The sequence below is a fragment of the Paenibacillus sp. LC231 genome (genome assembly GCF_001860525.1).
Lineage (GTDB): Bacteria > Bacillota > Bacilli > Paenibacillales > Paenibacillaceae > Paenibacillus_AQ.
This window is the reverse complement of record NZ_JFOM01000049.1, coordinates 173,015-230,685: the sequence shown is the minus strand read 5'-3', so window position 1 is coordinate 230,685 and position 57,671 is coordinate 173,015. Positions and strand designations below refer to the sequence as shown.

Annotated in this window: 55 protein-coding genes and 1 other annotated feature (1 of these 56 cut by a window edge); of the genes, 4 read left to right on the top strand and 51 right to left on the bottom strand. The window is 51.5% G+C overall.

What is annotated here, in order from left to right:
* Window positions 1–615, top strand: partial view of a Na/Pi cotransporter family protein gene (locus AK95_RS26575; RefSeq protein WP_071222927.1) — the 3' portion only. 357 nt of this gene lie to the left of the window's left edge; 615 of the gene's 972 nt are visible here — the last part of the coding sequence; the start codon falls outside the window, past its left edge; its stop codon occupies window positions 613–615.
* On the opposite strand, the gene AK95_RS26570 is transcribed toward AK95_RS26575, so the two are convergent.
* The 18 genes from AK95_RS26570 to gpr all read right to left on the bottom strand — a co-directional run bounded on the left by AK95_RS26570 (window position 612) and on the right by gpr (window position 19,490).
* Window positions 612–1,067: an NUDIX hydrolase gene (locus AK95_RS26570; RefSeq protein WP_071222926.1), complete on the bottom strand. Its 456-nt coding sequence runs from the start codon at window positions 1,065–1,067 to the stop codon at window positions 612–614. The genes AK95_RS26575 and AK95_RS26570 overlap by 4 nt on opposite strands.
* An 86-nt stretch (window positions 1,068–1,153) precedes the next feature.
* Window positions 1,154–2,497, bottom strand: a complete 1,344-nt coding sequence (mtaB, locus tag AK95_RS26565; RefSeq protein WP_071222925.1) for a tRNA (N(6)-L-threonylcarbamoyladenosine(37)-C(2))-methylthiotransferase MtaB — start codon at window positions 2,495–2,497, stop codon at window positions 1,154–1,156.
* Window positions 2,498–2,499: 2 nt separating this feature from the next.
* Window positions 2,500–3,270 carry a 16S rRNA (uracil(1498)-N(3))-methyltransferase gene (locus AK95_RS26560; protein ID WP_071222924.1) on the bottom strand — a complete coding sequence of 257 codons (771 nt, stop codon included), beginning with the start codon at window positions 3,268–3,270 and terminating at the stop codon, window positions 2,500–2,502.
* 72 nt (window positions 3,271–3,342) lie between these two features.
* Window positions 3,343–4,035: a site-2 protease family protein gene (locus tag AK95_RS26555; RefSeq protein WP_071222923.1), complete on the bottom strand. Its 693-nt coding sequence runs from the start codon at window positions 4,033–4,035 to the stop codon at window positions 3,343–3,345.
* 2 nt (window positions 4,036–4,037) lie between these two features.
* Window positions 4,038–5,015 carry a 50S ribosomal protein L11 methyltransferase gene (gene prmA / locus AK95_RS26550; protein WP_071222922.1) on the bottom strand — a complete coding sequence of 326 codons (978 nt, stop codon included), beginning with the start codon at window positions 5,013–5,015 and terminating at the stop codon, window positions 4,038–4,040.
* Between the two features lie 298 nt (window positions 5,016–5,313).
* Window positions 5,314–5,514: a YfhD family protein gene (locus tag AK95_RS26545; RefSeq protein ID WP_009590798.1), complete on the bottom strand. Its 201-nt coding sequence runs from the start codon at window positions 5,512–5,514 to the stop codon at window positions 5,314–5,316.
* A gap of 47 nt (window positions 5,515–5,561) precedes the next feature.
* Window positions 5,562–5,933 (bottom strand): hypothetical protein, encoded by a 372-nt coding sequence (locus tag AK95_RS26540; protein ID WP_071222921.1) that lies wholly within the window; start codon window positions 5,931–5,933, stop codon window positions 5,562–5,564.
* A gap of 230 nt (window positions 5,934–6,163) precedes the next feature.
* Complete coding sequence (gene dnaJ, locus AK95_RS26535; protein ID WP_071222920.1) at window positions 6,164–7,282, bottom strand: molecular chaperone DnaJ; 1,119 nt, start codon at window positions 7,280–7,282, stop codon at window positions 6,164–6,166.
* Window positions 7,283–7,375: 93 nt separating this feature from the next.
* Window positions 7,376–9,217: a molecular chaperone DnaK gene (gene dnaK, locus AK95_RS26530; RefSeq protein WP_071222919.1), complete on the bottom strand. Its 1,842-nt coding sequence runs from the start codon at window positions 9,215–9,217 to the stop codon at window positions 7,376–7,378.
* A gap of 86 nt (window positions 9,218–9,303) precedes the next feature.
* Entirely contained in the window at window positions 9,304–9,909 is a 606-nt protein-coding gene (grpE, locus tag AK95_RS26525) for a nucleotide exchange factor GrpE (protein ID WP_071222918.1), read from the bottom strand.
* A 63-nt stretch (window positions 9,910–9,972) separates the two neighbouring features.
* The gene (locus tag AK95_RS26520; protein ID WP_071222917.1) at window positions 9,973–11,514 is read right to left on the bottom strand and encodes a TCP-1/cpn60 chaperonin family protein; all 1,542 of its coding nucleotides are present in this window, start codon (window positions 11,512–11,514) and stop codon (window positions 9,973–9,975) included.
* Between the two features lie 13 nt (window positions 11,515–11,527).
* Window positions 11,528–12,562, bottom strand: a complete 1,035-nt coding sequence (hrcA, locus tag AK95_RS26515) for a heat-inducible transcriptional repressor HrcA (protein WP_071222916.1) — start codon at window positions 12,560–12,562, stop codon at window positions 11,528–11,530.
* A gap of 108 nt (window positions 12,563–12,670) precedes the next feature.
* A complete protein-coding gene (locus AK95_RS26510) occupies window positions 12,671–13,132 on the bottom strand; it encodes an N-acetyltransferase (RefSeq protein WP_071222914.1) in 462 nt (153 codons plus the stop codon).
* A 76-nt stretch (window positions 13,133–13,208) separates the two neighbouring features.
* A complete protein-coding gene (gene hemW, locus AK95_RS26505; RefSeq protein ID WP_071222912.1) occupies window positions 13,209–14,375 on the bottom strand; it encodes a radical SAM family heme chaperone HemW in 1,167 nt (388 codons plus the stop codon).
* A 205-nt stretch (window positions 14,376–14,580) separates the two neighbouring features.
* The gene (lepA, locus tag AK95_RS26500; protein WP_071222909.1) at window positions 14,581–16,398 is read right to left on the bottom strand and encodes a translation elongation factor 4; all 1,818 of its coding nucleotides are present in this window, start codon (window positions 16,396–16,398) and stop codon (window positions 14,581–14,583) included.
* An 88-nt stretch (window positions 16,399–16,486) separates the two neighbouring features.
* A complete protein-coding gene (locus AK95_RS26495; protein ID WP_481855866.1) occupies window positions 16,487–16,894 on the bottom strand; it encodes a hypothetical protein in 408 nt (135 codons plus the stop codon).
* 55 nt (window positions 16,895–16,949) lie between these two features.
* Window positions 16,950–18,323 (bottom strand): stage II sporulation protein P, encoded by a 1,374-nt coding sequence (locus tag AK95_RS26490; protein ID WP_071222905.1) that lies wholly within the window; start codon window positions 18,321–18,323, stop codon window positions 16,950–16,952.
* A 165-nt stretch (window positions 18,324–18,488) separates the two neighbouring features.
* Complete coding sequence (gene gpr, locus AK95_RS26485) at window positions 18,489–19,490, bottom strand: GPR endopeptidase (protein WP_071222903.1); 1,002 nt, start codon at window positions 19,488–19,490, stop codon at window positions 18,489–18,491.
* A gap of 162 nt (window positions 19,491–19,652) precedes the next feature.
* Between gpr and rpsT the strand changes: the two genes are divergently transcribed.
* Entirely contained in the window at window positions 19,653–19,925 is a 273-nt protein-coding gene (rpsT, locus tag AK95_RS26480) for a 30S ribosomal protein S20 (protein WP_053489175.1), read from the top strand.
* A gap of 234 nt (window positions 19,926–20,159) precedes the next feature.
* Here rpsT and holA read toward each other — a convergent pair whose 3' ends face one another.
* The 6 genes from holA to AK95_RS26450 all read right to left on the bottom strand — a co-directional run bounded on the left by holA (window position 20,160) and on the right by AK95_RS26450 (window position 27,528).
* The gene (gene holA / locus AK95_RS26475) at window positions 20,160–21,179 is read right to left on the bottom strand and encodes a DNA polymerase III subunit delta (RefSeq protein ID WP_071222901.1); all 1,020 of its coding nucleotides are present in this window, start codon (window positions 21,177–21,179) and stop codon (window positions 20,160–20,162) included.
* Between the two features lie 286 nt (window positions 21,180–21,465).
* A complete protein-coding gene (locus tag AK95_RS26470) occupies window positions 21,466–22,731 on the bottom strand; it encodes an anti-sigma factor family protein (RefSeq protein ID WP_071222900.1) in 1,266 nt (421 codons plus the stop codon).
* Window positions 22,728–23,276: an RNA polymerase sigma factor gene (locus tag AK95_RS26465; RefSeq protein WP_036644490.1), complete on the bottom strand. Its 549-nt coding sequence runs from the start codon at window positions 23,274–23,276 to the stop codon at window positions 22,728–22,730. The genes AK95_RS26470 and AK95_RS26465 overlap by 4 nt, the downstream gene beginning before the upstream one ends.
* 188 nt (window positions 23,277–23,464) lie before the next feature.
* The gene (locus AK95_RS26460) at window positions 23,465–26,188 is read right to left on the bottom strand and encodes a ComEC/Rec2 family competence protein (RefSeq protein ID WP_071223065.1); all 2,724 of its coding nucleotides are present in this window, start codon (window positions 26,186–26,188) and stop codon (window positions 23,465–23,467) included.
* Window positions 26,189–26,304: 116 nt separating this feature from the next.
* Window positions 26,305–26,823: a deoxycytidylate deaminase gene (locus AK95_RS26455; protein ID WP_071222899.1), complete on the bottom strand. Its 519-nt coding sequence runs from the start codon at window positions 26,821–26,823 to the stop codon at window positions 26,305–26,307.
* Between the two features lie 48 nt (window positions 26,824–26,871).
* Window positions 26,872–27,528 carry a helix-hairpin-helix domain-containing protein gene (locus tag AK95_RS26450; RefSeq protein ID WP_071222897.1) on the bottom strand — a complete coding sequence of 219 codons (657 nt, stop codon included), beginning with the start codon at window positions 27,526–27,528 and terminating at the stop codon, window positions 26,872–26,874.
* 172 nt (window positions 27,529–27,700) lie between these two features.
* Between AK95_RS26450 and comER the strand changes: the two genes are divergently transcribed.
* A complete protein-coding gene (gene comER, locus AK95_RS26445) occupies window positions 27,701–28,543 on the top strand; it encodes a late competence protein ComER (protein ID WP_071222895.1) in 843 nt (280 codons plus the stop codon).
* Here comER and leuS read toward each other — a convergent pair.
* The 20 genes from leuS to spoVAC form a co-directional block, all read right to left on the bottom strand.
* A complete protein-coding gene (leuS, locus tag AK95_RS26440; RefSeq protein WP_071222893.1) occupies window positions 28,524–30,965 on the bottom strand; it encodes a leucine--tRNA ligase in 2,442 nt (813 codons plus the stop codon). The two genes, comER and leuS, sit on opposite strands and share 20 nt — an antisense overlap.
* Window positions 30,966–31,054: 89 nt before the next feature.
* Window positions 31,055–31,307 (bottom strand) — a binding site (T-box leader).
* A gap of 40 nt (window positions 31,308–31,347) precedes the next feature.
* Window positions 31,348–32,229 carry an AraC family transcriptional regulator gene (locus AK95_RS26435; RefSeq protein ID WP_071222892.1) on the bottom strand — a complete coding sequence of 294 codons (882 nt, stop codon included), beginning with the start codon at window positions 32,227–32,229 and terminating at the stop codon, window positions 31,348–31,350.
* Between the two features lie 77 nt (window positions 32,230–32,306).
* A complete protein-coding gene (locus AK95_RS26430) occupies window positions 32,307–33,380 on the bottom strand; it encodes a Gfo/Idh/MocA family protein (RefSeq protein WP_071222890.1) in 1,074 nt (357 codons plus the stop codon).
* A 23-nt stretch (window positions 33,381–33,403) separates the two neighbouring features.
* Complete coding sequence (locus AK95_RS26425) at window positions 33,404–34,573, bottom strand: Gfo/Idh/MocA family protein (protein ID WP_071222888.1); 1,170 nt, start codon at window positions 34,571–34,573, stop codon at window positions 33,404–33,406.
* A gap of 25 nt (window positions 34,574–34,598) precedes the next feature.
* Window positions 34,599–35,465 carry a sugar phosphate isomerase/epimerase family protein gene (locus tag AK95_RS26420; RefSeq protein WP_071222887.1) on the bottom strand — a complete coding sequence of 289 codons (867 nt, stop codon included), beginning with the start codon at window positions 35,463–35,465 and terminating at the stop codon, window positions 34,599–34,601.
* Between the two features lie 323 nt (window positions 35,466–35,788).
* Window positions 35,789–36,559, bottom strand: coding sequence for a class I SAM-dependent DNA methyltransferase (locus AK95_RS26415; protein WP_071222886.1), 771 nt, complete (start codon window positions 36,557–36,559; stop codon window positions 35,789–35,791).
* A gap of 42 nt (window positions 36,560–36,601) precedes the next feature.
* Window positions 36,602–37,504 (bottom strand): CvfB family protein, encoded by a 903-nt coding sequence (locus AK95_RS26410; RefSeq protein ID WP_071222885.1) that lies wholly within the window; start codon window positions 37,502–37,504, stop codon window positions 36,602–36,604.
* Window positions 37,501–37,848: a ribosome silencing factor gene (gene rsfS, locus AK95_RS26405; RefSeq protein ID WP_071222884.1), complete on the bottom strand. Its 348-nt coding sequence runs from the start codon at window positions 37,846–37,848 to the stop codon at window positions 37,501–37,503. Before rsfS ends, AK95_RS26410 begins: the two co-directional genes overlap by 4 nt.
* Complete coding sequence (yqeK, locus tag AK95_RS26400) at window positions 37,845–38,423, bottom strand: bis(5'-nucleosyl)-tetraphosphatase (symmetrical) YqeK (RefSeq protein ID WP_071222883.1); 579 nt, start codon at window positions 38,421–38,423, stop codon at window positions 37,845–37,847. Before yqeK ends, rsfS begins: the two co-directional genes overlap by 4 nt.
* The gene (locus AK95_RS26395) at window positions 38,407–38,997 is read right to left on the bottom strand and encodes a nicotinate-nucleotide adenylyltransferase (protein ID WP_071222882.1); all 591 of its coding nucleotides are present in this window, start codon (window positions 38,995–38,997) and stop codon (window positions 38,407–38,409) included. The genes yqeK and AK95_RS26395 overlap by 17 nt, the downstream gene beginning before the upstream one ends.
* Window positions 38,998–39,063: 66 nt before the next feature.
* Window positions 39,064–39,354 carry a ribosome assembly RNA-binding protein YhbY gene (yhbY, locus tag AK95_RS26390; protein WP_071222881.1) on the bottom strand — a complete coding sequence of 97 codons (291 nt, stop codon included), beginning with the start codon at window positions 39,352–39,354 and terminating at the stop codon, window positions 39,064–39,066.
* A gap of 283 nt (window positions 39,355–39,637) precedes the next feature.
* Window positions 39,638–40,504 carry a shikimate dehydrogenase gene (locus tag AK95_RS26385; protein ID WP_071222880.1) on the bottom strand — a complete coding sequence of 289 codons (867 nt, stop codon included), beginning with the start codon at window positions 40,502–40,504 and terminating at the stop codon, window positions 39,638–39,640.
* Between the two features lie 54 nt (window positions 40,505–40,558).
* On the bottom strand, window positions 40,559–41,686 hold the full coding sequence (gene yqeH / locus AK95_RS26380; protein WP_071222879.1) for a ribosome biogenesis GTPase YqeH: 1,128 nt from the start codon (window positions 41,684–41,686) through the stop codon (window positions 40,559–40,561).
* Window positions 41,683–42,213, bottom strand: coding sequence for a YqeG family HAD IIIA-type phosphatase (locus AK95_RS26375; protein WP_009592142.1), 531 nt, complete (start codon window positions 42,211–42,213; stop codon window positions 41,683–41,685). Before AK95_RS26375 ends, yqeH begins: the two co-directional genes overlap by 4 nt.
* Window positions 42,214–42,450: 237 nt before the next feature.
* Window positions 42,451–44,691 carry a DUF4129 domain-containing transglutaminase family protein gene (locus AK95_RS26370; RefSeq protein ID WP_071222878.1) on the bottom strand — a complete coding sequence of 747 codons (2,241 nt, stop codon included), beginning with the start codon at window positions 44,689–44,691 and terminating at the stop codon, window positions 42,451–42,453.
* Complete coding sequence (locus AK95_RS26365; protein ID WP_071222877.1) at window positions 44,688–45,935, bottom strand: DUF58 domain-containing protein; 1,248 nt, start codon at window positions 45,933–45,935, stop codon at window positions 44,688–44,690. Before AK95_RS26365 ends, AK95_RS26370 begins: the two co-directional genes overlap by 4 nt.
* 2 nt (window positions 45,936–45,937) lie before the next feature.
* Entirely contained in the window at window positions 45,938–46,894 is a 957-nt protein-coding gene (locus AK95_RS26360) for an AAA family ATPase (RefSeq protein ID WP_071222876.1), read from the bottom strand.
* A gap of 174 nt (window positions 46,895–47,068) precedes the next feature.
* Entirely contained in the window at window positions 47,069–47,419 is a 351-nt protein-coding gene (spoVAE, locus tag AK95_RS26355) for a stage V sporulation protein AE (protein WP_015734153.1), read from the bottom strand.
* A gap of 4 nt (window positions 47,420–47,423) precedes the next feature.
* Window positions 47,424–48,437 (bottom strand): stage V sporulation protein AD, encoded by a 1,014-nt coding sequence (gene spoVAD / locus AK95_RS26350; RefSeq protein ID WP_071222875.1) that lies wholly within the window; start codon window positions 48,435–48,437, stop codon window positions 47,424–47,426.
* Between the two features lie 6 nt (window positions 48,438–48,443).
* Window positions 48,444–48,932: a stage V sporulation protein AC gene (gene spoVAC, locus AK95_RS26345; protein ID WP_071222874.1), complete on the bottom strand. Its 489-nt coding sequence runs from the start codon at window positions 48,930–48,932 to the stop codon at window positions 48,444–48,446.
* 557 nt (window positions 48,933–49,489) lie between these two features.
* On the opposite strand from spoVAC, the gene AK95_RS26340 reads away from it, so the two are divergent.
* Complete coding sequence (locus AK95_RS26340) at window positions 49,490–50,563, top strand: M42 family metallopeptidase (RefSeq protein WP_071222873.1); 1,074 nt, start codon at window positions 49,490–49,492, stop codon at window positions 50,561–50,563.
* Window positions 50,564–50,635: 72 nt separating this feature from the next.
* Here the strand turns inward: AK95_RS26340 and AK95_RS26335 are convergent, their stop codons facing one another.
* The 7 genes from AK95_RS26335 to AK95_RS26305 form a co-directional block, all read right to left on the bottom strand.
* Window positions 50,636–52,039, bottom strand: a complete 1,404-nt coding sequence (locus AK95_RS26335) for an MFS transporter (protein ID WP_071222872.1) — start codon at window positions 52,037–52,039, stop codon at window positions 50,636–50,638.
* Between the two features lie 100 nt (window positions 52,040–52,139).
* The gene (locus tag AK95_RS26330; protein ID WP_071222871.1) at window positions 52,140–52,802 is read right to left on the bottom strand and encodes a cysteine hydrolase family protein; all 663 of its coding nucleotides are present in this window, start codon (window positions 52,800–52,802) and stop codon (window positions 52,140–52,142) included.
* A gap of 52 nt (window positions 52,803–52,854) precedes the next feature.
* Window positions 52,855–53,898, bottom strand: coding sequence for an ABC transporter substrate-binding protein (locus tag AK95_RS26325; RefSeq protein WP_071222870.1), 1,044 nt, complete (start codon window positions 53,896–53,898; stop codon window positions 52,855–52,857).
* 44 nt (window positions 53,899–53,942) lie between these two features.
* Window positions 53,943–54,824 carry an ABC transporter permease gene (locus tag AK95_RS26320; RefSeq protein WP_071222869.1) on the bottom strand — a complete coding sequence of 294 codons (882 nt, stop codon included), beginning with the start codon at window positions 54,822–54,824 and terminating at the stop codon, window positions 53,943–53,945.
* Between the two features lie 31 nt (window positions 54,825–54,855).
* Window positions 54,856–55,635 carry an ABC transporter ATP-binding protein gene (locus tag AK95_RS26315; protein ID WP_071222868.1) on the bottom strand — a complete coding sequence of 260 codons (780 nt, stop codon included), beginning with the start codon at window positions 55,633–55,635 and terminating at the stop codon, window positions 54,856–54,858.
* Window positions 55,636–55,785: 150 nt separating this feature from the next.
* Window positions 55,786–56,160, bottom strand: a complete 375-nt coding sequence (locus AK95_RS26310) for a Na-translocating system protein MpsC family protein (RefSeq protein WP_071222867.1) — start codon at window positions 56,158–56,160, stop codon at window positions 55,786–55,788.
* A 277-nt stretch (window positions 56,161–56,437) separates the two neighbouring features.
* Window positions 56,438–57,403, bottom strand: coding sequence for an acetylxylan esterase (locus tag AK95_RS26305; RefSeq protein WP_071222866.1), 966 nt, complete (start codon window positions 57,401–57,403; stop codon window positions 56,438–56,440).
* Window positions 57,404–57,671 lie beyond the last annotated feature (268 nt).

The following is a 57,671-nucleotide window of genomic DNA, read 5'->3' as shown; positions in this document are numbered from 1 at the left end:
CTATGGGTCGGGGCCGTACTCGTCAGCGAACGCGTGCCTCCGAGCTACGACAAGTTAAAAAACAATTTGATCCGCAGCCAGTTTTTATGCCTTGCCGTCGCCGGATTCTCGCTGGTGCTGCTTGCTATACAATTCATGCAATCCATCGGCCCGACCCTTCAAAGCTTCGGTGTGTTCCAATGGTTCCTGGACCACGCTTCGCGGAGCGTCCTCTGGGGCATTGCAGCCGGAACGATATTGACTGCTATGATGCACAGCAGCGCCGCTGTCATCGCTATGGCTATGGGGCTTGCAGCCAGTGGCGCCCTGCCTCCGGAGATCGGCGTTGCCATCGTTCTGGGCTCGAATGTCGGCACCTGCGCCACAGCGCTTATAGCAGCCATCGGCAGTACCCGAGCAGGGCGATTCGTGGCATGGTCCCATATGGGGCTGAATATCGGCGGTGTCCTGCTCTTTACTCCGTTCATATCGGGCTTAACTACCGTATCCGGATGGTTAGCGGCGGATCCGGCCGGGCAAATCGCCCATGCGCAAACCTTGTTTAATATCATATGCTCACTTATCGCGCTCCCGCTATGCTATCTGCCCTTCTGGAACAAGCGGGCACAGACCTAAGATTTCATATCTTCATCCGCAGGAATGCTAACCTCAAGCAGCGTTAGCGCTTTACGCAGGATGATATCATTGTTATTATATCCGTTGCTGCGCTGCTTCCTCCATGCGGCCAAAGGCTCGAACCAGTCCACCCCGTTGATTTCCTCGACTTGGGGTTTTAAGCTGCCTTTTTCTGCCTTAACCAGATAGTAATGAACTTCCTTGTCCACCTGGCCGAACTCGGGATGATGGTATTTATATGCAATAATGTCCACTGGAGAGGTGATGGATCCGACTATACCTGTCTCCTCGCAAATCTCTCGAAGTGCCGTTTGCTCGACGGTTTCACCGGCTTCCATCTTGCCTTTGGGAAGCGAGGTTTTTCCATAACGGTCCAAAATAAGCTGGATCTGAAGCGCCCCTTCATGATGACGGTATACCACGCCGCCTGCGGAAATCTGTGTATATGTCATGTCCTATTCCTCCTTCATGTACAACAAGGATTCCACTTCCGGTAGCCAGGAAATGAAATCCTTGTCTGGTATGGCCGCTATTGGAATTACTGGGCAGCTGCCTTTAGTCCATGATCCATGACGCTGAGGAGTTCACCCTCGCATTCATTCACACCGGCTTTGGTTACTTTTACGCGGCACAGTTTGCCTTCGAGATCAGGCGATCCGTTGAATACAAGCTGCAGGTAATTATCGCTGTACCCCTGCATCTTTCCGCCGTTAGGAGCTCCCTTGTATTCACGCTCCGGTATCACTTCCAGAATCTGACCCACAAAACGTTCAGCATATGCAAGCTGCAGCTGCTCTGACAAGTCAATCAAATCATGCACACGTGCATTCTTCACTTCCTCGTCCACCTGATCCTCCATCCGTGCCGCCGGCGTGCCGGTACGCTTCGAATACGGGAATACATGCATCTCGGAGAACTGAATTGACTTCATCAGATCATAACCGTTACGGAACATCTCGTCGGTTTCGCCAGGGAAGCCAACGATAACGTCCGTCGTAATGCCCACATCGGGCATCGCTTGACGAATCAAGCCCATCTTGTTATAGAACTTTTCGGTTGTATATTTACGGCGCATCCGTTTCAGTACCGTATCATCCCCCGCTTGCAGCGGAATATGAAGGTGGCGGCACATTTTACTGGAGCGGTTCAGCACATCCAGCATCTTCTCATCGATCTGGCTTGCTTCGATGGAGCTGATGCGGATCCGTTCCAAACCGTCTACCCGGTCAAGATCCCACAGCAAATCGGACAATCTGTAATCTTCAAGATCATCTCCGTATCCGCCTGTGTGAATACCGGTCAGCACGATTTCCTTATAACCCGCTCCAACCAGCTGATGCGCCTGTTTAATGATGCTCTTCGGATCACGGCTGCGTGACAAACCGCGGGACCAAGGGATAATGCAGAACGTACAGAAGTTGTTGCAGCCGTCCTGGATTTTCAGAAATGCACGAGTGCGTTCCGCGAAATCCGGAACGTCCATTTCCTCAAATACCCGGGTCTTCATAATATTGCGGACAGCATTAATCGGCTGACGCGTCTTTTCAATATCATGGATGAAATCCATGATTTTATCGCGATCCTGGTTCCCGATCACAAGATCCACACCCGGTATATCCAGAATTTCTGCAGGCGAGGTCTGGGCGTAGCAGCCCGTTACAGCCACGATGGCCTCGGGATTGCGGCGAACCGCGCGTCTGATCATCTGACGGCTCTTCTTATCCCCTGTATTGGTAACGTGGCAGGTGTTAATCAAATAAACATCTGCGGTTTGTTCGAAGTCCACCTGGTCGTAGCCTTCATTTTTGAAGTATTGCCAGATGGCCTCGGTATCGTAAAAATTGACTTTGCAACCCAACGTATAAAACGCTACGGATGGCATGTTCAAACGCCCCCCATTTCTCCAGATTCATATAGTGCGCAGGCAAGCGCCGTCATGCCGGCAGTCTCGCAGCGAAGGATCCGTCTTCCAAGTCCAACGGATACGGCTCCTGCATCTTCGGCGGCTCGGCATTCCTCTTCCGTAAAGCCGCCCTCGGGTCCAACGACCAGCAGCAGGCTGGCCTCCTCGGCCGAATTCGACAGCGCCTGCTCTACAAAAGGCTTCAGCACGTCCCTCAGCTGGGAGCCATGCTCTTTTTCATAACAAAAATATACGGCATCATAGCCGGAAAACGCTGCAAGCAGATTTTTCCACGACAAAGGCTGTTCAACAGACGGTATCCGGTTACGATGCGCCTGTTCAGCCGCCTCTTTCGCAATCTTGCGCCAGCGCTCCAGCCGCTTCCCTTCCTTCTTGGCATCGTACTGAACAATCGTTCTGTCCGATAGAAAGGGCACAAAGGACACCGCGCCGATCTCGGTGCACTTTTGGATGACGGTCTCCATCTTATCGCCTTTCGGCAAGCTTTGAGCGATGCTCACTTGCAGACGCGGTTCCTGGGTCATCTCCATGGGTTCAATTACAACGGCAAAGACGCTGGCCGCTTCGATGCTTTCAATCTCCACCATGGCTTCGCGTGATGCCCCATCGCTTACAATCAATTTATCACCAAGTCTGCCTCGCATGACCTTGGTAATATGACGGGCGTCATCGCCCGTAATCTCAACACGGTCTCCCTCGAATTGTTCGGGAGTCACAAAATATCGCTGCATCTTTAACCTCACCTAACTCCAAAATCGCCAAACCCCATCATACAACTTTTCGTGCTAACTGACCAGAGTAAATCAGAGCCGGTAACCGCCGGTCATCATAATGAACATGTCCAAAAATTTGGATGACAGCGCATGTGCCGCATCATACAGGGGCTTGATCGTATAATCCTGGAACACGGGCAACAATATGATCAACAGGAAGAACAGGATCGACCATTGCTCAAACTTCTGAATTCTCGCACTGAGACGCGGAGGCAGCGCATTCTCAAGAACCCTGTAGCCGTCCAGCGGAGGCAATGGAACAAGATTGAACAGGCATAGAAAGAAGTTGAGCAATATAAATATATTAAAGAACAAATGCACCGCTTGATCCGACTTGGTTAATCCGACTGGAGGAATCATTCCTGTTTGATACAGAACAGCATAAATGAGCGCCCCCAGTATTCCCAGCAGAAGGTTGCTCAGTGGACCCACAGCCGCCACAATGATGCTCATTCGGCGCGGGTTGCTGAAGTTCCCACGATTGATCGGTACCGGCCGCGCCCAGCCGAAACCTGCAATCAGCAAGAGAATAATCCCCAGAAAATCAAAATGCACCGCCGGATTCAGCGTGACCCTTCCCAGCAGCTTGGCCGTCGGGTCTCCGAATTTATTCGCAAAATAGGCATGCGAGAATTCATGCACGGTAAAGGCAATAATCAAAGCAATCAGATAAAAAGGAAGTTGCTCCAGCGGATAAAATAACAGTTGGTCCAAAAACTCCATAATCAGTTTTTCCTCGCCACGAACGCAACCCAATCATCCTCGCGGCAGATGTCGGCAATTTCGAAACCGGAGGCAATCAGCGCCTTCTCTACGATCTCTTCTTTGTTCTTGTAAATGCCCGAGGCGATATAAGCGCCTCCCGGCTGAAGAGCCTGGTATACATCGTCGACAAACAACAGGATGACCTCAGCCAAAATGTTAGCCACTACAACTTGCACCGGCAGCGTCACGCCCAGATCCGATGGACCGGATTGATTGGTGATTACAGAGAGCAGATCGCTTTCCTTGACCGTAATCCGATCTTCCAAGCCGTTAAGGCGGGTATTCTCCATTGCGCTGGATACAGCAACCGGGTCCAGATCGAGAGCCAGTATCCGTGAAGCTCCCAAATGCGCGGCGCCGATGGAGAGAATGCCAGAGCCTGTCCCAACATCTATGACTTCCTCTCCGCCCTTGATCACCATCTCGAGTGTGCGCAAGCATAACGAAGTGGTCGGATGCGTTCCCGTGCCGAATGCCATGCCCGGGTCCAGCTCAATAATCGATTCTTGATCGGATTCCGGCGTGTACTCTTCCCATGTCGGTTTGATTGTCAATCGCTCGGATACGCGGATCGGTTTGAAATACTGCTTCCAGGCCGTTGCCCATTCATTCTCATCGACGGTCTTCATCTCATATCTGACTTCACCTGTATCAATCCCGAATTCCTTCAGTTCATTCACGCGCGGCGTTATCTCATCACGGATCGCTTCCAGGGTCACCGTCTCATCAAAGTACCCTTTGATAACGGCTTGCCCCTCAGGAATATCGTTAAACGGAACGATCTCATCAAACCACTGTCCAAGGGATGTGTCCCGCTTCTTGTTTGTCGTACCGGATTCTTCGATCGAAACGCCTCCGGCTCCCGCCTCATGCAGGAAATTCGTAATCATCTCCACGGCTTCCTCCGTGGTATGTATCGTTAATTCATGCCATAACATGTGCTACTGTTCCTCCTCATTCATACATAGATATTATTGTACTATATTGAGGACCCCGGATACAAAGTTTGTACTAAAATACCATGAGGACTTTACCTACAAATCGGTCAAATGCGGTATAAGTCTATCAGCGTACTTTCTCAGAAGACAGACCTTATATGGCGGAAGTTTTACTTGCTGCATAAGGATGGATATCCTCCGAAGTTTATACTTTCTTATCTCTTCAACAAAAAAGCCCTGCTTACCACCTCCGTAACAAGAAAGGTAAGAGGGCTCTTCCAAACGCTGCAGCCAACAATTAATCTACATTTTTACTGGTTTCATCGAGAATTTTCTTCAATTGGCGTTCATCCGCCGCCTCGCTTCTGCGCAGAGCTTCCACATCATCGTGATCGGCTTCCATGGCCGAAAATTCAACATCCTCCGCCTTAGCGGATTGAAGCGCAATCATTTTCTCGGTTTTGCTTGATATCTTCCCTTTTTTTACGCGTCTCATCATGAATGCCGTTCTCCTTTCCAAAATAAAAGATCAGAGCCGTGCTTACCTTAAATCATGCCGCCGGATTCTTCGATTAACCGCATGGCTTGCGGGAATACGCCTTCGTCCAACACAACCGTCAGCAAAATATCCCGGCCTTCGGTTCCGTCCTCCCCGCCGCTGCTCATCCCGCTGGCGGACGGATCCGCCGCCCCGAGAATTCCGGCTCTCGGCCCCGAAATATCCGCATTTAAGGTCAGCGTCGTTAAGCTTGCAATGTTGCCTGTCAACGGATTCATCGGATCGTTGAGCTCTCCGCCGGGATCGGCGCTAAACCGGTCGATGGACATATCGGCAACGCGCAGCGACTGCAATTTGCGGGCTGCATGCTGGGCTTCTTCCGGGCTTTTAAAATACGCCAAAATATTTTTCTCTGCCACTTCATTTCACCTGCATTTCCTATTCAAGATTGCAACTTCCTAGCTGGAACTTCCCTAGGTTGCTTCATCGTCAAGTGTTTTATTCTTGAGGAATCGGCTGTTTAAGCTGGCAGACCACCTAAAGCTCCCTTCCGTCCCCAGAAAGAAAAAACAGCAGGCCGAAGGTTGATCACCTTAAGCCTGCTGCTGTTCTTCTAAGTTATGAGGGGGGTTAACCCCATCAGTTTGTATTAGTCACCGCGGAATGCTTTTTTTACACGGTCAAAGAAAGACTGTTCCTGCTCATGGGTCTGTTCGCCATCAAGGGAAGCAAACTGACGAAGCAGCTCTTTCTGATCATCACTCAGCTTGCTTGGCGTAACGACCACAACCTTGACGTGCTGGTCACCCTGTCCCATGCCGCGAAGCCGAGGCACCCCTTTGCCTTTCAAGCGGAAGAAGGTTCCCGTCTGCGTACCGGCCGGGATCTTCAGCTTCACTCTCTCCGTCAGCGTCGGGATCTCAATCTCGTCGCCAAGCGCAGCCTGAGCGAAGGTAAGCGGCACTTCGCAATAAATGTCGTCCCCTTCGCGTTCGAAGAAGTCATGCGGCTTCACGCGGATGACAATATACAAGTCACCGGCCGGGCCGCCGCGGAAACCGCCTTCGCCTTCACCTGTCATGCGAAGCTGAGCTCCGTCGTCCACACCGGCAGGCACGCGAACATGAATCTTGCGCTGCTTCTTCACTTTGCCGTTGCCGTTACAAGTCGAGCAGCGGTCTTTGATGATTTTCCCTGTTCCGTTACAGTTCGAGCAAGCGCGACGGTTTACCATACGTCCAAACGGCGTATTTTGCACGACTTCTTGCTGCCCGCTGCCGTTACACACCGAACATGTATGCGGCTGCGTGCCCGGCTTCGCACCGGAGCCGTGACATGTATCGCATGTCTCTGTTCTCGGAATGGTAATATCCGTTTCCTTACCGAATACCGCTTCCTTGAATTCAACCGTCATCGTATATTGCAGATCGTTCCCCCGCTGAGGCGCATTCGGATCACGGCGACCATTACCGCCAAAGAACATATCGAATATATCTCCAAAACCGCCGAAATCACCGGAGAAACCGCCTCCGCCCATACCTTGGTTCGGATCGATATGACCATACTGGTCATATTGCGCACGCTTCTGACCATCGCTCAATACATCGTAAGCCTCTTTCACTTCCTTAAATTTGGCTTCCGCGTCAGCCGCTTTGTTCACGTCCGGATGATATTGGCGAGCCATTTTGCGGTACGCCTTCTTGATTTCATCGTCCGATGCATCCTTGCCGACACCGAGCACCTCATAATAATCACGCTTATCAGCCACGGTTTCACCCCAATCTCTTTATTACTCTTTTACATAAGGAAAGCCAAAGTGCGAAGATGCGCAGCTTTGACCTTCCCATACAATCTATTCAGATTAACCTTTGTTTTTATCTTCGTCAACAACCTCGTAATCTGCATCTACGACATTGTCTTTCTTAGGAGCGCCGGCGTCAGCACCTTCAGCACCTTGCTGTTCCTGTTGTGCTGCTTGCTCATACAGCTTTACGGACAGCTGCTGAACGATTTGAGTCAACTCCTCTACCGAAGCGTTAATTTCTTCGAGGTTATCGGATTCAAGGGCCTTCTTCACTTTGTCTTTCGCTTCGTTCGCTTTTTCCACTTCGGAAGCATCGACTTTGTCGCCCAGATCCTTGAGTGTTTTCTCGGTCGTGTATACGAGTTGGTCCGCATTGTTGCGAGCTTCTACCAACTCTTTGCGTTTACGGTCTTCTTCGGCATGAAGCTCAGCGTCCTTCATCATTTGCTCAACTTCAGCATCGCTCAAGCCGCTGGAGGACGTGATCGTGATCTTCTGGCTCTTGCCAGTACCTTTATCCGTCGCCGATACGTTTACGATACCGTTCGCATCGATGTCAAAGGTAACTTCGATTTGCGGCACGCCGCGCGGTGCTGGAGGAATGTCTCCAAGCATGAAGCGTCCCAGCGTTTTGTTGCCGGCAGCCATTTCGCGTTCACCTTGCAGCACGTGAATTTCAACGCTCGGCTGATTATCGGCATACGTGGAGAATACTTGGGATTTGCTTGTTGGAATCGTTGTGTTGCGGTCGATCATTTTGGTGAATACGCCGCCTGCGGTTTCGATACCGAGGGACAACGGAGTTACGTCGAGCAACACGACGTCTTTAACGTCACCTGTCAATACGCCGGCTTGAACGGCTGCTCCAAGCGCAACCACTTCGTCAGGGTTTACGCCTTTGTGAGGCTCTTTGCCTGTCAATTTCTTAATCGCTTCCTGTACGGCAGGAATACGAGTGGAACCGCCGACAAGGACGATTTTGTGAATATCGTTAGCGGTCAAACCTGCGTCGCTAAGCGCTTGACGAGTCGGGCCAAGCGTACGCTCTACCAGGGTAGCCGACAATTCTTCGAATTTAGCACGAGTCAGGTTGATCTCTAGATGCTGAGGCACGCCGTCAGCAACGGTGATGAACGGCAGCGAAATCGTGGTTGTCAGTACGCCGGACAATTCTTTTTTCGCTTTTTCCGCAGCGTCTTTCAGACGTTGAACAGCAGCTTTGTCTTTGCTGAGATCGATGCCTTGCTCTTTCTTGAATTCGGCTACCAGGTAGTCAATGATCACTTGGTCAAAGTCGTCGCCGCCAAGCTGGTTGTCCCCGCTGGTTGCTTTTACTTCGAAGAAGCCATCGCCCAGTTCAAGAATGGAAACGTCGAATGTACCGCCGCCAAGGTCATATACCAGGATGGTTTGATCTTCGGATTTCTCCATGCCGTAAGCCAATGCAGCAGCTGTCGGCTCGTTGACGATACGCAGCACTTCAAGACCCGCGATTTTACCGGCATCCTTGGTCGCTTGACGCTGGCTGTCATTAAAGTATGCAGGAACCGTAATAACCGCCTGGGTTACTGGTTGGCCCAGATAGGCTTCCGCATCGGATTTCAGCTTCTGCAGAATGATAGCAGAGATTTCTTGCGGCGTGTAGTCTTTGCCGTCGATGGATTCTTTGTGATTTGTACCCATATGACGCTTAATAGAGATAATGGTGCGATCCGGGTTGGTGATCGCTTGACGTTTCGCTGTATCCCCAACGATACGCTCGCCGTCTTTCTTAAATCCGACAACGGATGGAGTCGTACGAGCACCCTCCGGATTCGGAATAACTACTGCTTCTCCACCCTCCATTACGGCTACGCAGGAGTTGGTTGTTCCTAAGTCGATACCAATAACTTTGCTCATGTAAAAATTTCCTCCTTATTCATTCACACGAATCCTCGCATGATCTTCATCAATTTTTTATATGATAAACGACTATCGAAAGTCGCTTACATGCTCACTTTAACCATTGCAGGTCTTAACACTTTATCTTTAAGCATATATCCTTTCTGCACTTCCTCAACCACGATGCCTTCCTCGTATTCCTCGCTATCCACCTGCATGATCGCTTGGTGATACTCCGGATTGAACGGCTCGCCTACACTCTTCATCGCGGTCAAGCCTTCGGTGGCAAGGACCGATTCCAACTGGCGGAAGATCATGCTGACTCCCTTAGAGAAGGATTCAAACTCCGGGTTCTCCTCGGATGCCTGAAGGGCACGCTCAAAATTGTCGATGACGGGCAGAAGCTCCGTAATCAGTTTGGAAGATGCATATTTGCCCAGATCCTCTTTCTCCTTCTGGGTGCGACGACGGAAGTTGTCAAAATCCGCTTGAACTCGCAGGGTACGCTGCTGGTGCTCCAGCACCTCAGCCTGAAGCTTCTCAATCTCTGCTGAACCTGCTTCATCCGCCGATTCCGTTACAGGAATCTCGGGATTAACGGCTTCCTCTGCAGACCCGCTCTCACCCGTGTTTGGCGTGTTCTCCAAAGTTTCTTCCATCATTTCTTCTGTAACTGTATCTTGAACGGCATCCTTATGCTCTTTATTCAAGACGCCTTCACCTCCTTCATAGTCTAAAACAGTCTATCCGTGATTTGTTCTATACCTTAAGCGTTATTCGCCTATTTCTTTCATCTTGATGACGTGATGAATCCGCAGCACGGCTGCTGCCACTTCACCGGCTGCCCGCAGGCCGTGAATTTTAACCGGTGCCGGATCCAGCACGCCAAGCTCCTCATAATCAACAACCCGACCGCTGTCGCAATCAATACCCATGCAATCAGAGTCTGCACGAATTTGCGCAGCGCGCACTTCTTCCATCTTCTCGAGCGGGTTGTAACCGGCATTGAGAAGTATCTGCGACATCGGCTTGCGCAGAGCCGCCGAGACGGCTTCCATGCCGAAGGCTTCCATACCTTTCTGAGCCTCCCGGATCCGTTCCAACTCGTAGGACACCGCGAGTTCGCTTGTCCCGCCGCCCGGAAGCACCCCTCCGGAAACCGCAGCCTGAAGTGCCGAGGCCGCATCTCCCGCGATTCTGGCCGCCTCGCCTACGACCTCGGAAGTGCTTGCCCCAACAATGACCGTCACGATACGGTCCTTGTCTTGGCTGCCGCAGGACAGCCGGATTTTCTCGATGCCTTCATCATAAGCGACACGCGGGGTATCACCCAGAAGGACCGCAAGCTCCTTCGAGTCTTTATGTAACGCCTTGCGGCGTATGGGAGTAGCTCCCGTCATATCGCTTACCCGGCGAAGATCCGCACGGGACACGCGCGGCACAACCATCATGCCGTGATCCAGGCAAAACTGCTCCGCATCCGGGTGGATGCCTTTTTCAAGCAGGATGAGTTTTACGGACAGCTCGGACAATCTCTCCAAATCTGAAGCGAACACTTTTCGGAGATCCATATATTGCGCAAATCCGGCTTCGGTTGTGAGCGCCTCTTCATCGATCTCATCCGGCTCCAGAGAATCAAACAGCACCAACACCTTTGCATCGTCATAAGACCTGGACTCGCGGGCGAAGATCGGTCGCTGTCGGAGCAGGACCCCCTCAAACACTTCATTCTCGGCATTCTCCAGGGCAATTATACTGTCTGCGAGCGAGTAGGAAGGATCCTGAAGACGGGTGATTCCGGCTTTCCGTGCAGCTTGCATAATCAGCTCCACGATGTCCTTCCGTTCACGCCCCGCAACGTACACCGTCCGTTCCAGCAGCGGATCATCCAATCCGTCGATCAGCCGAACCCGCTTGGTTAAGAGCTCCATCGACTTCTCGATTCCTTGACGCAGCCCCTCCACCACCTTGGATGCAGGCACCCCGCGGGTGATGCGGGAAACCCCTTCCTGCACAAGTGCGCCTGCAAGCACGGTAGCCGTTGTGGTTCCGTCGCCGATTTTCTCCTGCTGCGCTCTTGCCACCTGAATGAGAAGGCGGGCAGCCGGGTGGGTGACATCCATTTTATCCAGAATCGTTACCCCGTCATTGGTAATGACCACTTCGCCGCGGGGACCTACCAGCATCACGTCGAGCCCCTTCGGACCAAGCGTGCCTTCTACAGCGGACGTGACGGCCCGGACGGCATTACTGTTGTTTAATAGCGTAGAATAACGTTCATCTCCGTCCACTTGGCTATGTTGTCCTTGGCTCATCTGTCTCACTCCTTTATTTGTACCAGTGTGACAGCAGCTTCGTCAGATCATGGGATAACACATTCAAGATGCCGATCACCCGTGCATATTCCATTCTAGTAGGACCGAGAATACCAATCGAACCGAGCGCTTTTCCATCTATTGAATAAGTCGCAGTAATCAAACTGCAATTGGAAATCGCTTCATGCGTATTTTCCGTACCGATCTTCACTTGGACACCATGCTCACCGGGAGCAGGAGCCATGAGTTTCAACAGTGCGGGTGTCTGTTCCAGAAGCTCGAAAATCTCCCTTACCTTATCCACATCCTTGAACTCCGGCTGATTCAGCATGTGGGTCGTTCCGCTGAGATATACGCCGCGATGGTCCGGTTCATTGTTAAGGGCGATATCCAGCATACTCATGAGGTCTTCATAATGTGAAATATGCCGCTGCATTTCCTCGCCAATCTCCGTATACAAACGGGTCTTGAGTTTATATAGAGGCACGTTGACCAGCTTCTTGTTCAGAAGATTGACCACTTGCTCCAGATCGGAAACGGACACACCCTGCGGAATCGAAACAATCTTGTTCTCGACTTGCCCTGTGCTGGTTACGATGATGGCTACCGCTTGATCCTCATGGAGAGGAAGAAGCTGGAAATGACGCAAAGACGTATGAAAAACTTCCGGTCCAAGCAGGATGGAAGTGTAATTAGTCATCTGAGACAGAATGCCAGCTGTATGCTGTATCATCTGCTCCATCACGTTCAGCTTTTCTGCAAAAAAGGATTTCATCATATGCAGTTCCGCAGGGTTCAAGGAAAACGACGACGTGAGATGATCAACATAATAACGATATCCTTTATGTGACGGAATTCGTCCAGCTGATGTATGAGGCTGCTCCAGAAAACCGAGTTCCTCCAGATCAGCCATCTCGTTACGAATGGTTGCCGGACTGTATCCGACATCCCCACGTTTGGAAATGCTTCTTGAACCAACCGGCTCGGCAGAACGGATATAGTCATCCACAATGGCATTCAAAATCATGCGTTGACGATCTGTTAACATGTCGCTCCCCTCCTTGCTGACTGCTTAATTTCACTTTCGTTAGCACTCATCGCCATCGAGTGCTAACCGATATAACAAAAATACCAAACCGACCTGAGGATTGTCAAGTCAGTTCAGTACTTTAAGAACAGCTATTTCGTCACAAGCGTGCTGCTTCTTGCAGTGAATGCAGTCGGTCCACACTTTCTCCGGGAAAATCTCCTTCTCCACGACGGCAAAGCCGTTTTTGATGAAAAAGGATACCTCGTACGTCAAGGCCATCACTTTCGGAAGCTCGCGCCGTTTCGCTTCTTCCAGAAGGGAATCCACCAGCATGGAGCCGATTCCTTGCCCTTTATAACCATCGGAGATGCCGAGTGAACGAATCTCTACAAGGTCATTTCCCAGCTGGCATAAGGAACCGCAGCCGATCACGTTTCCTTCGGATTCGGCCACCACGAATTCCTCGATTTGTTTCTCCAACACTTTTTTGGACCGGGGCAGCATAATGCCCTTTTCCGCATAACCCTGAATCATCTGATAAAGCGGCTCAACATCTTCTAACTTCGCCTTTCTGCATACCGCCGACATTGTTGTCCGTCTCCCCTTTACACGCTCCGTCATGTTATGAATAAATATACAACAGAGCGCATATAAGTTCAATAGATTAATTTGCTGACAAGCTGCCTATAAATTCGGCAAACACATCGTTGCCGAACAGAATGCCTTTACTGCTCAGTTTATATCCGTCATCCGTGGAATCTAGAAGTCCCGCACCTATCATTTTATTCAGCGGGCCGGCGAATACCTCTTCCATAGAAATCCCGAATTGCTGCCGGAACCGGCTGCGCGAAACGCCATCCAGGACTCGGAGCCCGACCATGAGGAAATCCTCCATCGCTTCTTCTCTTGATACCTCAAAGCTCTCCAATCGGGGAAGTCCTTGATTCGCTGCTTCATTATATGGGTTGACGCCTTTAATGTTCACATGGCGCTGACGACCGATGTATCCGTGCGCTCCCGCGCCCAAGCCATAATAATCCTCGTTGCGCCAATACGTCATATTATGCCGGCTCTCAAAGCCGGGTTTGGCAAAATTACTGATCTCATACTGTTTATATCCGGCAGCCTGCATCCGCTCCATTAATAGAAGATACATATTCAGCTCGTCCTCCTCATCCGGAAGCGGCAGCTGGTTTCGCTGGTACATCGTATGGAACAGCGTGTTTTCTTCAACCTTCAGGCTGTAGATTGAATAATGCGGGAGTCCAAGCTCCAGCGCCTTATCCACGCTTTCCGCAAGCATGTCCAAGGTTTGGTTCGGGAGCCCGAACATCAAATCGATGGACATATTATCAAAGCCTGCTCTTCTGGCATTCTCGAGACTGCGATACACATCATCCGTATCATGTATCCGGCCGATGCCGGTCAGCAAGCTGTTCTGGAAGGCCTGCACCCCGAAGCTGATGCGGTTCACGCCGCCTTCGCGCATGACGGACAGCTTCTCCAAATCCGTGGTGCCGGGATTGGCTTCCATCGAAAATTCAATGTCATCGGACCATTCCGGAAAATGGCGCTTCACGCTCTGCAAGAAGTATTCCATTTCATCCGGCTTCAGCACCGTTGGAGTCCCGCCGCCTACAAATATGCTTTTGATTCGTCCAGGCGGGTTGGCCTGAACAGTCAGCTCCATTTCCTTATCCAGCGCGCGCAGATAATCCATTACCGGCTGGTCCTTCAACACGTAGGAATTGAAGTCGCAGTAAAAACATTTATTGGTACAAAACGGAATGTGGATGTACACCGCTTCCGTCCGTTGATCGTTTGCCGTCATTCTTTTCTTGCCCCCTCATGTACACCTCTGTCAAGACTTACTTTAAGTAACTTCTCGAAAGTTCCTTCTCTACTATAACGCTATGCCTCTTGGAATGAAAGAAAGGAAAGCCGAGAATCGGCTTTCCCATCATTTACTTCATAAAAGACTATATACGTAGGACAGCCTAGTCCGTTAACGCTTGGGCTCGACTTCCTATGCAACATTACTTGTCGTCGATTTTCAGTACCGCCATGAAGGCTTCCTGCGGCACTTCAACGCTGCCGACTTGCTTCATCCGTTTCTTACCTTCCTTCTGCTTCTCAAGGAGTTTCCGTTTACGGGAGATGTCACCGCCGTAACACTTGGCAAGAACGTTTTTACGCATCGCTTTAACCGTTTCACGGGCAACAACCTTGGTACCGACAGAAGCTTGAATCGGCACTTCGAACATTTGACGAGGAATCAGCTCGCGCAGCTTCTCGCAAATCGCCCGTCCGCGGTGATAAGCACGGTCCTTGTGCACGATAAAGGACAAGGCATCCACCTGCTCGGCATTGAGCAAAATGTCCATTTTGACCAGATTGGATCGACGGTACCCGGACAGCTCGTAATCGAATGAAGCATATCCTTTGGTGCTCGATTTCAACTGGTCGAAGAAATCATACACGATTTCCGACAGCGGTATTTCATAGGTAATGGTAACGCGCGTTGTGTCCAGGTATTCCATGTTTACGAATTCGCCGCGTTTATTCTGGCAGAGTTCCATGATCGCTCCGACATAATCGTTCGGAACGATAATGCCTGCTTTAACATAAGGCTCTTCGACATAATCGACCTTGCCCACCTCAGGATAATGAGACGGGTTATCGATCTGGATTTGCTCTCCGTTCGTCAGCGTAATGCGGTAAATAACGCTCGGCGCAGTCGTAATCAGCGGTATGTTAAACTCTCGTTCAATCCGCTCCTGGATGACATCCATGTGCAGCAGGCCAAGGAATCCGCAACGGAAACCGAATCCGAGTGCGCTGGATGTCTCCGGCTCAAAGCTGAGTGATGCATCATTAAGCTGCAGCTTCTCGAGCGCCTCGCGCAGATCATTGTAGTCTGACGTTTCGATTGGATACAGTCCGCAGAATACCATCGGGTTGATTTTGCGGTAACCCGGAAGCGGCTTGGCCGTCGGACGCTTGGCATCCGTTACCGTATCACCGACCTGCGTATCGCCAACGCTCTTAATACCAGCCACGATGAAACCGACATCGCCGACGTTAAGCTCGTCCACGATGGACATGCGCGGCTTAAACGCCCCCACCTCAATGACCTCGAAGGTTTTGCCGGTAGCCATCATTTTGATCTTGGAGCCGGCTTTAATGCTTCCGTCAATTACGCGCACATATACGATAACGCCTTTGTAAGGATCATAATGGGAGTCGAAAATCAGCGCTTTCAGCGGTTCTTCCGAATCGCCGGTTGGCGCAGGAACTTTCTGAACCACCTGCTCCAGAATTTCCTTGATTCCGATGCCGGCCTTGGCAGAAGCTAATACGGCATCGCTGGCATCCAGACCGATGACATCCTCAACTTCCTGCTTCACCCGCTCAGGATCGGCGCTTGGCAAGTCAATCTTGTTAATGACAGGCAGAATTTCAAGATTGTTATCCAGTGCCAGATATACGTTGGCCAATGTCTGCGCTTCAATTCCCTGTGCAGCATCAACTACGAGCAGCGCGCCTTCACAAGCAGCCAGGCTTCGGGATACCTCATACGTAAAGTCGACGTGCCCTGGAGTATCAATCAGGTTCAATATATACTCCTCGCCGTCATCGGATTTGTAATTCAGGCGAACCGCTTGCAGCTTGATGGTAATCCCGCGTTCTCTCTCCAGATCCATCTGATCCAGTACTTGCTCTTGCATTTCACGCGAAGTTAATGCGCCCGTAAATTCCAATATACGGTCAGCAAGCGTCGATTTCCCATGGTCTATATGTGCAATGATACAGAAATTACGAATTTTTTGTTGTCTTGCTTGTACGTCTGTCATGCCTAACCCCCAACAACCACCAGATGTTTGAATCAACTTATTATACCAGTTGAGGGGATGCACAGCAATGCTGAGAATAAAGGTGAATTTATTCCGTGATCGATCCGAACATCGATACGACCCAGCGTATGCTTTTGTCAGACAGCTGCTGGAGCAGTCCTGCCGTCTTATCGGCCAGCACATCGGCAGGCGGTTGCGAACGCTCGGGAAGCAGGATGTCGCTGGGCGTCGGCTCATATTCGGGCAGGGTCTTACGAGCATCTTCTTCTAGAACAGCGGACTCTGATACGGGAGGGTTCTTGCGCGTCCCTCCCCATCCATTCCCTTGAGCAGCCCCGCCTTGCGGATCCTGCGCATGGTTTTGCTGCACAGTTTGCACGGCTCCGGTACCGTCTGCCGGTACTGGCGCTTTTGCCCCGCCAAGCTGCATGCCGACCAATATGCCGATGCCTGTCCATATGATAAGAGCCACCAACCGTTTTCCCATTCTTGCCATCACTGAGTCCCTCCCCGATTTACCCGTTCACACTTGTCGACTTACCGCCGAGCCGTTAGCCTGCTTTGGCTGCTTGATCCTCTGTTCCTTTGTTGCTTCCGCCCTTGGTTCCCGCGGAAACGGACTGCTTCTTCGTTTGATCGTTGTCTTTTTTCACGCTGGCTTTCTCCGCCTCTTGCTCCTGCCAGTACACATCTGCAATGATGTCCGCCAACGCTTCAGCCGTCCGCTGCAATTCTTCCTTCGTATTATCGATGCCGCCGATTTCGATCAGGATACTGTTTGGCGACAGGGATTGATTATATTCCCCGTTCCCTTGATCCGCTGATTTGCCCCACACGCCCCGAGACACCCCGGGATAGGATTTTTCCAGCTTGGCATTGATTTTGCTTGCAAACGCCTCGTTCTGTCTCCAGTTCTCGTTCGCATGACCGATGATGAAGTAAACCTTGGCGTAGTTAACGCCGTTTACGGTTGCCGTCGTTTTGTTATAACGCTGAGAATCCCGATGGATATCGATCAGGTAATGAATGCCGTCGTTCTGGGACATGGCCTCCATGACCATCTGGCGCGAGTATTTATAAGAAAAGTTATAATTGTATCCTTCAATGGTAGATTGATAGTCACTTTTATCATGCAGGGTGCCAATTCCGTTAGCCTCAAGTCTTTTACTCAGAAAGCTGCCCACCAGCATGACGTTCTTGCTTGGGGATACAGCCCCCGGATTATCGGATGGATGCGTGAGCAGCGGGTTATATGCTTCCTGTGGGTGCGAATGATAGATGAGTACAGCTTTCTTTCCATTTGTAGACTTTCCATCCTTGGAGGTGCTTCCAGGGTCATTCTTACTGCCAGGCTCGTCCTCCGTGCCCTGATCCGGGACATCCTCGCCATTATCTTCATTGCCGATACCCCGACCGCCTTGGGGCGGCTCTTCCCCGGCATCAGAAGGGTCGCCTTCCGCCTGCTCCTCTGCTGGATCCGGCCGGTAATCCGCCGGTGCTTCCCCTTCCTCGTTCCCGGAGCCATGTGACAGCTGTACCGGTTGATTTGCCTTCATGCCGGGCAATTCGCCCGCAAGCAGGCTTTTCGGGTCCCTCGGGTTCACGCTCGTAAGCAGTTCAAAAACGAAGGTCGACATTTTCTCGCCGGAGAAGCTTGAGGTCTCTTTGGAAGCCGTCATATGCGGCATCTCCATGCCGATCATATCGATGAAAAAATGGCTGGATAACGAAGCGGCCAATCCTTTCATTGACGACACGGGCGAGGAATTCATCCGCTGTTCCGCCATCCCTCCAAGCCCTAGTAAAATAAAAAATATAAGAGAGCCTAGCATCAGTATAATGAGCGTTCGACCCATGCTCAGACCTTCCATGACCTTCCGTTTCAGTCTGGCAATATTCCAGATACGAAACTTGCGATTGTTCATAACGATGTCCTCCTCGGTTCGCCGGGACCAATCCGGCCATCATTCCGCCGTTCCCGCGACTTGTGTAATCTCTTATATTTCAAATCTATGAACCGGGGAGAATCGATAGAACTAGATCCATGAAAAATATAAAAGCTCCGATAGATTCGGAGCTTTTATACCGGGTTAGTGCGTGTACGCACCTACATTGCCGGGATCCACAGCCTCATGCAGCGCTGCATTTAGGCCGGTTGCGACGATATTGGCGATGTCCTCTATAAATTCGTCAATCTCCTTGGGCGTTACGATAAGGTCATGGCCCAGCGGCTCCAGCACCTCCTTCACCAGCGCGAGGCGCTCACCTTCGGGTATATCATGGAGCATGCCCATAATTTTGCCCGTCTCCGGCGTACCTTCGCCAAAATGGGACTTCATGAGCTCAATTGCATTATTAACGATGGTGGAAGCATAGCAGACAGTTGGAACCCCGATGGCAATGCAGGGAACTCCAAGAATCTCCTGGGTCAATCCCTTGCGTTTATTGCCGACACCAGAGCCGGGGTGGATCCCGATATCCGCAATCTGGATGGTCGTATTCACCCGCTCCAGCGAACGCGAAGCCAGAGCATCAATGGCGATGATCAGGTCCGGACGGATTTGTTCCACGATCCCTTGAACCGTTTCGCTGGATTCAATCCCTGTCAGACCGAGCACGCCTGGTGCTACGGCACTAACCTGACGATAACCTGGCGCCACCCGATCCGGCATAAGCTCGAAATACTGACGGGTTACCATCACGTTCTCCACCACAAGCGGTCCCAGCGAATCCGGCGTCACATTCCAGTTGCCAAGGCCGACAATGAGCACGCTTGCCTTGGGTCCGATCCCGATCCGGGACATGAATGCCTCGAACTCACGGGCGAAGACAACGGACACCTGATCTTGAAGCTCCGTATCCCCCTTGCGAAGATCGGGCACCTCCAAAGTGACGTAATGGCCCTTCACTCTGCCGATTTGCGTAGAGGCTGCTTCGTTCTCCACGTCCAGCCTTGTAATCTTGATTCCGTCCTCCTGCACCACATCCTCCAACACACCAGGAATGGGCGCACTGCCTTTTCCTCCCGCCAGTTCTCTTGATTCCACCGCCAGGTCCGTTCGGACCGAATATTTTTGCAGATCCAGATCCATCTAAATTCACACTCCTCCTCATATTGCTAGTAGTGTGCGAGAGTACGGGAGAGATTATGCAGAAGTCCGAATGAGTATTGCTTTTTGTCCACCCCCATGCTAAAATATTTTAAGTTGTGAATCATTTCGCTCTATTGAAATGCCTTACAGGAGGTGAATGTAATGCCAAACATCAAATCCGCGATTAAACGTGTAAAGACAAGTGACAAACGCCACGCGCTTAACATTTCTCAAAAATCCGCGCTTCGCACAGCTGTTAAAACTGCTGACGTAGCGTTGAACGGTACAGAAATCGAAGCTGCTAAAGTTGCTTTCCAAGCTGCTTCCAAGAAGCTTGATAAAGCCGTTACGAAGGGCCTGATCCATAAGAACGCAGCTGCCCGCAAAAAGTCCCGTCTGGCGAAAAGACTGAACGCTCTTACGTCCCAAGCGTAAGTAACGTTTGTTGAATACGACATGGAAAAAGCCCTGAACAGTTCACGCTGCTCAGGGCTTTTTGTGGTACATTGATCGACGTGCTCTTCTCGATAGACAGACCGCTTTATAGCGGACGTTTTTCTTGCGGGGTCAGGCAGGCGAGCCTCTGTTGTCCATGCTTTCTAGATTTCTAAAGAAAAAGAGCGTACGACTGCTCCCGCAGCCGTACGCTCTTAACTATTTGCGGATATCTTAAGCCCCAAGCCGCAGCAAAAATAATTCAATGCCCAGCACCTTATCCACGGCCCCGGTCTTCATCTGGTAATCCAGATTCGCCAGATGGTTCAGTATGCCTTCAAGGCGAGCTGTCTCAAACTTGCGGGCTTGCTCGCCCGCAATCTTCACCGCATAGGGGTGCAATCCGATCTGGGAAGCAATTTGCTGCTGCGAGTAGCTCTGGGTCGATAGAGTCTTCACCTGCAGAATAATCCGGAACTGTCTGGTAATCAGCGCCGCAATCTTGATCGGCTCCTCGCGCTGCTTCAGCAGTTCGTAATAGATTCCGAGCGCCTTGTCCAATCGGAGATTCGCAATATCCTCTACAAGCGCAAATACATTCTGTTCCGTGCTCCGCGCTACCAGCATATCCACGGTTGCGACATCAATCACTCCGCCAGCGCCAGCATATAAGCACAGCTTTTCGATCTCACCTGATAATGTCTGAAGGCTGGTTCCCGCATTTCGCACGATCGCCTCCGCCGCACCTTCCCGCAGCGCGCAGTCGCCCTTCTTCACCTGCTTGTCCACCCAGCGCAGCAAATCCTCCCCGCCCAAAGGCATGAAGGACAAAGCAACCCCCGATTTCTTGACTGCCTTGACTACCTTTTTCCGTTCATCCAGCTTTTCTTGTCCAACCATAAAGACAATCACACTATAATCAGCAGGATTGGTCAAATAGTCCAGCAAAGCCTCTGGACGATGATCCACTTTCCCGTTATCTTTTGCTGCGGTAAAAAAAGCCGTATCCCTGACCATGATCAGTTTTTTTTGAACCATAAAAGGAACCGTCTCCGCTTCTTCAATAACGGTTTGAATCGGAACTTCCCCTAAATCCATATGAACGAGGGCAAAATCACGGTCTTCTTTCGGGATCAGCTGGGCTTCCAGAAATTCGGCGAATTCCTTCATTTGAAATTTCTCGCTGCCATACAACAAATAGACGGCAGACACCTCTCCCTGCTTAACCGCCTTGGCCGCCGCTTTGGCATCCATCGGCGTCCCCCCTTTCTACTCTGTACACTATACCAAAAAAGAGTGCCTGAATGCGAGATGACAAGCATAAAAATGCAATCGTCCACACGAAAACAAAGAGACCTCGGCTTTTGGCAGCGGCAAGGTCCCTTCGTCCCAACACATCTATATAAACGCCGGCAAGTATGCTCTAGAAACACCTCGCCGCCGGTCATACGACGGTAGTTGGTATCATGCTCTCTCTAATATATAGTGTATTCATATCTCCCGGCATTGGTGCACCGATTGTATATATCTCTGAACATTTCTATGATTTAGGCTGCTTCTGCCCCGTAGATGCCGGTGGCTGGGACTTCTCAATGGAATAGACGGATTCAACCAATTCCTTATGGGTCTGCACCTTATATTTGAACGTTAAGCCGTCCTCGGACCATTGACCGGATACCCAGCTTCCGCCGAGCGGAATTGTCTCAACCGTTTCAACCGCATCCGGCGAAGTTTGGCTTCCCGATGGCAGACGATAGATAATCAGATGATCAGCCTCCAGCGAGGCTCGGTAGAGACCATCCGGGGACGACCACTGTTCCGGCACCATCGCCAGTCCTTGGTACGATCCGGATGACCTGTCGGATGATTCGGCGCTTCCCGTGACCGCATCACCGGCAGGATCGCTAATTGGAGGCAGCATCTCAGACGTGGTATCCGGTTCCGTAGGTGACGTCTGGACATCCATGGTTTCAGAACTCTGCTCAGGTTCTTTCGCCGGAGGGTCAGACGGACTTCCGGTATCGGTTTTTGGCACCTCATTGTTGCTCGTTGCAGGTTGGTCTGGCGCTTGGGGTTCCCCAACATCTTTCATCTGAACCGGTTTATCGGGTGCTGTAACATCTTTATTGGTGCCATTAGCCGCATCCGATGGCTGCTGTGTTGCCTTCGTATCATTCTGGGCAGGGTCGGAATTGGCTTCCGGTGACGATTCCGATGGCGAACTCCGCAGGCTTGCGGATGAATCGTTCCCATCATTCGATTCGCCTCCCGTCTCCGTGCCGCCTTCGGCGGCAAACGGCTGAGCCATTTCCTGATTCTGCGTGGCAGCCGATTCGTCATTCGTCCCGGCACTGGTCGTGCTAGCCTCTTCGTATGGAAGCTCCGCATCGGATAACATCTTCGGTTCATTATTAAAGATCGCTACGCCGAGAATAAGTACAGCCGCGGCGGCCCCGATAGCAGTTCTGCCGCCAATCGTGCTCCACCAGCTGCCCGCACGTCGCGGACGCCGCATTTCCGGCATCATTTCGGCTGGCTCCTGGCTTTTCAGTGCTGGAGGTACGACAAGGTTCTGGCGATCACGGTCAATGGCATCCAGTCTAGGCATGATAGCGTCTACCAGACTGACAGGCGGGGTTACGGCCGGAAGATCCTCAAGCTCTCTGTTCAATGATTTTAATATATTAAAGGTCTCCGCACACATGGGGCACACGGCAATATGCTGATACATTTGGGCCGTCTCCTCCGAAGTGAGATCCCGGTCCAAATACCGGTGCATACGTTCCACCACCTCTTGGCATTTCATCCTGATACACCACCTTTCTGATGCTCTTGGAGCATATTCTGCAGCTGCTGCCTGGCCCTGAACAAATAGGATTTCACCGTATTGAGCGGGAGGTTCAGACAATCAGCAATTTCGTTGTAGGATAGATCCTGCAAATACCTTAAGACAATGACCGTACGATGATGGTCCGGCAGTTGATTAATGGCTTCCTGAATATCCTGAGCCAGATATCCCGACATCACTTCCCGTTCTACATCGAGATTATCCCGAAACACCAGATCATGTTCATCGATGGAAACCGTCGGCTTTGTCCTGCGGAATTTATCAATGCATATGTTGGTGACAATCCGTTGGACCCAAGTTTTGAACTGAGCCTTCTCCTCGTAGGAGTTAATCTTCGTATATACACGTATAAGTGCTTCCTGGGCTGCATCCATTGCATCCTGTTCATTGTTTAAAATGTAATAAGCAGTTCGGTAAACATGTTGCTCAATTTCTCGCAATAGGGTGATTAGAGCGTCGCGATCGCCCGATTGAGCGGCTCTTATGAGTCCCTGCTCCACCACAGTGGATCCCCCTCTCCCTGCATACATACAGACGGATAAAATTAAAAAAATGTTGCAGTATGTAACCTATTATTTTTTTAGGAAACTTCATCTAACTATACCAAATATAAAGATTATAGTCACCGCTGCATTTTTCCTATTAAAGATCATACTACGAATCGATGTCCCAAGGACAGCGGGCTGTTTATTCAAGGTAGCTTCGTGCGCGTGTCAATATGTCCCTCCTTGATCCTCATCTGTATTTCACCATGAAGATTGGTCTGATAGATCAGATTGGTGGAACGTTCCAACCGTCCTACCACATCCGGATGAGGGTGGCCGTACATATTGTTGACACCAGCGGAAATAACCGCTATCTTCGGCTTCCATGCATTCAGCCATAACTCGGATGTCGAGGTTTTGCTGCCGTGATGGGCAACCTTCATAACATCGATGCGGTCACCGGCAGCAGCAAGCCGTGAAATGATATCATTTTGTGAAGAACGTTCCTCCAGATACAACAATATTTTATGTTCCGCAGCTTGGTCTGTGTCACCCGTAAACAAGATCCGGCTGCCGTTCATTTGAAGGACAAATACTAGTGAAGCATGATTCTGCTCCTTAATCAACGGTAAAGGTTTTATGATTTCTCCACTTTCTGGGAAAACAGGCGCTAAAAATTGGATTTCCGTATGGCTGTCAAGCTTCCATACTTCCCGATCCACTCCAGCCTCGTATATGGGAATGCGCTGTTGTACAGCGGTTAACATCAGCTTCCGGAAGGAAGCGGAGTCAGTTAAGGTCCCGTTGAACACAACTGATTTTACCGGGATTTCCTGCAAGACAGCCTGAAGACCGCCTATATGATCCTGGTCTCCATGGGACATGATGACAGCCTCAAGCTGGTGCACGCCCCGTTTTTTCAACAACGGAACCACCACCTTCGCTCCTACCTCATACGGGGCCTTCCTTTCCTTCCAAGCATCCTTTTCCTTACGAAAATTCACCGTCCCACCACCGTCAATGAGAATATGCTTGCCCTCAGGTGTTGTTACGAGTATCGAATCCCCTTGTCCTACATCCAGAAATTGCACGAGTCCCGCTCCGTGCATAGATGGAGATTGATAGCCGCCGTACAGCAAAAAAACCAAAGCTCCGGACAGCAGGACGATCGCAGCTCTCGCTGCATAGCGTTCGATATAATCACTGGCGCGAAAAAAACCTCTCCATCGCAACGCACCGGCCCATTGATCCACGAGCGGAAACATGCCGGTTGCACCAGACAAATCTCTTTTACTATCCAAGGATACGCGTCCTTCCAATGGAACGGTATCATCCGATCCGATCCGCTCTCCTTCGCGAATTTCGGATCTCATCTTCAGAATGGACAGCAGCGAATACAGCACAACAAAATAACATAAGATCCAGGCTAACGACGGGGACGGCCACAACGTCATCAAAGCGGATGAACCATTCATCCATTCAACGACTCGAAACGTTATTTGGTTTAACCATTCTGTCACAGCTGCCAACCAGCCAGCTCCGCGCATCCATACCCACCCCACCAGCAATGACAACATTCCTAACGGAAGAACGACAAGGCTAATCACCGGAACCAGGATCAAATTGGCGAAAACAGATATCAGCGACACCTGGTTAAAATAATATATGGTTAGGGGAAAGGAGATCAGCTGCGCTACGACCGTAATTCCGACGGTTCCCGCAAGCCAGCGGGGCAAGAATGACAGCAGCGGCATCAGCTTCGGTACGAAGATCATCAAGCCCGCCGTTACGATGAATGACAGCTGAAAGCTGACATTCACGAGAAAATACGGGTTCCACAGCAGCATGACGAGTGCGGCAACACTAAGAATATGCAGTCCATCCTTCAAAAGTCGCCGCCGTGCGGCATACAAACCGATCATCCCCATAATGCCGGCACGGACAATAGAAGGACTTGCCCCGGCAAGCAGGACATAAACGGGAATCAGCCACATGACCACAGTCAGCGAGGTCTCCCTCGTCATTCGAAGGGTTGTGCATACGAATAAGAGGCATCCCACAACCACTGCCACATGCATGCCCGATATCGCAAGAATGTGAGTCAACCCCAAACGCGAGAACTCCATAAACGTATCGGGATCCAAATCATCCCGATTGCCAATCACAAGTCCCTTCATATAACCCGCATGGATTCCGCCGTACAATTGATCCAGCTTGCCACCAAGCTTATGGCGAACGGCATCCGTCCATCTTAGAATATGACTTACATTCCAGCTGTCAGGCGGGGTGACCTTCGCTAGGTCAGAGCCCTTCACTTTGACCATCCAATGAATCTTCTGGGTTCGCAAATATTGAGCATAATTAAATCCGTCAAAATTGCGGGCTTCTCCAGGTTTTTGCAGCTCTCCGGTCAGCTCTATGCGGTCCCCGCGCTGCCATCGATGGACCGTCTCCAGCTCCGTTTTGTCCATTAGTTTCACTTGCACCCTGACGATATCATCCGTCTTCAGCAAGGTGCCGTTATCCGGATTCGCTTGTTTTTGGGGCGCTGGAGGCTTTGTTAGCTTGATATCAACTTGATGCAGGGCAACATTGAAATCCGCGCGGTCGCCATCCACTTCTATTGGGGTTGTGATTACACCAAAGGCAGTAACAGGAACAGCGTCCGTCGATGTCTCCCCTGAGAGGACCGGCTCGATATCACTTACATTGGCCGCGTCATGCCATTCCCAGTAAGTACCCGACATGCACAAGGAAAACAGCATGCAGAGCGTAAATAGGCGTCCCGCCCCCGCCCAATGACACACAGCAAACAGGATGAGAATCAGCCCGGCTGCAATCATGGCCAGCCTCCATCCGTCGTACAGGCATGCAGCACCGCTGCCGATTACCCACATCACGGTAAACACAAGTAATGGCCTTCGCTTCATGATTCCAACAAATCCCTTCATCATTAAATAAAAAAGGACCCTTGCCTGCATATCGCAGTCAAAGGTCCTTCCTCTGTGACTTTCTATTCATTTTGTTCCGTAATCTTATACATGAATCATTCCGCTACCGTCATCAAGGTTTCGCGCGGCGGCTCATACGCTTCAAGCTGCCGGAACATAATCCCCTTCTGTTCCATCATGCGGGACACCTTGCCCGAATCCTTCGGATAAGGACGGTGGAACACAACCTCGACAATGCCGCTGTTGGCAAGCATATTCGCACAGGTCCAGCAGGGCTCATCCGTCACGTACACCGTGCTGCCTTCCCGATCGATCCGGTCCGTGAATAACAGCAGATTCTGCTCGGCATGAATCGTCCGGATGCAGCGCTGTTTCTTCACCATGCTCTCCTTGCCGTCCTCCACGACCAGTTCATAATCCTCGGCGATCATACAGCCCGCTTCCGAGCAATCAGGCACCCCCATCGGCGCGCCGTTATAAGCCGTCCCGAGCAGCTTCTTCCCCTGCACCAGCACCGCCCCGACATGACGCCTCGGGCATTGGGAGCGGGTTGAAACCATAAAGGCAATATCCATGAAATAAGTATCCCAATCTTTACGTTGATCTGCACTCATCATTTGTCACCTGTTCCTTATCAATATCGCCTTTATTGTAGCACATAGCTAAAGTCCAACGTAAGGCTTCATCTTCTCCAGCATTTTGGGCCCGATGCCCTTTACGTTCATCAAGTCGGCCAGACTTTTAAATGGACCGAACTGATTCCGATAATCGATAATGGCCTTGGCCTTCGCCTCGCCAATGCCAGGCAGCTCCATAAGCGTTGCAGCATCCGCCGTGTTGACATTAATCAATCCGGATGGATCCGGAGCTGCTGGTGACTGCGCTGTACTGTTAACAGGAGCTTGCTGCTGTAACTGCTGACTGACACCTTCAGCCTGAGACGGTACAAGGGGCGAAGAAGGTTGACCAGAAGCCGAAGACGGAGCTGTATGGTCTGCTATACCGCTTCCTGCCGCTCCTTGGTCTTGGTCTGGCATGGAGTCCTTCGCATTACTGGCAGGCTCGATCTGCCCCGCCTGCGTGCTCTTTGCAGCAGTATTCGAATCCGTTCCGGCTCCAGACGGTTCCACATCCTTCTGCCGGGAATCAACCCCGGACGTCTTCACACCTGCATTCTCTTCGGCCGCAACCACCTGCTCCAGCTGATCGTTCAGCGGCTGCCAGCCCTCGATCCCCTGATCCGCACCACCGGCAAACAAGATGAACCCGCAGCCAGCAATCGTTGCGGCGAGACTCCAGCCTAAAGATATCCTTTTCATCGATTGACCTCTCCTTAACTTTAAAGTTCATTTTGTACAAACCCAGGAATATTCTTCGGTTTCCCCACCGAAATCGCATGAAAAACCGTCATGAATCGGCATCTTCCCCGCATACATTAAACGTAAGGACGGTACATTTCTGCCGTAAAGCGCGAAAGGAGGGAACATACACATGAAGGTCGGTTTTATCGGTACGGGCAGCATGGGTAGTCTGTTGATCGATGCCTTCATTCAATCGGGCGCACTCCTGCCTGAGCAGATTCGGGTCAGCAACCGAAGTCCTGAGAAGCCGATGCAGCTGGCAAAACGTCATCCCGGTCTGACGGTATGCAGCTGTAACACGGAGACGGCTTCTCAGAGCGACCTGCTATTCCTATGTATAAAGCCGCTTGAATTCAAATCTGTCATCAGCGAAATCAAAGATCGGCTTGAAGTCCGGCAAATCGCCATATCCATCACGAGTCCGGTCCAACTGATCCATCTGGAATCATCGCTGCCCTGCAAGGTGGCGAAAATCATACCGAGCATCACCAACCTAACCGGAGGCGGAGCATCGTTATGCATGTACGGTTCCCGAATAAAAGAAGAAGACAGGCAGCTTATAGAAAGCCTCCTGTCTTATATCAGCAGGCCGCTCGAGATACTGGAATCGCACACGCGAATCACTTCCGATTTCTCCAGCTGCGGACCTGCTTTTTTAAGTTTATTCATGGAAAAATGGATCGACGCTGCCGTTGAAATGACCGGAATCGACCGTAGAACCCTTAATGCATTAGCCGGAGAAATGCTGCTTGGCACCGGCAAGCTGTTAACGGAGGAGGGCTTCTCCCCCGAACAGCTGCAAGAGCGGGTTGCGGTTCCCGGAGGCATCACGGCTCAGGCTTTAGCACTGCTGGATTCAAACCTGAACGGATTGTTCTACCAATTGATCCAAACCACACACGACAAGTATGAGGAGGATTTGGCAAAACTGGATGCTGCCTTCGGTTTTACGATTAACCGGCCACGATATTGACCAGTTTGCCCGGTACGGCAATGACTTTGCGAATACTCTTTCCTTCCAGCGCCTGCTTGACATTCGGAAGGGAGAGGCTATGTTGTTGCATGGCTTCTTGGTCCATGTCTTTCGAAATTTTGGCACGTTCTACGATTTTGCCGTTAACTTGAACGACTATCTCCACTTCGGCCTCTACAGTCCAAGCCTCGTCATACTCCGGCCATGGCACGTAGGTTACGCTCTCCGTGTAGCCTAAACGGCTCCACAGCTCTTCAGCCAGGTGAGGGGCCAGCGGGGAAAGCAGCTGCACGAAGTTCTCCATCGCTTTGCGCGGAAGCTCTTCCGTCTTGTATCCCTCGTTGATGAATACCATCAGCTGGCTGATCGCTGTGTTAAAGCGCATATGTTCAAAGTCTTCGGTCACTTTCTTAATCGTTTTGTGCAGTGTACGTTTGAAATCGTCCGTACCCTCGCCTTCCACGATTTTAGGGTTCAATTGACCGTCGTCCCCGATAAACAGGCGCCATACACGGGAGAGGAAACGAAACGTTCCTTCAACGCCGTTGGTGTTCCATGGCTTGGTTGCTTCCAGCGGCCCCATGAACATCTCGTACACGCGCAGCGTGTCGGCTCCGTATTCGTTAACAATATCATCCGGATTGATGACATTGCCGCGGGATTTACTCATTTTTTCATTATTGTTGCCCAGGATCATACCCTGATTGACCAGCTTCTGGAAAGGCTCCTTCGTATCGACAACGCCCAGGTCATACAATACTTTGTGCCAGAAGCGTGCATACAGCAAATGAAGCACCGCATGCTCCACACCACCGATGTACAGGTCAACCGGCAGCCATTCCTTCTGCTTCTCCTTGGAGCACAATTCATCATTATTGCGTGGATCGATATAACGCAGGTAATACCAGCAGCTGCCGGCCCATTGCGGCATCGTGTTCGTCTCGCGGCGGGCTTTCATGCCGGTTTCGGGATCTACCGTTTCCACCCACTCCGTAACGTTAGCCAGTGGTGATTCGCCGGTACCGGACGGTTTAATCTGATCCACATCCGGCAGCAGCAATGGGAGCTGATCCTCAGGCACGGTCTTCATCGTTCCGTCTTCCAGATGCAGAATCGGAATCGGCTCACCCCAGTAGCGTTGACGGCTGAACAGCCAGTCGCGCAGTCGGTAAGTTACCTTCTTCTTACCCTTGCCCTCTTGCTCCAGCCATTCATTCATCGCCTGGATAGCCTCTTCATTGTCCAACCCGTTCAGGAAGCCGGAATTCACATGCGCGCCACTGCCGCCGTATGCTTCCTCCTCGACATTTCCACCCTGAACGACTTCAATAATCGGAAGACCGAATTGCTTCGCAAACTCCCAGTCACGGCTGTCATGACCCGGAACCGCCATAATGGCACCCGTTCCATAGCCGGCAAGCACATAATCCGCGATCCAGATCGGCACTTTAGCGCCGTTTACCGGATTAATGGCGTATGCACCCGTGAATACACCGGTTTTATCCTTGGCCAGATCCGTCCTCTCCAGATCGCTTTTACGAGCTGCTTGATCTTGATAAGCCTTGACGGCTTCACGCTGATCGGCTGACGTAATCTTATCCACGAGGTCATGCTCCGGCGCCAGAACGCAGTAGGTTGCCCCGAACAGCGTATCCGGACGGGTCGTGAACACCTCCAGATGACCATCGTAACCTTCGATGTCAAAACGAACCTCAGCGCCTGTGGATTTGCCGATCCAGTTGCGCTGCATATCCTTCAGGCTTTCGCTCCAGTCCAGTTCATCCAGATCTTCAAGGAGACGATCCGCGTATTCGGTAATGCGCAGAATCCATTGGCGCATCGGTTTACGTACGACCGGATGGCCCCCGCGTTCGCTCTTGCCGTCGATGACCTCTTCGTTCGCAAGCACGGTACCGAGCGCTTCGCACCAGTTCACCGGCACTTCAGCCACATAGGCAAGGCCGCGCTTATAAAGCTGGATAAAGATCCACTGGGTCCATTTATAATATTCCGGATCGGTTGTGCTGATCTCGCGGTCCCAGTCATACGAGAAGCCCAGAGATTTGATCTGGCGACGGAACGTATCGATATTCTGCACGGTAAACTCGCGAGGATGTTTGCCTGTGTCCATTGCATATTGCTCCGCCGGTAGACCGAAGGCATCCCATCCCATCGGATGAAGCACGTTGTATCCGCGCATCCGCTTGTAACGGGACACGATGTCAGTTGCCGTGTACCCCTCCGGATGCCCCACGTGCAGGCCTGCTCCTGATGGATACGGAAACATATCCAGCGCATAAAATTTCGGTTTGGATGATGAATCTTCCGTTTTAAAGGTTTTGTTCTCATCCCAGTATTGCTGCCACTTCGGTTCGATGGCCTGCGGCTGATAGCCGTGGCCGGTTGGTTGATTGTCCGTCATACTCCATTGCTCCTCCTTCACAGTCAAGAGGCAAGGCCTGTGCCGTTGCCCAAAAAAACAAAAAAACCTCATCATCCATAGCGCTGATCGCTAGGGACGAGAGGTTTGATTCCCGTGGTACCACCCTAGTTAGCCAAAGGCATGCTTTGCCTTTCACTCCCTTTGCATCCTTATCGCGGATGAGACGACGATGCTTCAGCGGCCGAATCTGCCGAAATACAGCGGCCGGGTTAACACCATTGCTCCGAGGCGAGTTCATTCCTATCGTCAACCGGTTTTCACCAGACACCGGCTCTCTGCATGATCGAAAGTGGAACGATTGATCCTCATCATCGCGTTCATATTACCGTTTTAATGTGGCTATTATACCCAAAAAGTCCGATCAAGTCAACGAAAGCTCTTCCCCGCTTCTGCGATAATATTCCGGCGTCGTCCCGACCATGACTTTGAACATCCGGCTGAAATGAGCCAAATGCTTGAAACCTGCCGCCAGGCTGATCTCCGTGATGCTGAGATGCGGATGGAGCCTGAGCAATATTTTAGCTTGGTTAATCCGCCGGTGATACAAATATTTAAACACCGTCGTTCCGGTAACCTCCTTAAATAAGGAAGATAAATAGTGTTTCGTAATATGCATATCGCGGGCGATTTGCTCCAGCGTCAGATCCTGCATATAATGTTCCTCGACGAACGATACGACATGCTGGACATGCCGCTCTTTCTCGGAGATGGAGTCCTGGTCCTGCACAGCGTCCTGGCACCAGTCCGCGATGACGTACATCATCTCCTGAATACGCAAGGTCATCCGTTCCTGGCGAAAACCGGCCGTGGATGCCGAGAGGCGATGTATATCGGCCAACATGCCTTCAAATTCGTCCCGATTGGCCCCTGTCAGTGTCATGCGATGATTTCGCAGCGATTCGAAGGGATCCAGCAATATCGATTTGGCCGTCTCCGAAAGCCCTTTGCAGATCCAGGCCGGATCGAAATGCAGAATGCTTCTGACGTATCTGGAATCGGGCTCAACATTCGGACAATGGAGCGTAAGCCCGTTCATCAGGAGCAGATCCCCCGGTTTCAGGGTGAAAACGGAATCGCCGATCAAATAAGTGCAGCGTCCTTCATGGAAATAATAAATTTCATAAAAAGCATGCGAGTGAAACTGCCCTCCCGACAACGGCTGTTCATTGTAATAGGTCAGATCAAACGGCGCTTGCAGCTGCATGCGGTCAAAGCCTGGCATCATATCGACAGATGAGGTCATCTAGAGAATCGCCCCTTTAGCGATTTTGGAGTTATATAACCCACAACGTAACGGGGTTTTCTCTATTATAAATGATTTTATGGAATGCGCACGGCCTCATTTTGGGCGATGACGCACAATTCTCCGGCTTTGAAAGCATGCTCCTGGGACATCGCATGCTCCGTGCGTTCCAGACAATCCAGGATAAGCTCCCCGAAGAATGGATAGCCCACCTTGCCTTGAAGCTCCATATGAAACTCTCCCTCGCCATTAACCAGGTACAGATGATCGCCCTGCGGATGCCTGGCGATATCGATGTATTTCCGAAGCTCGATGTATCCTTCCGTCCCCAGAATAAAGGTTCTTCCGTCGCCCCAGGTGCCAAGGCCCCCGGGTGTCAGCCAGTCGACTCGGAAATAATTCGTGGCCCCGTTGTCTCCCACAAGCGTTGCATCTCCGAAATCCTCCAGCTCCGGGTAATCCGGATTCGCGTAATTCCCTACCTTGCTGCTGAGCACCTTGGCATCACGGCAGCCCGCAAAAAACAAAAATTGTTCAATCTGGTGGGAGCCGATGTCACACAGAATCCCCCCGTACTGTTGATGACGGAAAAACCAGTCCGGACGGGAGGATGCGTTTAAACGGTGCGGCCCTGTTCCCATCACTTGGACCACTCGCCCGATCGCCCCGTCCTGAATCAGCTTCCCGGCATGGACGGCACTCTCCACATGCAGCCGTTCACTGTAATAGACCATGTACTTCTTGCCTGTCTCCTCGGCTTTCGCGCGAGCAGCGTTCACCTGCTCCAGCGTCGTGAAAGGCGTCTTATCCGTAAAGTAATCCTTGCCGTGCGACATGACCTTCAGGCCAAGCTCGCATCGTTCCGAAGGAATGGCGGCAGCCGCTACCAGACGCACTTCCGCATCCTGAAACACCTGTGCCTCGGACGAGGCGACGGTTACACTTGGATAAGCCTTGCAAAAAGCCGCAACCTTCGCGGGATCTGGGTCATACACCCACTTCAGCGTCGCCCCGGCCTCGATCAATCCGTTACACATACCGTATATATGTCCATGCTCCAGCGACATAGCAGCAAAAATAAACTCTCCGGGCTTGCACACCGGCTGGGCCTTGCCCACCGGCGCATACAGCATTCCATTACTGCGGTCCATACCACGTGCCTCCTGATTGTGATTTAGTAGGTTCCAAACGTCTTGCTCATATCCACCGGCCCGATCTCCTTGACCGTTTTCTGAGCGGAAGATTGTGCGATCCGTTCCTGCAGCATTTCGTGATACAGGTCCTCGTTAAGAGGGAGATCAACCCAATTATCGGTCCAGGTGGACAGATGCATGGCATTCGACAGCGTCAATCCGTGGATTCCCTCTTCACCGGGGGCAATCAATGGCGTTCCATGCAAAATAGCATCCGCAAAGTTCTGGATAATGCCGCTATGCTGCGGATTATCCCCCGAGATCGGCACCTCGCATTTCCAGCATTCCGGTTCGCCGAATCCCCCGGTATACTGCCGATTGAATTCCGGCTCCGGCACTCGGAGGCGCCAGAAGGTAAGCTTGCCGTCCTCGATGACGATTTTTCCGCGGTCCCCCGTCACTTCATATCGGTTGGTTCCGGGCGCTTCACCCGTTGTCGTAATGAAGACGGCCGTAGCCCCATTCTCGTATTCCGCATAAGCCGTCACGTCATCTTCAACTTCGATGTTTCGGTACTTGCCGAAAGCGCAAAAAGCACGAATTCTCTTTGGCATCATGCCGGTCGTCCACTGCCAGAGGTCCAACTGATGCGGAGACTGGTTAATCAGGACCCCACCGCCTTCTCCCGCCCAGGTAGCCCGCCATCCGCCTGAATCATAATAGCTCTGGGACCGGTACCAATTCGTTATGATCCAGTTCATCCGCCGGATCTCCCCGAGTTCACCTTCTTCTATGAGCTCTTTCAGCTTCTTGTAGAGCGGATTACAGCGCTGGTTGTACATTATCGAGAACACCTTGCCGCTGGCTTCTGCCGCGCGGTTCATTTCTCGTACTTGCTTCGTGTAAACGCCTGCCGGCTTCTCGATCAGGACATGGAGTCCATGATTCAGGCACTCAATCGCCACTTGAGGATGGGCATAATGAGGCGTCGCAATGATCACGGCATCGATCTCCCCCGAGGAGATCATAGCCTTCGTATCACTCCATATTTTCACGTCCGAGGGCAGCGTTGCCCTTGCTTCTTCCTGTTTGGCCGGATTCAGATCGCATATAGCGCTAAGCCGCGCTCCCTTGATCCGCCCGGACGCCAGCGACCTGGCATGCGAAAACCCCATCCCCAGTCCAATAACCCCTACTCTTACCTGTTCCATGTCTATAGCCTCCTTCAAAAGTGACCTACGCGTTTTGTTTCTGCTCTGACCACAGCTTCATCTGCTCGGCAAAACGAAGAAGCATTTCCCTAGACTCAAACGTTCCGCTAAAATCTTCGATTCCGTAGTAACCTTCGTAACCAACCGATTGCAGATCCTGTATGACCTGCTTCCATGGCACGGCCCCCTGGTTAAGCGGAACCCATTCCCCGGACCACGCCGCAGAGGTACCATCCTCGGCAGGCGTTTTGCGATAACCCCCGTTTTTCACATGGACATGAGCCAGGTACGGACCAAGAAGCTCCAAGCCCATCCGGTAGTTCTCGTAACCTTCATGGACCATGTTGCCCGGATCATACAGCACGCCGATATGCTGCGGATTAAAATGGGATACAAGCCGGTGCGTCAGTCCGGCGCTCGGGGCAATCGTAAGATGGTGCGTTTCCACCACGGCTTTGACCCCGTAAGCCGCAGCGAGATCCTGCACCTCATGGAGATAACGAACCGCCTGGTCGTACAGCTCATTATAATTGCGCTTCCGGTCGTATCCCGGGATACCCGCGCGAATAAATGAAGCTCCGATCAGTTTGGCTGCTTGCATGACCTTCTCCGTCGCTTCCACGTCGCCGCATGTCAAATAAGGAACGACCGCAAGACTGCGCCTGCCATGCTTGTCGGCCGCTTGCTGAAACTCGAGCCAATCCTCCTGCGTGCCGTTCGGATCCATGGAGCAGCGGTTATGTCGCCAGAACGAGGGCTTCTCCCCTGCAGCTTCCTCCGGAATCTCCTTGAAGCGCCATTCGATTCCTTCAATACCGGCATCCGCCGCGGCTTTTGCCAACTCCTCAGGCTGTAAGTCAGGAGTTGCGACTGTGAATACGGACAGTTTCATGCTCATTCATCCTTTCTCGTCCCCAATAGATTAGTTTATGCATCATTTGACCATCGTTGAACTCAAATACAGTCATACAGAGCGTACCGGATGCCTGGAATCATTCCTTAAGATAACGCTCTCATTTCTGTTCATCTTATCTATTCCTCATCGTAGCACAGTCCCCGAAGCAAACCCATATCCCTTCTATCGAACCTTAACCACAGTCAAATAAAGCAGAAAAGAAGTGTCTTTGAATATAATGAATCCATGCTCGACGATAAAAAAGCACTTTCTCTCGTCGCTACCGACAAAAGAAAGTGCCTCTCGTAAAAGATATTCGTTTATTTTACGGCAACGTAGAACAGCCGGGATGCATCCTGACCCGCTTCCACCCACTCAAAATCGGCATAACATTTCACATCCCGGAATCCGGCCTTAACCAGCTCGACCTTCATCCATTCGGGGTCATATCCCCGCTGCACATGCGTTTCCTCAAAGCGGCGGTAGACCGTGGGATCCTGGTCATCCCGTGCAAAGATGGAAAGATGATGCTCGATCTCCATCCGGCGTTCATCCATGTCGCATGTCCAAATGTAGGACACTTCCCTTTCGTCCAGCACAAATGGCTGATCTGCGTCATATCGTAAGAGCGTGTTCGGGTGATGCACATCAAACAGGAACGTGCCGCCTTCCTTGAGGCCGTTGTAGGTCCTTGCAAAAGCGGAACGGATGTCCTTTTCCTCCAGCAGGTAGTTCACACAATCACAAAATGAAATGACGGAATCCACCTGCTCGGGCAGCTCCCACGAACGCATGTCCTGTTGGACCCAGCGGACGCTGCCTTCCCGGAACAATCGATGCCCCTGGGGTGTACCCTCCAGCTTGCGTCTGGCAACCGAGAGCATATCTGCCGACAGATCGATTCCCGTTACCTCGAAACCGGAGTTTACGAGCGGAATGGTGATGCTGCCTGTCCCGCATCCGAGCTCAACGACGCTTTTTGGCATTCCGTGCTTATCCCAGGCCGTTCTCGCGAAGCGAATCCAGTCCGGGTACGGCATGTCTTCCATGAGTTGATCATATACGTAAGCAAACTTGCGGTAAGACAACATGATGACACCACTTTCCTTAGAAGCTTCCCCTACCTTGCCGGGTTATTCGTTTGAACCGGAGTTCTCCTCTTTATTGACCATATACGTCCAGCTGTCCTTTTGGGTAACCAAACCGTCCTTCATCAGCTTGCCAAGCGCGCGTTTAAAGGCGGATTTGCTAATGCCGAACCGCTGCTTGATGATGTCGGGGGGCGTTTCATCCGAATACGGCATCGCATGGCCCGGTCGCTCCTTCAGAAAAGCGAGCAGTCGGTCTGCATCATCCGTCCGGCCAATCTCTTTTTGCGGTACCATCGACAGGTTAGCCCTGCCATCTTCCCGGATATGGCTTACCCGAACTTTCACCTCTTCGCCAAGCCGCAGCATACGCGTCCGTTCGGAGGAGTGGATCATGCCAATGGCGCCGAAACCGATCACACCGCCATCGATAATAACAAACGTGCCCATCTGGAGCGGTTTGTACACCAGGGCAGTGAACCACTGGCCCTTCCACGATTCAGGCGCATGAAACGCTAGCGGAGCAAGCTCTTGTTCTCCGGCGAGTTTCGCGCGGAGCCGTCCTTGCTTATCATGCTCCATGATAACAAATACATAATCTCCCACTTGCGGATGAAGCTCCCGCATCTCCGGCAATTCCCGGATCGGAAGCAGAAGCTGCCTGCCAAGCCCCATCTCGAGGAAACATCCCAAGCGCGGATGAACATCCGCTACCTCAAGCTTAGCGGTTTCACCTAACGTAAGGTAAGGCTTCTTCATCGTTGCGGCCAGGCGGTCTTCCGTATCGAAGAATATAAAGACCTCGACCGTATCCCCCGGCTCGATTTTACCTGTGAGCTCCGAATAGTGAAGAAGCACATCCCGATCTCCGCCATCCAGGAAATAACCGTAAGGGGACACTTCTCTGGAAACGACGAGTTTCGTTAATGTGCCGGCAATCAGACTCATACGTTCTCCACCACTTTAGCATCGGACCACAATCGCTCGATGTTGTAATATTCCCGCTCATCACGATGGAAGATATGAACGATCACGTCTCCGAGGTCCATCAGCACCCAGCGGGCTGCATCCATTCCCTCCAGTCCGCGCAAAGCTACTCCCGCATCATGAGCCTGTTTACGGATTTCAGTTGCGATCGCCTGCACCTGAGTATCCGAGTTACCGTGGCAAATGACAAAATAGTCTGCGATCAGGGAAATTCCTCTAAGATCCAGGACCACGATATCCATCGCTTTTTTATCTTCAGCGGCAGTCACTGCCACATTTAACAATTCATTCGGTTTCAACGTCATGAATTCGCCTCCAATTGCTTAATTAGATCGTTTCGGGCTAGTACCGTCAACGGAAAAATGATTTGTCTGCGCGAAAGCAGATGTCCAATCGTCGAATCAAAACCGGCTGCAAGCGCCTCTTCAAGGCTATGGTTGGCCAGTTCGCGAATATTATTCACGCCGGGGAAATCCCGTCCCGGTTCCATATAATCCGCAAGGCAGACCACCTTATCAAGCAGCGTCATGCCGACACGCCCCGACGTATGGTAACGGATGGCGTTAAGCACATCGGTATCCGTTACGCCATATTCGTGCTCTGCTACGAACGCGCCTACCTCAGCATGCCAAAGCTGTTTGTCGTAACGGAGCAGCTCTTCGGATAGCGCATGCTCCACCATCATTTGATGAAGCTTTTGCACGGGCCAATATTTGGCCACATCATGCAGGATGGCGGCTAATTCTGCCTTGACCGGATCGGCCCCGAACCGATCGGCAAGGATGACCGCGGTTTCCATTACGCCTTTTGTATGCTCCCAGCGCTTGGCCGGCATCTGTGAGGATACCGCTTGAATGAGTTCATCACGGCTGTACTCCATAAATACCGCTCCTAACAATATAATCGTATACACGGTCCGGCACCATATAACGGATGGACAAGCCTGATGCGGCTCTGCTCCGAATCATGGTGGACGATATTTCAATCAGCGGCATCTCCGCTGTCACTACCACCTTTTGCAGGAAATCAGGCAGATCATCCACCGATAGCTTGGTTCCAGGACGGTTAAGCCCAATAAAAGTGAGCATTTCCGCAAGCTCCCCGATCCGATTCCACTTGGGAAGATACGCTACCATATCCGCCCCGATAATGAATGAGAAATCATGCTCGGGATACGTGTCCCGCAGCTCTCTGACCGTGTCTACCGTATAGGATACGCCGCCGCGTTTCACTTCCCAATCCAATGTACGAAAAGACGGATGGTCGGCTACAGCCTCAGCGGTCATCTCCAGCCTCATCAGGCCGGTTACGCCGGCATCTTCCTTGTGCGGGGGAATGTGGCTGGGCATAAACCATACCTCTTCCAGACCGTAAGCGTCCCGAGCTGATTCGGCTGCGAGCATATGCCCGATATGAATGGGATCGAAGGTACCGCCCATTATCCCTATCTTCATCCGGGTTCACCTCCCCTAATAAGAGAGTCATTCTATATTCATTAAGCTAATGCCATCAAGGCTCCCTTACGGCAGCTCGATGGTTTTGTGGTCTTTTGATTCTTTATAAAGCACGATCGTCTTGCCGATAACCTGTACCAGCTCGGCCCCGGCACCTTCAGCAAGCTCCTCGGCGATTTCGCGGGGATCTTCGAGACAGTTGTTGAGCACGGATATTTTCATGAGCTCCCGCTTCTCAATGGCCTCGGAAATATGCCGGATCAGATGCTCATTGCTTCCTCCCTTGCCTACCTGGAACAGCGGATCCAGATGATGCGCAAGCGAACGTAAATGTCGTTTTTGCTTTCCTGTTAACATGCTTGGTCATTACTCCTTAAATATTCAATTATTAAAGTGCGTGTTCAAAAAGGTCGATTTTCAGCACCGAGAAGGTTGGATGAAGCTAGGGACTGAGGAGCGGAGCGTACGTAGTTTGTACGTGAGCACCGGAAGGCCCGGCTGAATTCAAGATTCGATGCCGAGTTGCTTCTTGATTCACTTCGTGATCAAAATCGGACTTTTTGAACAACCTCTTAAAGCCTGCAGCTTGTCGAAAGCTATATTGTAGCTTCTGCATAAGCATTAATCAATAAACACGAGATTAAACCTCGGATTGGAAGCTGGTCAGAACCGCTTCCTTCATCGCCTGAACGGGCGCCCTCAGACCTGTCCAATACTCAAATGCATACGCCCCCTGGTTGATGAACATCCCGAGACCGCCATGCACCGTGCATTGCCGAAGCTCGCTTTGCCGCAACAGCTCGGTCTTCAACGGATTATAGATCAGATCGCTGACAACGATCCCTTCGGGTATATATTCCACTGGAACAGGAAGCTCGGAAACCCGGGGAAACATGCCCACCGAGGTTGTGTTGATCAAGACATCGGCATCTGACAATGCCTCTCTGGCATGATCCTCACCGTATCCCCTCAAGTCAGCAAGCGAGCTCCACTCCTCGGCCAATGCCAGCGCTTTGTCGGGTGTCCGATTCACAATGGAAATCTTCTCAGGCTCTTCCCCGGTAAGGGCGTAGATGATTCCCCTGGCCGCTCCGCCGGCGCCGTAAACAACGATGCGTTTCCCTTTAAGGTTGGGACAGGCTTCATCCTTTAATGAACGAACATATCCGATGCCATCCGTATTATAACCCGTCAATTTGCCATTGTCGTTGACGATGGTATTCACGGCGCCGATGCGCCGCGCCCCTTCATCGACGACATCCAGATACTCCATAACCTCCACCTTGTGCGGGATCGTTACATTCACTCCGCGGAATCCCAGGGCTTTGACAGCCTGGATAGCGTCACGAAGCCCCTCCGGACGTATATGAAGGGGCACATAGGCCCCTGACAATCCCAGGGCGGTAATCGCCGCATCATGCATAGCCGGTGATTTGGAGTGACCGATAGGGTCCCCCATTACGCCAAGGAGCAAATAATCACGCTCGATCATTGGATTCACTTTCATTTCTCCCCTATCTCTCCCATGATAAACCGGGCTGTACCTAAGCGATTTTATCTCTTATATCAAGGATGGACGCGACAGAACTTTGATTCCTTTAGGTACATGAACTGCCACAAGCGCACCCTGTTCACCATTGATCTTGATCCAGCCGAGCCCCGAGATAAACACGTCTTGGCGGGTTCCCTTAGGAATACGGATTTCATGCCTTGTCCATTCCGGCAGTTCTTCAAGCCGGTCTTTGGTCGGCGGTGAAAGCAGCTCTCCGGCATGTTCGGCAAATAACGAATCCGCCCGCTCCAGCTTGGTCCGATGAATCCCTAATCTGCCGCTAATAAAGCAAGTAAAGGATTGGTGCTCGCCTTGCAGAAAATCAAAACGGCCAAAACCTCCGAAGAACAGAGTCTGCCCTTCGTTCAACTGGTATACCATCGGCTTCAGCGAATTTTCCGGCATGACCGTCCCCAGATCCTCACGGCTCACAAGCTCGCTGTAGCGCCATGGGTATACGATGCCCGGCGTATCTATAATATACCGGCCGTCATCCAGCGGAATATTGACCATATCCAGCGTCGTTCCCGGATAACGGGAAACGGTCAGTTCCTGATCCAAATCGCTGTAGTCGCGGATCAGACGATTGATCAAGCTGGATTTACCCACATTCGTGGCGCCAACCACGTAGACGTCCCGGTCTCCTCGATAATGCGCAACCGTCTCCAGCAGCCGCTCAAAGCCTTGATTCTTCTTCGCGCTGCAGAGCACGATGTCTTCCGTTCTCAGTCCATGCTCCTTGCACTGCTTCTGCACCCAATTGAGTACCTTGTTCCAATTGGTGACCTTCGGCAGAAGATCGGTCTTGTTAACGGCCAGAATAACCGGATTGTTGCCGACAAACCGCTGCAGCCCCGAAATCAGGCTCCCTTCAAAATCAAAGAGGTCCACGATATGAATAACAAGCGCATTCTTGCCGCCAATCTGTCCCAGCAGCCGTAAAAATTCATCCTGGTCTACGGCAACCGAGGAGGCTTCATTATAATTCTTAATCCGGAAACAGCGCTGGCAAATAACCGGGTCGCGGTCCCAGGCCTTCTCCGGCAAATAGCCGGGCTTGTCCTGTACTTCACTCTGAAGCGGTATGCCGCAGCCGCTGCACTTCTTGATGTCTTCTCCGCCAGTAGGCAACGTCATGATTTCGGTTCCTCCTCCATCCATAATCCTTTCTTGCGCAAACGGGTCAATGCGATCCGCTCCACCCGGCGATTGACCAGGCGCGTAAACCATCCCTCATCGTTGATGGCGATAGGCATAACCAGCACCGTATACAGACCCAGCCGGTTCCCGCCATAAACGTCGGTCAGCATCTGGTCGCCGACCACAACCGTTTTCTCCGGCGTGAGCTCCATCATCTTCATTGCTTTGCGGAACGGGGTATTACTTGGTTTACGGGCTTCATGCACATACTGAATATCCAGCGGCGTCGCAAATTTAGACACGCGTTCGAGCTGGTTATTCGAGACGATGATGAGCTGGAAACCGATCTCCTTCACCCTTTTGAACCAAACGACCAGTTCCGGTGTCGCAAGCGGCGCCTTGGCCCCTACAAGGGTATTGTCCAAATCCGTAATGATTCCGCGATACCCCTGCTCATATAATTCCTCAAGGTTAATATCAAAAACCGTATTCACACGGAGCTTTGGGATTAACATTTCAAACAAGTTCGTCACCTCAATTTCATACGAAAAACTATACCATATTCCGGTTCCTTAGTAAAAATAATCACGAGCCTTTTTCTTCCCGTATACCGCGTCGCTGTCTATACCGGCAAAAGACCACCCGGCGGCTTTTTGGAAGCGGACCGGGCGGTCTTGAAATCATCGATATCAGAACGTTTCATACCGAGTTATCCTGATACACGCAGGAACAACCACCATCACGCGGTCTGTCTTCTTGGATTAGGTAGATAGACGTTTCTCGGATACAATGCGGACCTTCTTAATAGACTTCTTCAGCTTCAGGGCATCCTGTTGGACGGAGCGCCATTGCTCTTCCTTCACTTCAGCCGGGCTGTACCTGGCAGTTTCAAATTGCTGCAACAGAGGTCTCAGCTCCACTCCCAGCTCAGGGTGTGCACTTACCCAGCGGCCTACCGATTCACGGAGGGTTTCATGTTCCTGCCTTACCAAGCCTCTGCGCTGTACGGAACGAATCCATCGTTCGGTCTCGGCAATGACTTTATCCGCGGCCGTCAGCGGCTTGCCTGCCCGTATACGCGCTCCGGCAAAACGCAGGCTGATGCGCATTCGCCATACGATGTACAGAATCCATAATACGATAACAACCACCGCCGCCGTTACAACAACTTTAACCCAGCCGGGCTGCTGATGATCGGAGGTCGCGGCTGGCTCAGCCTTGTCCTCTGCCTCTTCTTCTTCTTCAACTTCTTCCTCAATGACAGGCTCAGCGTCTGTGTCAGCCGTCAAAATCGGCATGCTAAAGCCCGGTGTCGCTTCAATCGGTACCCAGCCGTACTCGCCGAAGTACACTTCAACCCAGGAATGAGCGTCGGCATTCGTAACGGTATAGTTTCCGGGCTCAATCGAGGTTTGACCCTCGACCGGAACGTACTCCGATGCCGTCATTCTTCCCGGCGCGTAGCCTTTGACCCAGCGTGCAGGAATATCCAGCGACCGTGTCATCATCACCAGGGAGGTCGAGAAATAATCGCAATACCCTTCCTGGATTTCAAACAGAAACGCATCCACAAAATCATCGCTCTTCTTGCGTGTAAGATCCGGCGTGTTGGTATAGGTGAAATTGCTCGTTAAATATTGTTGCAGGAGCATGACCTTCTCATACGGCGTATCTCCGCCCGCGGTAATTTCTTCGGCCAGATCGGACACGCGGTCAGGGAAGTTTCTCGGCATCTGGATATACGCATCGTCAATCGAGCCGGGATATAGTTCATCATAAGTTCTGGTGCTCAGCTCATCGATTGGAATCACCGGCACTTCCGACGTTAAGGTATAACTTTTCGGGTAGTCCGCATTACGAGCGTCGTCCAGATGCATCTCCGCGCCTTCGGTCACCCAGCTAAGCCGATCCGAATCGATATCCTCATCCAAGCTCTCCAGCTGACGAACGGAGTAGGCGCCGAACAATACCGGATACACCGTATCACTCAGCATCGTTACCGATTGCTCCAATGTTTTGGTAGGTACGGATCCGCTGGCTTCCCCCGGCAATTCCTCCCCGATGTCCACGCCCGTGCCGGAACGCCGGCTGCCGGCTCCGTCCGCCCAACCCGTTCCCGAGTATACGGCTCTGGTTTCCCCTCGCCAATAGCTGCGTTCATCCGAGGTAATCGACATCACCGGTGAATAGTCAAAGTTAAAACCGCCCCCAAGGTCGTTGTCCTCCCGTCCATATCCGGACATGCTTTCAGACGGTGACTCGATAAGGGTTCCGGTACCGGTTGTACTGCCGCCGGATAACGGCACCCCGTTCCACTCCCGCCACGCCGTGTAAGGATCGGTTAACGTGGGCTTCACGTGCGGCATATTCACACCGGCTACAATGATCAAAGAGAAGATGACCAGGATGTTGGCAACAATCTTGAACGGATACTTCGATAAATTGACCCATCCCTGCGGAAAGCGTCTGCGGAACCGGTTAAAATGGCTGGATACGAGCCAACCCATACCCGCTCCGACAACCCAAGCGATTTCATCCCACAGCACGATTTTCGTAAAGGAATCCAGCACGGCAAAACCGATGACGTTGATCCCGACTACAAAAAGCACGCGCCCCTTGGTTTTGGCCCACCGCGCAAGGAACAGAAAAGCGGCCCAAGCGGCGATAGCAAACCACAAATATGGAAAAAGATACATGAGTTCCTCGGTCAGATTGCCTTCAGCGCCAAGGACAGGAACCGGATTACCGTGAGTTTTCAGCAAACTGTATACACAATACAAGATCAAAAAAAACTGGATAAGCACCCGGTAACCTTGCTTGATCGGAAGCAGCGCTTCGGTAACCGCCGTAATGGTTAATGCTGCAATAACGATGGCAGTCGTTTCCGAGAGCCATATCGTCTCCGTAAAGGACACCCACTGCATCCCGATGATCCAGATCCATAGCATCGTTAAAGTACTGAAGAAGGTAGTAGATAGTTTGTCCAGCCACAACTTCATCATGCACCACCTCCCAGCGCAGCCGGCAGCTCGTCAAGGGAAGAAACCGAATAGCTGGAAATCCCCCGGGATTGCAGAAGCGAAATGGAATCATCGCGTTTTTTCGTTTCATTGGAATTGGTTATTTGCAAGAAGCATGGGTTCATTCCCCGGGTTTCAACCCAGCGCATGATCTCTGAAGCGTCCTTGCCGCTCATCGGGCTGATCAGCAGGAACAGGGCCCCTTTTGGAAAATGGCGATAGGATTTCTCCAGGGAAGCAATCAATTTGGTTTTACGGTCATAATCCACGTCAACCAAATGCTGAATCATGCGCATCCGCTCTCCAGCGTGATCGGCGGGAGCGAACATCTGAGCTTCTCGGGTAGCCGTGAACAAGCCTGTACCCGCATGCTCCTTGGCACCATATTCGATCAGCGACGCAGCTGCCGATACGGCCAGCTCGAACTGCTGGGCATGATCATATCCGTCCGCGGAACAGTCCAGCACAATCATCGTTCTGGGAAAGGATTCATGCTCAAATTCCTTCGACTTCCACGAGCCGGTCTTCGCCGTTGCATTCCAGTGTATCCGGGAGATCCGATCTCCGTACACATAATCGCGGACTCCGTTGATCTGCGTGGTTTCCCGTCTGGAAGCCGAAACTGTGGTATGTGTACCGCCCAATCTCGAATTCCGTATGTTTCGCTGCCATTTGGGAATATATATGGTTCTCGGCAGAACGCGGAAATCGGTCTGAACCTCAATGCGTCCCTTGTGCTCCATTAATCCGAAAATATCCTCGCTAATGCATTCTGTCTTTGAAAAAGCGTACCGCCCTCGTTCAAGCGGAGGGGTCTGAAATACAAGTTTGCCCGCACCGCGAAGGTTCGGAATGACGCTATCTTCAAAAGACCAGGAGTCTCCGTTATGCCTTTGCAATACTTCACGAACAATCATATAGGGCATCGGCAGCAGTCCTGGAACATGGACCTCCAGCTTCACGCGGACCTGTTCACCGGCATGAAGATGTTCACCTCCATGCTCCGCTCCTCCCAGCACCCTTCGCTGGGCTTTCACCCGATTGACTCCGCCAAAGCCAGCACCGATCAAATAGATCGTCAGAAGGCTGACCATGGAGAATAGCATGAGCGAGGTTTTGCCCCCCTGAAATAATACGTACAAAAGACATAGGCACCATACCGCCAATACCGCTGCGAGTCTAGACGGCTGCATGCCATTCAAAAATAACGAAACCGCGCGGCGCATGCCTATCTCCCCATCTGAACAGGCACTTTGACCTGACGCAGTATAAACTCGAGCACCGATTCGGGACTCGCATTGTCGAGCCTGGCTTCCGGACGCAGCATGATCCGGTGCGAAAGCACGTATGGTGCCAGCGTCTTCACATCATCTGGCAGAACGTAATCCCTCTCGTGCAAGAAGGCATAGGCTTTAACGGCATTCATGAACGACAGCGTCGCACGGGGACTTGCGCCCAGCATAACGGAAGGGTGCTCGCGCGTCGACCGGGTGATATTCAGTAAGTAATCGGCGACCGGGTCACCGATGAATACCTCGCGAATCTCGCGTTGAATAGCCGATATGGTATCCATATGCGTCACCGGCTGAATCTTGTCCGCCAGTTGTCCGTCGCGTGAACGGTACATCAGCTGCTTCTCCGTAGCAGCATCAGGGTAACCCAGGCTCAGCTTCAGCATAAACCGGTCCAGCTGCGCTTCAGGGAGCATATAGGTGCCTTCAAAATCGATCGGGTTCTGGGTCGCGCATAACATGAAGGGATGCGGAAGTTCGTGGGTAGCCCCATCCACCGTTACGCTGCGCTCCTCCATTACCTCAAGCAGGGCCGATTGCGTCTTGGTTGTCGCCCGGTTGATCTCATCCGCCAGCAAAATGTTGGTCATGACCGGACCCGGTCGGAAGTAAAACATTTCATCTCGAGGGTGGAATACGGACACGCCCGTTATGTCACTCGGGAGAATATCCGGGTTACACTGAATCCGGCGATAGTCTCCCTGCATGGATTTTGCTAATGCTTTGATCAGTTGGGTCTTTCCTGTGCCGGGCACATCCTCGATCAGTACATGTCCGCCAGCGAGCAGCGCCGTAAGGAGCAATTGGATCTCAAATTCTTTGCCTAGCAGGCACGACTCCAGATTGGTTCGCACCGAGGTAATGATTTTCATGGATTCTTGGCTTACGGGCATGTATGACTAACCTCCTGTAAGGGAATAAATACTTATTTTAGTACTATTGTACATGATCGAGGTCCCGGAGTACATTCGATGAGATATTTTGGGTATTCACCTTTTTATTGCCGCTCTAAACAGAAAAAGACCCGGCATCATGCCAGGGTCCTTTTCTTCTTGATGATGATGGTTTTATCCCTTCGGACGAACAAACAGAGCAGCCAGGAAAGAGAAAATGATCGCCGAGGATATCCCTGCACTGGTGACTTCGAATATCCCCGTCACAACCCCGATCCAGCCGTCCCTCCCCAGCTCCGTCAAGGCGCCATGCACAAGCGAATTACCAAAGCTGGTGATCGGCACGGAGGCTCCCGCTCCCGCGAATTTGACAAGCGGCTCATACAATCCGAACCCGTCGGCGATGGCTCCGGCGACTACTAACGTACTCATTGTATGTGCCGGTGTCAGTTTAATAACGTCCATCATAATTTGCCCAATGACGCAAATCAGACCGCCAATAATAAATGCCCATAGAAACTGCATTGTGTTATCCTCCCATCTCTAAGGCTACAGCGTGAGCGATGCACGGTATGCTCTCACCCTGCTGGTAAGAAAGAGGCGACAGCAAAGCCCCGGTAGCAACGACCAGCACCTTTTTCAATTCGCCTTTACGCATCCGTTTTAAAATATGGCCATAAGTAACAACAGCCGAGCAGCCACAGCCGCTGCCCCCAGCATTGACGTATTTTTGTGTTTCCAAGTCGTAGATCATTAAGCCGCAGTCTGCAAACACCGTACCGTCCATGATGACATCATTTTGTTGCAAAAGATCCTTCGCGATTGGAAGCCCCACGGAGGCCAGGTCACCGGTCACGATCAGATCATAATCCTTCGCTTGCCGGCCTGTGTCTTTAAAATGCTTTGTTATCGTATCGGCTGCCGCCGGAGCCATCGCCGCCCCCATATTGAACGGATCCTTGATGCCCAGATCCACCACCTTGCCGATGGTGGCATACGTGACAGCAGGACCGTCTCCCTTGTCCGAAATGACGGAGCAGCCTGCTCCCGTTATTGTATATTGCGCATACGGCGGCTTCTGCGATCCGTACTCCGTCGGATAACGAAACTGCTTCTCAACCGTACAGTTGTGGCTTGCCGTACCGGCCATGACATACTTGGCCCCTCCTGAATCCACGAGCATGGAGGCCACCGCGAGGCTCTCCATTGATGTAGAGCAAGCACCGAATACGCCGATGTAAGGCACACCCAATTGTCTTGCAGCAAACGAACTGCTGATGATCTGGTTCATCAAGTCCCCGCCCACAAAAAACTGCAGCTCGTCTTCCTTGATGCCCGCCTTCTCAACCGCTTTTCTTGAAGCATCCTCCAGCAGTTTCCGTTCCGCCTTTTCCCATGTTTTTTCGTTAATCTCAATATTGTCGTAGATATAGTCGAAATCATCGGCGAGTGGCCCTTCGCCTTCCTCAGGTCCCACAATCGTCCCCGTGCCGATAATGACGGGTTTGTTCTCGAACTGCCAGGTTTGGCCGATCACCTTCATCTCTCGTTACCTCCCCTCAATGCCAAAAATAGCGTAAATGATACCGATAATAAACGCAGCCACGGTACCAAATACAATGACAGATCCCGCCAGCTTAAACATACTGGCCCCGACCCCAAGAACCAAACCCTCCGCGCGGTGCTCGAGCGCAGCGGAGCACATGGAATTCGCAAACCCCGTGACCGGCACGGCGCTGCCTGCTCCCGCCCATTGCGCAATTTTGTCATACACGCCGAAGGAGGTCAGAATGACGGAGAGTATAATCAGCACGGCGACTGTCGGGTTGCTCGCTTCGGTGGTGCTCATATCGAATACGGTCATAAAAAACTGCTGAATGCATTGGCCGATCACACAGATGAGACCTCCAATCAAAAAAGCGCGCAGACAATTTTTAAGTACGGCGCGAGGAGGTTCATGCTTTTTGGCAATCGCCTGATATTCTGCCGAGCTCATTGTGGTGATATCAGACTTAGGCTTTTGGTTAGAGCCTGACATTTCAATACACCTCCGCTTTCATTTAAGTATGGAATCCTTTAAAAACGCTAAAGAGCCATTATGGATATCACTCGATATCATTATGCTTTGAATGAACTCCCTTTATGTTTGGAAAATCATCCTTCTCACTTGGCAACCACGGCTTGTCCTAACATATTACGTGGCCCCGCACGAAAATCAGCCTCCAGGAATCCCTGAAAGCTGAAGTAAGACTCGCCTGCCATCGTTGCTGGAGCCGGTCATTATATAAGAATGTATTTCAGCAAAATGACGAGGAGGATGAACAGGACCATAATGAGCAGAAGTTCTCTGACTTCGGCATGATAGACGTTTAGCTCAATCCCATGGTGCTTCATACTCTGCCCCTTCCCTCGGACGACAAAAATTCCACTTCGTTTCTATATCGTATTCCTATCCCGGATGCAGGGTGCTTGTTTCATTTATTTTAAAATGACGTGCTCCTAAGCGGCACGGGTTTTGTAGACTTTTCAGATGTATAGGGGCATACTAGAAAAGAAAACACTCTTACATACCTTTTCTAAAGGAGCGAATTCGCAATGAATGAATCAACACTGGAATTATTTCGTACTTTGACTGAATTCCCGGCTGCACCGGGCTTTGAGAGGGAGCTTCGTTCCTGGTTGAAGAATGCCCTTTCGCCATATACAGATGAGTTCGTGCAGGATCGGCTGGGCAGTCTGTTCGCCGTTCTTCGCGGTAACGACGAAGGTCCAAAAGTCATGGTGGCCGGTCACATGGATGAAGTCGGGTTCATGGTAACCGGCATAACCGAAGCGGGGATGGTCCGTTTCCAGCCGCTTGGCGGTTGGTGGAGCCAAGCCGTGCTTGCTCAGCGCCTGCAAATCATCACCGACAACGGTCCTGTCGTTGGAGTTGTAGGCTCCATCCCGACGCACCTGCTGGATGAAGCGCAGCGCAGCAAGCCGGTCGACATCAAGACCATGTATATCGATATCGGCGCCGATAACAAGGCGGAAGCGGAGTCGTTCGGCATTCGTCCCGGATTGCAAGTAGTTCCGATCTGTGAATTCACGCCGCTCGCTAATCCAAAAAAAATCATGGCTAAAGCGTGGGATAACCGTTATGGCGTTGGTCTCGCGATCGAGCTTGTCCAGGCGCTCCATGGCGAGAAGCTGCCTAACACCGTTTACGCCGGCGCAACCGTCCAAGAAGAGCTCGGACTGCGCGGAGCACGGACTTCAGCCAATCTGATTCAGCCGGATATTTTCTTCGGACTGGATGCCAGCGCGGCGAACGACATGATGGGTGACAAGAGCCAGTTCGGCCAATTGGGTCAAGGCGCACTGCTTCGCATCTTCGATCCGACAATGCTGACTCACCGCGGCATGGTAGAGTACGTTCAGGATACGGCGGAGACCAACAAAATCAAATACCAATACTTCGTCTCGCCGGGCGGCACGGACGCAGGCCAAGTGCATCTTAGCGGCATCGGCGTTCCGTCCACCATCATCGGCATATGCTCCCGCTATATTCATACATCTTCGTCCATCATCCACACGGACGACTACGAAGCAGCTAAAGAACTTCTGATTAAGCTTGTGAAAGGTTTGGATCGTACGACACTACAGACGATTCTGGACCGCTCGTAAGCTAAATGAAAAAGGGCATCCTGCAGGTCTTGAATAGACCACGGGATACCCTTTTTCTCATTTTCCCTTCCTCTAAGAAGATAGCGTCTCCTTATGCCTGCCAAAGCGAAACGATATGAGCATCGTTACATAAACGATGACAACCAGCGCCGTATTCAATACGAATATCATCCGAAATCCGGTAAGCCCCCCTGCCCCTTGGGCTGGAAGCGCCAGCATGGCACCTCCCGCCGCCGTGCCAAACATCATCCCCAGATTTCGCGACAGTGCCAAAATGCTGCTGATCAGGCCGAGGTCCGTTTTGGATGTCCTGCCCATCACCAGAGAATTGTTTGGAGGCGTAATGATGCCCATGGAACCTCCGAGCAGGACGATAAGCAGAATCAGAAAAAAGATCGGATATGCCGGCGATACAAAACCGAGCACGATTAACGCTGCTGTCATGAGCAGCAGCCCGGCTGACAATAACGGGAATGTCCCCAGCTTGTCCGACAGGCTCCCGCTCAGAGGCGAGAATATGATCAGTGACAACGGATATCCCATCATGATCAGGCCTGCCGTGGCAGGTTCAACGCCCAGCTCGCTCAGCAGAAATACAGGCAGCACAAGCTGAGCCGAGAAAGCCGCCATGTAGGTTATGATGGTGACGATGATTCCCACGCTAACGCCTGCATCCCGGAACAGATCCAGCTTCATAAACGGGAGTTTCCCTTCCCCTGCTCGTTTCCACCGCGACGATAGGCACCACCCGATGAACGCGACAGCTCCCGCACCGAACACAATGAACAGCACCAAAACCTGCCATGAACTCCAGCCCCACTGAGCCCCCAAATTCACGGCCGTAACCAGTCCGGTTAGAGATATCGCAAAAAAGGCAGCCCCCGGCACATCCAACCGGCTTACGACTTTTTCCGGTTCGTCCTTGGGAATAAAGCGCTGGGCGAACAACCATGCAATCAAGGATATGGCCGTCAGCAGCCAGAAATTGCTCCGCCACGAAAACCACTGAATCAGTATTCCGCCAAGGCTCGGTCCGACCATCGAGCCTGCGGCAACAAACGTGCTGATGAGCCCAAGCGCTTTTCCGCGCTGCTCCTTCGGAAATACGGAGACGATCAGCGCCATATTGGTAGCTTGATACATGGCCGCTCCTATGCCTTGCAGAATCCGAGAAGAGATCAGTCCGTTTAATGAAGGTGACAAGGCGCAGCAGAGCGCCCCGGCCATAAACACAAAATAGCCGATATTGTGGACTTTCCGCCGGCCCAGCATATCCCCCAGCTTTCCCATGACCGGAAGCAATATGGAGATGACATGCAAATAAGCGGTGACGATCCACTGGGCCGTAGGGATGGTGGAATCGAACGTTCTGGCGATATCAACAAGCGCAATGTTGAACATGCCGGCTGACAAGTTGGACAGAAATGCCCCTAAACAAATGGTATATTGGACGATCATCCTTGATCTGTTATTCATGCAGGACTCACCAGCTTTATTCATGAATTTCTGTGCCGCTCATAGAAAAAGCTCCCGCATGCGGAGAGCTTCCCAATGGGTTGAACCACGTTCTGACAAGCTAGCCGATAGCCGGCTGGGCGGTCGATATCGATCGCAGCGGTTCCTCAGGCATTTGATCCATCCAAATATCGATAAGCTCCGCCACTTCACTAACTTTCCCGAAATAGCCTTCAATATTCTGAAGGGTCATGTCATGCGCCGCTGAAGAATACGATGCGCAAGCGTCCGCTGCAAGCACGATATGATAATCTAGCATAAAACCGTCCCTTGCCGTCGATTCCACGCACACATTAGTGCTGACTCCCGTCATGATGAGGGTCTCGATCTTCAGCGTCTTTAATACCGAATCCAGCCTAGTATTTACAAAAGCGCTGTATCGGTGTTTATTGACAATGATATCATTCTCCTCCGGCAATACCTCGTAAAATTCCGCGCCCCAGCTCCCCCTTCGGCATACGTTCGCCGATCGTCCCGAGGACCTGGTGGTCCAAGCGTCGGAGTCCGTCGCTTTCTCATGAAGCGTCTGAATGAAAATGATGGGCACCTTCAGCTCCCTGGCCCTCTGAAGCAGCTTATGGAGCTGCGGCACCATCTCCGCTACCCCGTTAACATCGCAGCCCGCTTGAGACAGTGCTCCCTCTGGATGACAATAATCATTTTGCACATCGACCACAATAATCGCCGTTTTGCTGCCTAGCATCAGCTGATTTAAAGATTTCATCGTGACTCTCTCCCTTTCAGGTCGTGGATTTAAGACATCATGCACCTGCCGATCACTTCTTGGAATTGTTTACAAACTGCATATCTACCAGCGCATCATAGGTATAGTCCCCTTTAAATATCCCCGTCTCGATCATGACATCCATATCGTGCTTCAACGCCTCTTCCGAAATCATCCCGTCCAAGCTCCAGAGATTGTCGGCATAGGCCCGGTCCAAGGCAGCTTGGATCGCATCATCGGACAACGTCGGGAATTCGGCTATCAGATTTTTCTTGGCTAGTTCCTTATCCGTTTGCACAACTGCAAGCGCTTCGATCATGGCATCCGTGAAACTTTGAACGGCTTCCGGGTCCTTCTCGATGGTTGACTTCTTCACGCTGAGAACCGAGTACGAGAAATCCCCCAGGTCATGAAACTTGTAAAACGGCTCTTCCCATACATTCTTCGATATCCCGTCACTGATCTGCGGCTCGGCTCCGTTCGCAATGTCGGCCGCGCCCTGTTGGACCATCGTCACCACCGTGGAGCCGTCTGCCGGTTCCAGCAGCTGCACATCCTTCTCCGGATCGAGTCCGAGCTGAATCAGGAGATAGCGGGTTAGAAGGTTGGGCGTACCGCCGTGGCGACCGGCGTTAATCTTTTTCCCTTGTAAAAATGCCTTCAGGTCTTCGGGGGAATTGCTCGCAGGTGCGGCGCCTTTCTTGGCCATTAAATACACGTTCGCCCGGTTGACAACATTCACGACCGAAATGATCGGATCGGAATTGTTGTTGTTAGCCAAGGCATTGGACTCCGTCCCGCCGATGACCCCCCAGGCATCCCCGCTGACCACGGCGGTTACGTGCGCTCCTCCGGCCGCTTGGATGACCTCAACGTCGAGCCCTCTTTTCTCAAAGAAGCCTTCCCGCTGCGCGACGTACAGCGGCAGATATCCCGTGGAGTGAAGCGGCTCGGCGATCACGATTTTCTTCAACTTCCCGTCACCGGAAGCGGACGCGGTGCTGTTATCGTTTTTTTCATTGCCGCAGGCTCCAAGCAGACCGGTGACCATGAGCAGTGCGAACAGCAGTGAACGTTTCTTCATGTTTTGGTTCATATGAATTCCCCTTTTAATAGAAATAATGAGTTCGGTTATTCTGTCTATTGTTTGGTCAATCCCTTGGATAACCACTTCTCCAGCACCACCACGCCCCAGTACATCACCATGGACAGCAGCGACAGGACGACGACACCTACCCACACGAGGTTGATATCCAGTATCGTTCCTGCATACATAATCATCCGGCCGACGCCCTGGCTTGAAGCGATGAACTCGCCCACGATGGCACCTGCCAGCGCAAGGGCAATATTAATCCGCAAGCTGCTGATGATCCAGGGCATGGACCATGGTATGACAACCTTGGTAAAAACCTGATGCCGCTTGGCACCCAAGGAATACATCAGCTTCTCCATATCCGGATCCACACTCTTCACGCCGCTGTATGCGGAAAGCGCCGAAACAACAACCGTCATAGAGAAAGCCAGCGCCACCTTGGAAAAAAATCCGATTCCCAGCAGTATGACGAGTACAGGTGCCAGTGCGAGCTTGGGCATCGCATTTAAAATGATCAGATACGGCTCGCTGATGCCGGCATACGATCTTGACCACCAGAACGACAGTCCGAGCAGTGCGCCGAGAAAGGTTCCGAACACAAAACCGAGAATCGTCGAGCCGGATGTATACGTAATGTCCCGGAGAAGGGTTCCTTCGGTCATCTGGGTCCAAGTCGTGCGAAGAATCGCACTGGGGCTGCTCCAATAGTAAGAATCCAGCAGGCCGATCCGGGTGAACACCTCCCACACCAGAAAAACAAGTACAGCCACAGCGGCCCGCCCCCAAACGATTCGCCGGCTTCTGCGTCGCTCCAGCGCCTCTTCATCCAAGATGTACGGCATAACCTCCGGCCTTTTGGACGAACCCGCTGCAGGCTCCGCAGACGTCACGGCATGTACGATAAAAGCCTCTTTGCGTGCACTTTCCATTCCAGTTCCCTCCTCATTTTGTTCTTATCCCCTAAGAGATTTGTTCTTCATCTTGTCCAGCGGACAGCAAATCCATGAGATGATGCTTCAGGTCCATGAAGGCCGGAGACGTCATGTCTTCCGTTTTCCGGGGACGCTCCATCGTTACGGTAATTTTGGACTTGATCCGCCCGGGTCTGGACGAGAATACATAGATGTCATCCGATAAATAAATCGCTTCGTCAATGTCGTGGGTGACAAACAGCACCGTCTTGCCAAAATCCTCCCAGATCTGCAGCAGCCAATTCTGCATGGTCAGCCGAGTCTGGGCATCCAATGCGCCGAAGGGCTCGTCCAGCAAAATGATGTCCCTGTCGTAGAGCAGCGTCCGCAGCAGCGCGGCACGCTGTTTCATCCCTCCTGAAAGCTCCTTCGGATAATGCTTGTCAAAGCCCTTCAGACCGTATTTTTCCATCAGGGGCAGCGCCCTCTCCACGGCTTCCCTGTAGGGTACGCCACGGACCTCCATACCCAGAATGATGTTGTCGAGAATGGTGCGCCAAGGCAGAAGCATGTCCTTTTGCAGCATATAGCCCACATAACCGGTTGTGCCGACGATATCCTTTCCGTCAGCCGTCACTTTGCCCGTGGAGGGCGGCATCAAACCGGCGATAATGTTAAACAACGTTGACTTGCCGCAGCCGCTGGGACCGATAATGCTGACAAAACGTCCCTCCTCAATCGCCAGACTCGTCTCCCGCATAGCTGCAATTTCTTCCCCGTTTCGGCGAAACCATTTGCTGACACCCGAAATTTCAATTTTGTGAGTCATGCCCCTTCCTCCCTCTCCTTTGAGTTTCATGTTTTTTCAGAAACAACAGACATTTATTTTCAAAAGCGGATGTAACAAAAAATCGCCAGTCCAGCCCCAAGCCGCACACATGTATGTGCCTTGGTACCAAACTGACGATCGGCCCGCTCTCTACAAGAGTTCCGGCATGTCGTTCAGATATGCTTCGACCTCCTTCTCCAAGAATACGATGGTACCGGAAAACTCGGTCTCTGCATCATAGTCTTTAAGAATGGAGATGATTTTAAATTGAAACTGCTGTTCCAGGGAAGCTTTAATCTCCTGCTTGAACACCTGGAATAAAAGGTGGTCCAACTGCCGGGTAGAGAGGGGGTAATTCTCATCCAGCAGTTTGAGGACGGGGACTCTACTATTTCTCGATACAATGATGATTTTATTGCCAACGAAATCGACTTTTTGCTGCTTTACACCCACGTTAAATATTTTCTTATTTATCGCGTTGTAAACCCTCAAAAGATCCTGTTTGAGTTCGCCTGCTGTCATCATGGTTCAACATCCCTTTGTGTAAATTAATATTACATTGACCGGGGTAGGTATAGGGTGTTTATCGAGTTTTTTCTGTCCTTGGGTATAATTATAGGCGAATTTGGGTAGTTGTCAATACATATACGTCAAAAAATATAACAAATATAGAATTTGTGTTATTTTACATAACATATATATAACACAAATTTAAATGTGATTCATTTGCTTCTGTCCAATGATGCTATATAAAGAGCAGTCCTGAGCAATCGTCGTGCCTGCCCCTTCCTGTCTCCGTGTTCTATCTCCCGTTAAAAATCCGTTCCAGGAACAAGACGCCCTCCCTCTTCTGGTACTCATTTACTTCATGGCCAGAGAACGGATAGTCTCTTATTTCTTTTGCCGCTTTCATTCGGTTGTATGCAGCATATATGGTTTCGGGCATGCAGACCGTATCCTTCCAACCAACGGATACCATGACCGGCACCTGGATTTGCGGCGCCAGATTCAGCATGTCGAAATACGAGAGATGCTCCAGGATTTGATTCAATTGCTCCGGGTAGCGCTTTATGTATTGGGCGATTTCGTTCAGCGAGCTAGCCGAATGAAGAATCCCGTAGTCCATCCTGCACATGTTGGGAATGTCGGCCACAATGGCCGCAACCTTCGGATTCAGAGCCCCTGCAAGCAAAGCCAGTCCGCCGCCCTGACTGCCGCCTACCACGGCAATTTTGTTCGGATCCACTCCAGGCTGCTCCGATGCCGCATCCACTGCCCTCACAGCATCCATTACAACTGCCATGTAATAGGAGCGACGAATATCCGTAATCCCCTGCGTCACCCAGCCCTTAACCACGCCGCTGTCCAATGGAAGCAGATTCCCCGTCTCTCCGGCCTGTCCCCTTACGTCCACGGCAAACACCGCATAACCGAGCATCAGCCAATGGGCATACCGTTCCGGAAATCCACGGTCTCCGGAATAACCCGGGAAGGTTACGATACACGCCCGAGGCTTCTCGTCCGTAGAAGATTTAGCGGGAGTTATATACCAAGCATGGATGGGCGTATCATCATAACCATGATAAGTGACCTTGGATACTTCCATGTAGGGATATGGCGTCGTTTCCGGTTGACTAACCATGTGGAGCGGCTTATTACCGTACGACTTCAATGCTTCCTCCCAAAATCGATTCAAAACCTGCTCGTCGATCGTGGGCTCCGGATACAAGTTACCAAGCTCTTTCTTCCGCTGTTCAATGGTATTCATTCTGAGTTTTAATCTCCTTTTCGCGAGTAAAGTGGAAGTTCATATGACATGGTTATTTCGGCAAAACATATGTAATCCCCTTCGATACGGTAGGAATTCATGCCGGTTTATTACGAATCCTTCTCACAATAACAAATCGGCAGTGGCTCCTATCGCTATCTTTCTTAAAAAAAAATAAAAAGCGATCATAGATTTATAGAGTGGAACATATCATAATAGAAACTATGAAAACCAATGGGTTGATATAAACGAAGGCCCGCCTCTAGCA

Excerpts from the sequence above, each read along its gene's own strand:
- AK95_RS26570 (WP_071222926.1), bottom strand. The coding sequence starts at position 1,067 with ATGACATATACACAGATTTCCGCAGGCGGCGTGGTATACCGTCATCAT.
- mtaB (WP_071222925.1), bottom strand. The coding sequence starts at position 2,497 with ATGCCATCCGTAGCGTTTTATACGTTGGGTTGCAAAGTCAATTTTTAC.
- AK95_RS26560 (WP_071222924.1), bottom strand. The coding sequence starts at position 3,270 with ATGCAGCGATATTTTGTGACTCCCGAACAATTCGAGGGAGACCGTGTT.
- AK95_RS26555 (WP_071222923.1), bottom strand. The coding sequence starts at position 4,035 with ATGGAGTTTTTGGACCAACTGTTATTTTATCCGCTGGAGCAACTTCCT.
- prmA (WP_071222922.1), bottom strand. The coding sequence starts at position 5,015 with ATGTTATGGCATGAATTAACGATACATACCACGGAGGAAGCCGTGGAG.
- AK95_RS26545 (WP_009590798.1), bottom strand. The coding sequence starts at position 5,514 with ATGATGAGACGCGTAAAAAAAGGGAAGATATCAAGCAAAACCGAGAAA.
- dnaK (WP_071222919.1), bottom strand. The coding sequence starts at position 9,217 with ATGAGCAAAGTTATTGGTATCGACTTAGGAACAACCAACTCCTGCGTA.
- AK95_RS26520 (WP_071222917.1), bottom strand. The coding sequence starts at position 11,514 with ATGAGCCAAGGACAACATAGCCAAGTGGACGGAGATGAACGTTATTCT.
- hrcA (WP_071222916.1), bottom strand. The coding sequence starts at position 12,562 with ATGTTAACAGATCGTCAACGCATGATTTTGAATGCCATTGTGGATGAC.
- AK95_RS26510 (WP_071222914.1), bottom strand. The coding sequence starts at position 13,132 with ATGTCGGCGGTATGCAGAAAGGCGAAGTTAGAAGATGTTGAGCCGCTT.
- hemW (WP_071222912.1), bottom strand. The coding sequence starts at position 14,375 with ATGACGGCAAACGATCAACGGACGGAAGCGGTGTACATCCACATTCCG.
- lepA (WP_071222909.1), bottom strand. The coding sequence starts at position 16,398 with ATGACAGACGTACAAGCAAGACAACAAAAAATTCGTAATTTCTGTATC.
- AK95_RS26495 (WP_481855866.1), bottom strand. The coding sequence starts at position 16,894 with ATGGCAAGAATGGGAAAACGGTTGGTGGCTCTTATCATATGGACAGGC.
- AK95_RS26490 (WP_071222905.1), bottom strand. The coding sequence starts at position 18,323 with ATGAACAATCGCAAGTTTCGTATCTGGAATATTGCCAGACTGAAACGG.
- gpr (WP_071222903.1), bottom strand. The coding sequence starts at position 19,490 with ATGGATCTGGATCTGCAAAAATATTCGGTCCGAACGGACCTGGCGGTG.
- rpsT (WP_053489175.1), top strand. The coding sequence starts at position 19,653 with ATGCCAAACATCAAATCCGCGATTAAACGTGTAAAGACAAGTGACAAA.
- holA (WP_071222901.1), bottom strand. The coding sequence starts at position 21,179 with ATGGATGCCAAAGCGGCGGCCAAGGCGGTTAAGCAGGGAGAGGTGTCT.
- AK95_RS26470 (WP_071222900.1), bottom strand. The coding sequence starts at position 22,731 with ATGAAATGCCAAGAGGTGGTGGAACGTATGCACCGGTATTTGGACCGG.
- AK95_RS26460 (WP_071223065.1), bottom strand. The coding sequence starts at position 26,188 with ATGAAGCGAAGGCCATTACTTGTGTTTACCGTGATGTGGGTAATCGGC.
- AK95_RS26455 (WP_071222899.1), bottom strand. The coding sequence starts at position 26,823 with ATGAGTGCAGATCAACGTAAAGATTGGGATACTTATTTCATGGATATT.
- AK95_RS26450 (WP_071222897.1), bottom strand. The coding sequence starts at position 27,528 with ATGAAAAGGATATCTTTAGGCTGGAGTCTCGCCGCAACGATTGCTGGC.
- comER (WP_071222895.1), top strand. The coding sequence starts at position 27,701 with ATGAAGGTCGGTTTTATCGGTACGGGCAGCATGGGTAGTCTGTTGATC.
- leuS (WP_071222893.1), bottom strand. The coding sequence starts at position 30,965 with ATGACGGACAATCAACCAACCGGCCACGGCTATCAGCCGCAGGCCATC.
- AK95_RS26435 (WP_071222892.1), bottom strand. The coding sequence starts at position 32,229 with ATGACCTCATCTGTCGATATGATGCCAGGCTTTGACCGCATGCAGCTG.
- AK95_RS26430 (WP_071222890.1), bottom strand. The coding sequence starts at position 33,380 with ATGGACCGCAGTAATGGAATGCTGTATGCGCCGGTGGGCAAGGCCCAG.
- AK95_RS26425 (WP_071222888.1), bottom strand. The coding sequence starts at position 34,573 with ATGGAACAGGTAAGAGTAGGGGTTATTGGACTGGGGATGGGGTTTTCG.
- AK95_RS26420 (WP_071222887.1), bottom strand. The coding sequence starts at position 35,465 with ATGAAACTGTCCGTATTCACAGTCGCAACTCCTGACTTACAGCCTGAG.
- AK95_RS26415 (WP_071222886.1), bottom strand. The coding sequence starts at position 36,559 with ATGTTGTCTTACCGCAAGTTTGCTTACGTATATGATCAACTCATGGAA.
- AK95_RS26410 (WP_071222885.1), bottom strand. The coding sequence starts at position 37,504 with ATGAGTCTGATTGCCGGCACATTAACGAAACTCGTCGTTTCCAGAGAA.
- rsfS (WP_071222884.1), bottom strand. The coding sequence starts at position 37,848 with ATGACGTTGAAACCGAATGAATTGTTAAATGTGGCAGTGACTGCCGCT.
- yqeK (WP_071222883.1), bottom strand. The coding sequence starts at position 38,423 with ATGGAGTACAGCCGTGATGAACTCATTCAAGCGGTATCCTCACAGATG.
- AK95_RS26395 (WP_071222882.1), bottom strand. The coding sequence starts at position 38,997 with ATGAAGATAGGGATAATGGGCGGTACCTTCGATCCCATTCATATCGGG.
- yhbY (WP_071222881.1), bottom strand. The coding sequence starts at position 39,354 with ATGTTAACAGGAAAGCAAAAACGACATTTACGTTCGCTTGCGCATCAT.
- AK95_RS26385 (WP_071222880.1), bottom strand. The coding sequence starts at position 40,504 with ATGAAAGTGAATCCAATGATCGAGCGTGATTATTTGCTCCTTGGCGTA.
- yqeH (WP_071222879.1), bottom strand. The coding sequence starts at position 41,686 with ATGACGTTGCCTACTGGCGGAGAAGACATCAAGAAGTGCAGCGGCTGC.
- AK95_RS26370 (WP_071222878.1), bottom strand. The coding sequence starts at position 44,691 with ATGATGAAGTTGTGGCTGGACAAACTATCTACTACCTTCTTCAGTACT.
- AK95_RS26365 (WP_071222877.1), bottom strand. The coding sequence starts at position 45,935 with ATGCGCCGCGCGGTTTCGTTATTTTTGAATGGCATGCAGCCGTCTAGA.
- AK95_RS26360 (WP_071222876.1), bottom strand. The coding sequence starts at position 46,894 with ATGCCCGTAAGCCAAGAATCCATGAAAATCATTACCTCGGTGCGAACC.
- spoVAE (WP_015734153.1), bottom strand. The coding sequence starts at position 47,419 with ATGCAGTTTCTATGGGCATTTATTATTGGCGGTCTGATTTGCGTCATT.
- spoVAD (WP_071222875.1), bottom strand. The coding sequence starts at position 48,437 with ATGAAGGTGATCGGCCAAACCTGGCAGTTCGAGAACAAACCCGTCATT.
- spoVAC (WP_071222874.1), bottom strand. The coding sequence starts at position 48,932 with ATGTCAGGCTCTAACCAAAAGCCTAAGTCTGATATCACCACAATGAGC.
- AK95_RS26340 (WP_071222873.1), top strand. The coding sequence starts at position 49,490 with ATGAATGAATCAACACTGGAATTATTTCGTACTTTGACTGAATTCCCG.
- AK95_RS26335 (WP_071222872.1), bottom strand. The coding sequence starts at position 52,039 with ATGAATAACAGATCAAGGATGATCGTCCAATATACCATTTGTTTAGGG.
- AK95_RS26330 (WP_071222871.1), bottom strand. The coding sequence starts at position 52,802 with ATGAAATCTTTAAATCAGCTGATGCTAGGCAGCAAAACGGCGATTATT.
- AK95_RS26325 (WP_071222870.1), bottom strand. The coding sequence starts at position 53,898 with ATGAACCAAAACATGAAGAAACGTTCACTGCTGTTCGCACTGCTCATG.
- AK95_RS26320 (WP_071222869.1), bottom strand. The coding sequence starts at position 54,824 with ATGGAAAGTGCACGCAAAGAGGCTTTTATCGTACATGCCGTGACGTCT.
- AK95_RS26315 (WP_071222868.1), bottom strand. The coding sequence starts at position 55,635 with ATGACTCACAAAATTGAAATTTCGGGTGTCAGCAAATGGTTTCGCCGA.
- AK95_RS26310 (WP_071222867.1), bottom strand. The coding sequence starts at position 56,160 with ATGATGACAGCAGGCGAACTCAAACAGGATCTTTTGAGGGTTTACAAC.
- AK95_RS26305 (WP_071222866.1), bottom strand. The coding sequence starts at position 57,403 with ATGAATACCATTGAACAGCGGAAGAAAGAGCTTGGTAACTTGTATCCG.